General features: G+C 39.9%; 56 protein-coding genes and 2 pseudogenes (2 of these 58 cut by a window edge). 35 read left to right on the top strand and 23 right to left on the bottom strand.

The window, feature by feature from the left end; genetic code table 11:
• Together ACZ8ZH_RS08055 and ACZ8ZH_RS08060 are read left to right on the top strand one after the other, a co-directional pair.
• Positions 1-502, top strand: the final stretch of a protein-coding gene (locus tag ACZ8ZH_RS08055) for a TerC family protein (protein ID WP_119063431.1). It extends 1,025 nt beyond the left edge of the window; the window shows 502 of its 1,527 coding nt (coding positions 1,026-1,527); its start codon lies beyond the left edge, outside the window; its stop codon occupies positions 500-502.
• 241 nt (positions 503-743) lie between these two features.
• A complete protein-coding gene (locus tag ACZ8ZH_RS08060) occupies positions 744-1,475 on the top strand; it encodes a hypothetical protein (RefSeq protein WP_086210114.1) in 732 nt (243 codons plus the stop codon).
• Positions 1,476-1,508: 33 nt separating this feature from the next.
• Here ACZ8ZH_RS08060 and thiM read toward each other — a convergent pair whose 3' ends face one another.
• The 3 genes from thiM to ACZ8ZH_RS08075 all read right to left on the bottom strand — a co-directional run bounded on the left by thiM (position 1,509) and on the right by ACZ8ZH_RS08075 (position 3,995).
• Complete coding sequence (thiM, locus tag ACZ8ZH_RS08065) at positions 1,509-2,381, bottom strand: hydroxyethylthiazole kinase (protein WP_119063432.1); 873 nt, start codon at positions 2,379-2,381, stop codon at positions 1,509-1,511.
• Between the two features lie 11 nt (positions 2,382-2,392).
• Positions 2,393-3,553, bottom strand: a complete 1,161-nt coding sequence (locus tag ACZ8ZH_RS08070; RefSeq protein WP_119063433.1) for a hypothetical protein — start codon at positions 3,551-3,553, stop codon at positions 2,393-2,395.
• Positions 3,554-3,737: 184 nt separating this feature from the next.
• Complete coding sequence (locus ACZ8ZH_RS08075; RefSeq protein WP_086210111.1) at positions 3,738-3,995, bottom strand: hypothetical protein; 258 nt, start codon at positions 3,993-3,995, stop codon at positions 3,738-3,740.
• Between the two features lie 421 nt (positions 3,996-4,416).
• Between ACZ8ZH_RS08075 and pepN the strand changes: the two genes are divergently transcribed.
• Both pepN and ACZ8ZH_RS08085 read left to right on the top strand, forming a co-directional pair.
• Positions 4,417-7,026: an aminopeptidase N gene (pepN, locus tag ACZ8ZH_RS08080; RefSeq protein ID WP_119063434.1), complete on the top strand. Its 2,610-nt coding sequence runs from the start codon at positions 4,417-4,419 to the stop codon at positions 7,024-7,026.
• Between the two features lie 248 nt (positions 7,027-7,274).
• Positions 7,275-7,442 (top strand): hypothetical protein, encoded by a 168-nt coding sequence (locus ACZ8ZH_RS08085; RefSeq protein ID WP_470247903.1) that lies wholly within the window; start codon positions 7,275-7,277, stop codon positions 7,440-7,442.
• A gap of 114 nt (positions 7,443-7,556) precedes the next feature.
• On the opposite strand, the gene ACZ8ZH_RS08090 is transcribed toward ACZ8ZH_RS08085, so the two are convergent.
• Together ACZ8ZH_RS08090 and ACZ8ZH_RS08095 are read right to left on the bottom strand one after the other, a co-directional pair.
• Positions 7,557-8,000: a universal stress protein gene (locus ACZ8ZH_RS08090; RefSeq protein WP_086210108.1), complete on the bottom strand. Its 444-nt coding sequence runs from the start codon at positions 7,998-8,000 to the stop codon at positions 7,557-7,559.
• Positions 8,001-8,082: 82 nt separating this feature from the next.
• Positions 8,083-8,526: a universal stress protein gene (locus ACZ8ZH_RS08095; RefSeq protein ID WP_086210107.1), complete on the bottom strand. Its 444-nt coding sequence runs from the start codon at positions 8,524-8,526 to the stop codon at positions 8,083-8,085.
• 296 nt (positions 8,527-8,822) lie between these two features.
• Here ACZ8ZH_RS08095 and ACZ8ZH_RS08100 point away from each other — a divergent pair, with 296 nt between their 5' ends.
• The 3 genes from ACZ8ZH_RS08100 to ACZ8ZH_RS08110 all read left to right on the top strand — a co-directional run bounded on the left by ACZ8ZH_RS08100 (position 8,823) and on the right by ACZ8ZH_RS08110 (position 10,829).
• Positions 8,823-9,842 (top strand): alpha/beta hydrolase, encoded by a 1,020-nt coding sequence (locus ACZ8ZH_RS08100; protein WP_119063435.1) that lies wholly within the window; start codon positions 8,823-8,825, stop codon positions 9,840-9,842.
• Between the two features lie 79 nt (positions 9,843-9,921).
• On the top strand, positions 9,922-10,266 hold the full coding sequence (locus tag ACZ8ZH_RS08105) for a DMT family transporter (protein ID WP_086210104.1): 345 nt from the start codon (positions 9,922-9,924) through the stop codon (positions 10,264-10,266).
• A gap of 5 nt (positions 10,267-10,271) precedes the next feature.
• A complete protein-coding gene (locus ACZ8ZH_RS08110; RefSeq protein WP_086210103.1) occupies positions 10,272-10,829 on the top strand; it encodes a TetR/AcrR family transcriptional regulator in 558 nt (185 codons plus the stop codon).
• A 66-nt stretch (positions 10,830-10,895) separates the two neighbouring features.
• Here ACZ8ZH_RS08110 and ACZ8ZH_RS08115 read toward each other — a convergent pair whose 3' ends face one another.
• The 4 genes from ACZ8ZH_RS08115 to aceR form a co-directional block, all read right to left on the bottom strand.
• Positions 10,896-12,071: a benzoate/H(+) symporter BenE family transporter gene (locus ACZ8ZH_RS08115; protein ID WP_119063436.1), complete on the bottom strand. Its 1,176-nt coding sequence runs from the start codon at positions 12,069-12,071 to the stop codon at positions 10,896-10,898.
• A gap of 125 nt (positions 12,072-12,196) precedes the next feature.
• The gene (gene leuE / locus ACZ8ZH_RS08120; protein WP_119063437.1) at positions 12,197-12,847 is read right to left on the bottom strand and encodes a leucine efflux protein LeuE; all 651 of its coding nucleotides are present in this window, start codon (positions 12,845-12,847) and stop codon (positions 12,197-12,199) included.
• A gap of 70 nt (positions 12,848-12,917) precedes the next feature.
• Entirely contained in the window at positions 12,918-13,904 is a 987-nt protein-coding gene (gene tal, locus ACZ8ZH_RS08125) for a transaldolase (protein ID WP_119063438.1), read from the bottom strand.
• Positions 13,905-13,996: 92 nt separating this feature from the next.
• Positions 13,997-14,884 carry an HTH-type transcriptional regulator AceR gene (gene aceR / locus ACZ8ZH_RS08130; RefSeq protein ID WP_119063439.1) on the bottom strand — a complete coding sequence of 296 codons (888 nt, stop codon included), beginning with the start codon at positions 14,882-14,884 and terminating at the stop codon, positions 13,997-13,999.
• A 99-nt stretch (positions 14,885-14,983) separates the two neighbouring features.
• Between aceR and aceI the strand changes: the two genes are divergently transcribed.
• Positions 14,984-15,418 (top strand): chlorhexidine efflux PACE transporter AceI, encoded by a 435-nt coding sequence (aceI, locus tag ACZ8ZH_RS08135; protein ID WP_119063440.1) that lies wholly within the window; start codon positions 14,984-14,986, stop codon positions 15,416-15,418.
• A 705-nt stretch (positions 15,419-16,123) separates the two neighbouring features.
• On the opposite strand, the gene ACZ8ZH_RS08140 is transcribed toward aceI, so the two are convergent.
• Complete coding sequence (locus ACZ8ZH_RS08140; protein ID WP_119063442.1) at positions 16,124-17,641, bottom strand: acetyl-CoA C-acetyltransferase; 1,518 nt, start codon at positions 17,639-17,641, stop codon at positions 16,124-16,126.
• Positions 17,642-17,881: 240 nt separating this feature from the next.
• On the opposite strand from ACZ8ZH_RS08140, the gene ACZ8ZH_RS08145 reads away from it, so the two are divergent.
• From ACZ8ZH_RS08145 to dnaX, 5 genes are all read left to right on the top strand, one after another.
• Positions 17,882-19,273, top strand: coding sequence for a 3-oxoacyl-ACP reductase (locus ACZ8ZH_RS08145; protein ID WP_119063443.1), 1,392 nt, complete (start codon positions 17,882-17,884; stop codon positions 19,271-19,273).
• Between the two features lie 148 nt (positions 19,274-19,421).
• Positions 19,422-20,276, top strand: a complete 855-nt coding sequence (locus ACZ8ZH_RS08150; protein WP_119063444.1) for a MaoC family dehydratase — start codon at positions 19,422-19,424, stop codon at positions 20,274-20,276.
• Positions 20,277-20,344: 68 nt separating this feature from the next.
• Positions 20,345-21,595: a serine hydrolase domain-containing protein gene (locus ACZ8ZH_RS08155; protein WP_119063445.1), complete on the top strand. Its 1,251-nt coding sequence runs from the start codon at positions 20,345-20,347 to the stop codon at positions 21,593-21,595.
• 71 nt (positions 21,596-21,666) lie between these two features.
• Positions 21,667-22,122, top strand: a complete 456-nt coding sequence (locus ACZ8ZH_RS08160) for a copper resistance protein NlpE N-terminal domain-containing protein (protein WP_119063446.1) — start codon at positions 21,667-21,669, stop codon at positions 22,120-22,122.
• A 261-nt stretch (positions 22,123-22,383) separates the two neighbouring features.
• Positions 22,384-24,477 (top strand): DNA polymerase III subunit gamma/tau, encoded by a 2,094-nt coding sequence (dnaX, locus tag ACZ8ZH_RS08165; protein WP_119063447.1) that lies wholly within the window; start codon positions 22,384-22,386, stop codon positions 24,475-24,477.
• Here the strand turns inward: dnaX and ACZ8ZH_RS08170 are convergent.
• On the bottom strand, positions 24,470-24,913 hold the full coding sequence (locus tag ACZ8ZH_RS08170; protein ID WP_119063448.1) for an acyl-CoA thioesterase: 444 nt from the start codon (positions 24,911-24,913) through the stop codon (positions 24,470-24,472). The two genes, dnaX and ACZ8ZH_RS08170, sit on opposite strands and share 8 nt — an antisense overlap.
• 50 nt (positions 24,914-24,963) lie before the next feature.
• Complete coding sequence (locus ACZ8ZH_RS08175; RefSeq protein WP_119063449.1) at positions 24,964-26,124, bottom strand: iron-containing alcohol dehydrogenase; 1,161 nt, start codon at positions 26,122-26,124, stop codon at positions 24,964-24,966.
• 113 nt (positions 26,125-26,237) lie between these two features.
• Between ACZ8ZH_RS08175 and ACZ8ZH_RS08180 the strand changes: the two genes are divergently transcribed.
• The 4 genes and pseudogenes from ACZ8ZH_RS08180 to ACZ8ZH_RS08195 all read left to right on the top strand — a co-directional run.
• Entirely contained in the window at positions 26,238-26,750 is a 513-nt protein-coding gene (locus ACZ8ZH_RS08180; protein ID WP_086210091.1) for a low molecular weight protein-tyrosine-phosphatase, read from the top strand.
• 9 nt (positions 26,751-26,759) lie between these two features.
• Positions 26,760-27,797 carry a UDP-N-acetylmuramate dehydrogenase gene (gene murB / locus ACZ8ZH_RS08185; protein WP_119063450.1) on the top strand — a complete coding sequence of 346 codons (1,038 nt, stop codon included), beginning with the start codon at positions 26,760-26,762 and terminating at the stop codon, positions 27,795-27,797.
• 4 nt (positions 27,798-27,801) lie between these two features.
• Positions 27,802-28,914 carry a YdcF family protein gene (locus ACZ8ZH_RS08190; RefSeq protein ID WP_119063451.1) on the top strand — a complete coding sequence of 371 codons (1,113 nt, stop codon included), beginning with the start codon at positions 27,802-27,804 and terminating at the stop codon, positions 28,912-28,914.
• A gap of 13 nt (positions 28,915-28,927) precedes the next feature.
• A pseudogene (locus ACZ8ZH_RS08195) lies at positions 28,928-29,944 on the top strand (alpha/beta hydrolase); the annotation flags it as partial.
• Positions 29,945-30,002: 58 nt separating this feature from the next.
• Here the strand turns inward: ACZ8ZH_RS08195 and ACZ8ZH_RS08200 are convergent.
• Entirely contained in the window at positions 30,003-31,673 is a 1,671-nt protein-coding gene (locus tag ACZ8ZH_RS08200) for an FMN-binding glutamate synthase family protein (protein ID WP_119063452.1), read from the bottom strand.
• A gap of 298 nt (positions 31,674-31,971) precedes the next feature.
• Here ACZ8ZH_RS08200 and ACZ8ZH_RS08205 point away from each other — a divergent pair, with 298 nt between their 5' ends.
• The gene (locus tag ACZ8ZH_RS08205; RefSeq protein ID WP_086210086.1) at positions 31,972-32,658 is read left to right on the top strand and encodes a LuxR C-terminal-related transcriptional regulator; all 687 of its coding nucleotides are present in this window, start codon (positions 31,972-31,974) and stop codon (positions 32,656-32,658) included.
• A complete protein-coding gene (locus ACZ8ZH_RS08210; RefSeq protein WP_086210085.1) occupies positions 32,655-34,553 on the top strand; it encodes a sensor histidine kinase in 1,899 nt (632 codons plus the stop codon). The genes ACZ8ZH_RS08205 and ACZ8ZH_RS08210 overlap by 4 nt, the downstream gene beginning before the upstream one ends.
• Positions 34,554-34,574: 21 nt before the next feature.
• Here ACZ8ZH_RS08210 and ACZ8ZH_RS08215 read toward each other — a convergent pair.
• From ACZ8ZH_RS08215 to ACZ8ZH_RS08225, 3 genes and pseudogenes are all read right to left on the bottom strand, one after another.
• A pseudogene (locus tag ACZ8ZH_RS08215) lies at positions 34,575-35,740 on the bottom strand (ribosomal protein uL16 3-hydroxylase).
• A gap of 372 nt (positions 35,741-36,112) precedes the next feature.
• Positions 36,113-36,706, bottom strand: a complete 594-nt coding sequence (locus ACZ8ZH_RS08220; protein WP_110973975.1) for a Maf family protein — start codon at positions 36,704-36,706, stop codon at positions 36,113-36,115.
• Positions 36,703-37,089 carry a DUF2237 family protein gene (locus tag ACZ8ZH_RS08225; RefSeq protein WP_086210082.1) on the bottom strand — a complete coding sequence of 129 codons (387 nt, stop codon included), beginning with the start codon at positions 37,087-37,089 and terminating at the stop codon, positions 36,703-36,705. The genes ACZ8ZH_RS08220 and ACZ8ZH_RS08225 overlap by 4 nt, the downstream gene beginning before the upstream one ends.
• 139 nt (positions 37,090-37,228) lie before the next feature.
• Here ACZ8ZH_RS08225 and ACZ8ZH_RS08230 point away from each other — a divergent pair, with 139 nt between their 5' ends.
• The 4 genes from ACZ8ZH_RS08230 (at position 37,229) to ACZ8ZH_RS08245 (ending at position 40,953) form a co-directional block, all read left to right on the top strand.
• Positions 37,229-38,419 (top strand): phosphoglycerate kinase, encoded by a 1,191-nt coding sequence (locus tag ACZ8ZH_RS08230; protein ID WP_110973977.1) that lies wholly within the window; start codon positions 37,229-37,231, stop codon positions 38,417-38,419.
• Positions 38,420-38,567: 148 nt separating this feature from the next.
• Positions 38,568-38,843, top strand: coding sequence for a hypothetical protein (locus tag ACZ8ZH_RS08235; protein WP_086210080.1), 276 nt, complete (start codon positions 38,568-38,570; stop codon positions 38,841-38,843).
• Between the two features lie 121 nt (positions 38,844-38,964).
• A complete protein-coding gene (gene fba / locus ACZ8ZH_RS08240; protein ID WP_086210079.1) occupies positions 38,965-40,002 on the top strand; it encodes a class II fructose-bisphosphate aldolase in 1,038 nt (345 codons plus the stop codon).
• Between the two features lie 93 nt (positions 40,003-40,095).
• Positions 40,096-40,953: a solute carrier family 35 transporter gene (locus ACZ8ZH_RS08245; RefSeq protein WP_086210078.1), complete on the top strand. Its 858-nt coding sequence runs from the start codon at positions 40,096-40,098 to the stop codon at positions 40,951-40,953.
• A gap of 316 nt (positions 40,954-41,269) precedes the next feature.
• Here the strand turns inward: ACZ8ZH_RS08245 and nfsB are convergent, their stop codons facing one another.
• A complete protein-coding gene (gene nfsB / locus ACZ8ZH_RS08250) occupies positions 41,270-41,923 on the bottom strand; it encodes an oxygen-insensitive NAD(P)H nitroreductase (RefSeq protein WP_119063455.1) in 654 nt (217 codons plus the stop codon).
• A 338-nt stretch (positions 41,924-42,261) separates the two neighbouring features.
• Here nfsB and ACZ8ZH_RS08255 point away from each other — a divergent pair, with 338 nt between their 5' ends.
• Together ACZ8ZH_RS08255 and ACZ8ZH_RS08260 are read left to right on the top strand one after the other, a co-directional pair.
• On the top strand, positions 42,262-42,783 hold the full coding sequence (locus ACZ8ZH_RS08255) for a YbhB/YbcL family Raf kinase inhibitor-like protein (protein ID WP_228147013.1): 522 nt from the start codon (positions 42,262-42,264) through the stop codon (positions 42,781-42,783).
• A gap of 138 nt (positions 42,784-42,921) precedes the next feature.
• Positions 42,922-43,731 carry a helix-turn-helix transcriptional regulator gene (locus tag ACZ8ZH_RS08260; protein ID WP_086210074.1) on the top strand — a complete coding sequence of 270 codons (810 nt, stop codon included), beginning with the start codon at positions 42,922-42,924 and terminating at the stop codon, positions 43,729-43,731.
• A 66-nt stretch (positions 43,732-43,797) separates the two neighbouring features.
• On the opposite strand, the gene ACZ8ZH_RS08265 is transcribed toward ACZ8ZH_RS08260, so the two are convergent.
• Positions 43,798-44,517: a UDP-2,3-diacylglucosamine diphosphatase gene (locus tag ACZ8ZH_RS08265; RefSeq protein WP_086210239.1), complete on the bottom strand. Its 720-nt coding sequence runs from the start codon at positions 44,515-44,517 to the stop codon at positions 43,798-43,800.
• Positions 44,518-44,606: 89 nt separating this feature from the next.
• Positions 44,607-45,116: a peptidylprolyl isomerase gene (locus tag ACZ8ZH_RS08270; protein WP_110973981.1), complete on the bottom strand. Its 510-nt coding sequence runs from the start codon at positions 45,114-45,116 to the stop codon at positions 44,607-44,609.
• Positions 45,117-45,349: 233 nt separating this feature from the next.
• Here ACZ8ZH_RS08270 and ACZ8ZH_RS08275 point away from each other — a divergent pair, with 233 nt between their 5' ends.
• The 3 genes from ACZ8ZH_RS08275 (at position 45,350) to ACZ8ZH_RS08285 (ending at position 48,661) form a co-directional block, all read left to right on the top strand.
• A complete protein-coding gene (locus ACZ8ZH_RS08275; RefSeq protein ID WP_110973982.1) occupies positions 45,350-47,068 on the top strand; it encodes a glutamine--tRNA ligase/YqeY domain fusion protein in 1,719 nt (572 codons plus the stop codon).
• 108 nt (positions 47,069-47,176) lie between these two features.
• A complete protein-coding gene (locus tag ACZ8ZH_RS08280) occupies positions 47,177-48,088 on the top strand; it encodes a bestrophin family protein (protein WP_110973983.1) in 912 nt (303 codons plus the stop codon).
• 114 nt (positions 48,089-48,202) lie between these two features.
• A complete protein-coding gene (locus ACZ8ZH_RS08285) occupies positions 48,203-48,661 on the top strand; it encodes an SRPBCC domain-containing protein (protein WP_110973984.1) in 459 nt (152 codons plus the stop codon).
• On the opposite strand, the gene ACZ8ZH_RS08290 is transcribed toward ACZ8ZH_RS08285, so the two are convergent.
• Entirely contained in the window at positions 48,612-49,196 is a 585-nt protein-coding gene (locus ACZ8ZH_RS08290; protein ID WP_470247904.1) for a lecithin retinol acyltransferase family protein, read from the bottom strand. The two genes, ACZ8ZH_RS08285 and ACZ8ZH_RS08290, sit on opposite strands and share 50 nt — an antisense overlap.
• 518 nt (positions 49,197-49,714) lie before the next feature.
• The gene (locus ACZ8ZH_RS08295; protein WP_110973985.1) at positions 49,715-50,632 is read right to left on the bottom strand and encodes a LysR family transcriptional regulator; all 918 of its coding nucleotides are present in this window, start codon (positions 50,630-50,632) and stop codon (positions 49,715-49,717) included.
• Positions 50,633-50,726: 94 nt separating this feature from the next.
• On the opposite strand from ACZ8ZH_RS08295, the gene ACZ8ZH_RS08300 reads away from it, so the two are divergent.
• The 7 genes from ACZ8ZH_RS08300 to ACZ8ZH_RS08330 all read left to right on the top strand — a co-directional run bounded on the left by ACZ8ZH_RS08300 (position 50,727) and on the right by ACZ8ZH_RS08330 (position 56,689).
• Complete coding sequence (locus ACZ8ZH_RS08300) at positions 50,727-51,968, top strand: acyl-CoA dehydrogenase family protein (RefSeq protein ID WP_086210067.1); 1,242 nt, start codon at positions 50,727-50,729, stop codon at positions 51,966-51,968.
• Between the two features lie 94 nt (positions 51,969-52,062).
• A complete protein-coding gene (locus ACZ8ZH_RS08305; RefSeq protein WP_119063456.1) occupies positions 52,063-53,184 on the top strand; it encodes a phosphotransferase family protein in 1,122 nt (373 codons plus the stop codon).
• On the top strand, positions 53,181-53,879 hold the full coding sequence (locus ACZ8ZH_RS08310; RefSeq protein WP_086210065.1) for a histidine phosphatase family protein: 699 nt from the start codon (positions 53,181-53,183) through the stop codon (positions 53,877-53,879). The genes ACZ8ZH_RS08305 and ACZ8ZH_RS08310 overlap by 4 nt, the downstream gene beginning before the upstream one ends.
• 15 nt (positions 53,880-53,894) lie before the next feature.
• Positions 53,895-54,638 carry an SDR family oxidoreductase gene (locus tag ACZ8ZH_RS08315; RefSeq protein WP_086210064.1) on the top strand — a complete coding sequence of 248 codons (744 nt, stop codon included), beginning with the start codon at positions 53,895-53,897 and terminating at the stop codon, positions 54,636-54,638.
• 152 nt (positions 54,639-54,790) lie between these two features.
• Positions 54,791-55,114, top strand: coding sequence for a pyrimidine/purine nucleoside phosphorylase (locus ACZ8ZH_RS08320; protein WP_086210062.1), 324 nt, complete (start codon positions 54,791-54,793; stop codon positions 55,112-55,114).
• Positions 55,115-55,367: 253 nt separating this feature from the next.
• Positions 55,368-56,087 (top strand): SGNH/GDSL hydrolase family protein, encoded by a 720-nt coding sequence (locus ACZ8ZH_RS08325; protein WP_119063457.1) that lies wholly within the window; start codon positions 55,368-55,370, stop codon positions 56,085-56,087.
• 8 nt (positions 56,088-56,095) lie between these two features.
• Positions 56,096-56,689, top strand: a complete 594-nt coding sequence (locus ACZ8ZH_RS08330) for a uracil-DNA glycosylase family protein (RefSeq protein ID WP_119063458.1) — start codon at positions 56,096-56,098, stop codon at positions 56,687-56,689.
• Positions 56,690-56,724: 35 nt separating this feature from the next.
• On the opposite strand, the gene ACZ8ZH_RS08335 is transcribed toward ACZ8ZH_RS08330, so the two are convergent.
• Entirely contained in the window at positions 56,725-57,162 is a 438-nt protein-coding gene (locus ACZ8ZH_RS08335; RefSeq protein ID WP_119063459.1) for a hypothetical protein, read from the bottom strand.
• Positions 57,163-57,420: 258 nt separating this feature from the next.
• Positions 57,421-57,671 carry the 3' end of a phospholipase D family protein gene (locus ACZ8ZH_RS08340; RefSeq protein ID WP_119063460.1) on the bottom strand. The gene runs 1,303 nt beyond the window's last position, so 251 of the gene's 1,554 nt are visible here — the last part of the coding sequence; its start codon lies beyond the right edge, outside the window; its stop codon occupies positions 57,421-57,423.

Below are 57,671 nucleotides of genomic sequence, written 5' to 3' on the forward strand. Positions count from 1 at the left end.
ACGTGCCAAAGAGCTGCTTGATGTACTCGATGATGAAGAACAGTTAAAAGATCTGATCAAGCGTCATCGCCCAATTTACATCTTCGAAAAAATGAAAGTGATTGATGCCATTAATACTTTGAGAACATCAAAAGGTTCTTTGGTCTTGGTGAGTGATGAGTTTGGTAATGTACAAGGCTTGGTGTCACCGCTTGATGTGTTTGAAGCAATTGCTGGTGAGTTTCCTGATGCTGATGAACAGCTTGATTTGATCAAAATAGATGATCAGACTTGGAAGGCGACAGGAATGCTAGACTTGTACCAACTTGAACTCGAACTTGGAATGCTGGATTTGGTCGAGGAAGATGCAGGCTATATCAGTGTAGCTGGATTAATTCTTGATAAAACCCATGGTGATGTTCAGGTCGGAACTCAGTTAGACTATCGTGGTGTTCATTTTGAAGTGCTTGAGTTAGATTCAAATCGAATTAAAACTGTCAGTATTGTTCATCGTATAGTTTAAGATTTGCTTTAAGCTTTTGTAAAAAAATGTCAGCTTTATGTTGGCATTTTTTTTGTATATAAATTAACCATTAGATGTTTGATTAAAAAATCGCTATGCTATGCGCAAAATTTAGTGGCGATGTGCGTTTATCCTTTTTGAGCTGGTGAAGTTTAGTAAAGGTAGGTTTTTATCCCATAATTTAATATCAGATAATAAATAAAGGTAGTGTGGCTACCAAAAATAAAAATGGAAAGAGCTCATGCATCTTATGGAAAAAATGGTCGATTTCACTAAGCTTTCGACTGAGAAGCAACAGGCCTTATTTAAGAAATTGGAAAGCTTTGATCGGAAAATTTTTCCAAATGCAGTTCAAAATGAGTTATATCAACTGCTTTATAATCATGATGTCGTTGCATTACCGATTATTCGTTTTTATCATCGAGGTAAAATCGTCGGTCAAAATATTATTGCCATTTTAAAGCTTAATAGAGAGCAGCAGACCTTGTATATCGTGAATTCACGAGCAGCCTTTTTACCTGATTATAGGAATCAAAACAGAAGTTTGATGTCTGCGATACGAGTGGCTTTAGGTTATCGCCTCAAATATCCCACGCGACAGCTGTGGTTTGTTTCAAGCTTGATGCAACCGAAAGTATATCGCTTGTTTGCTTCACGTTCTAAGCGCTTTTATCCACGTGTTGGTGCTAAGATGCCTGAAGAGTATTTGCAGGTGCTTGAGCTCATGCAAAATCGTCATGAGAATGTACAGCAACGTAGTGAGGATGTATTTGTACATCCTTGTGTGCTGCCACAAACAACCCCTGAACAATTAATTCGGCTACGCAATCGGGCGAGTCCACATATCAACTTTTATATGCAGCATGCACCTGACTATTTTATCGGTATGGGGTTGATCTGTATTTGTAAATTAGATCTTTTTACATTAGTAGATGCTGCACTTAACTTGCTCTTAGGGCGAGAAGTCGCCTAACAAGCGAGTCAAGAACAGCTTTATTTGCGCTTATCAAGATGTTTGAATCAGTTGTATATTTGCATATTCATAAATCATTTCAGCTTTGAGTTGGTGAATTTGATCCATAAAAGCTACGGCAAAGCTTCCAATGCTTTGACTTTGGGTATAAGCAAGTTGTCCAGCAATCGCAAAGTGAATATGCGCAGACAGTGCTGCAATAACAGGATTGGTCACCGCACTATAGGCAGCGATCAATGCGCCTAAAGCACAGCCTGTAGCGGTTACTTTCGGTTGTAAATATGAACCACCATTGACTTGAATCACAGCATTAAGTTCTTGAGACAGGATATAGTCAGATTCACCTGAGATAGCAATCACCCTAGAATGTGCAAAAAGCGTTTTTGCTTGTTGGTAGACATCTGCGCTATTGGCAGTACTGTCCACACCTTTGGTTTCGATGTGGTTGCCTGCAAGTGTGCTGATCTCTGAAGCATTGCCACGGATAATCGTGGGTTTAAAGGCTAAAAGCTGATCGACCATTTCAGAGCGCCATTTTAAAAATGCACCATAACCAACAGGATCTAGAACCCATGGAATGCCTTGTTGCTGCGCAGTTTGAGCTGAGATTTGCATGGCTTGCATTTGTTCAGAGGTTGGCGTTCCTAGGTTGATACTAAGCGCTGCACTAATGCGGGTGAAACTTTCCGCTTCAAAGGGGTTATCAATCATGGCAGGTGAGGCGCCCGCAGCTAATAAAACGTTGGCTGCATAGTTGGCAGCAACACTGTTGGTGATACATTGCACCAAAGGTTGTTGCGTTTGCAGGGCAGTCCAAGCTTCAGCAACATATGCCACCAAGACATCGGTTTGGTCTTGAATTGATTGTTTTGTGTTAAGCAAGGACAGGTCTAAAAGCTGGGTCATAGTGGGTGCCCTTATTTGGTGAAATAGTGGTCTTGATGTTTACATTTGCGACAAAATAAAGTCACATATTGGTCAGCATCATAATCTACAGTGAGTTCATTTGAACCACAGTACATACAGCGCTTTTGCGAATAGAAACTTAAACGCGGTTCAATTTTTTGCCATGAACGTGAAACAGGTTGGAAGAAAATAGTTTCGTCATAACCTAAGAAGCGGAAAAACAAAATTTCGCTCATTTTACTGAATGCTAAGTTATGCGGTCGAGGCAGAGTTGAGGTTTCCCATTTTTCTGCCACACTACGTTCACGGTATTGTTGCAAGGTTTTTTTCAACAAGTTGGTATTGATAAAGTTTTCATTGCGTATTTGTAAGGCTTTACGTTCGTACAAATATTCTAAAGCAGTTTGGATGAGATAATAGATTTGTCCAACTGCGAGTACATCGAGCAAACGATAACAAAACACTTGGAAACTGTTATTTCCCGCAATTTGAATACCCCAAGTACGGCAGTAAAATTGCATAAACTGGATAATTTCCTGATAAAGCAATTGGTACAAGGCATTTTTGACTTCATCTGAGGTTTTAAATGGAACACCGAGGCTCAGGTTCTCGTAAAACCAATAACGAAGCTGTTGGGTAATGCTAAATAAGCTGGGTTCCGAATAACCATCTAAACGGACATTGATATAGTACTGATGTGCTTCACTGGCAAAATCTTTGGCAACGAGGATTTGTTCTTTTACCAGTTGTTTAACAAGGCTATTTTGAAACAGGTAATTGGGGCTGATGCTAAAATATTTGATCTGTTCCCAATCAATAAACTCTTGGTGTTGAGTATGTTCTTGTACGTAGTCATCAAGCAGGGCCAATAAAAATAATTTATGCATAAAACTGAGCTGGCCCAGTTCAAACTCATAAATGTCTTTTTGATTTTTAGTTTTACGTTGTTCTTGCTGGCGAGTTTCTTTTAATATTTTTTTGCGTTGCGCTAAACAGCTGTCACAGTGACAATTTAGATTTGAATGACTAAAAACACGATGTTGGCAGTGGCTACATTCATGAAAGTTAATTTCTTTATCGTATTGTTCAGCATCCACCCAAAACATAGCCGCCTGACACAGTGGACATGGCGTGCTTTCATCAAGTTGTTTGTGCAAAATTTGAAGCGACATAGGATGAATCTGGAACTCAGGATTTTCTCAAATTATACACGCTAAAATTTCAGAAAGGCGGTGTAAATTGCAGTGTAATTGAACAAGCAGAGGCGCTTTGTGACGATGAGATAGAAGAAGGGATACAGGGGCGAATATAGGGCAAAAAAATACGGCATGCGCCGTATTTTTGTAGAAGTCGAATTTAAACGGGGCAAGGCAAAGAGTCGTCTTCTCTACCTAATTTTTTGGCTTCAATCATAGCTTGAACCTTCCTGTTGGGGAGCTTTTTGCGACTAAGGTTATCATAGTGGTTTAAGATACTGGTGACGTCATGTGCTTGTAATGGCATTCCTTCACAGCTCATAAACATAGCAATCACTTTATGATCAATTTTTGCAGCATCCAGTGCTTGCAGCATTTTTATATTTTCGACGCGGACGATATGGTCTTTTAAATACATCTCACACCTCTTTTATTTTGTCTAAGTTTTATCATGCGCTATGCATAATGAGATACAAGCAAGAACTGTGCACAAAATGTAGACGATTTGAAAATTAAGTTATAAATTCGAAAACGTCTTCCTTATAGTGCTATAGGGTTTTGAGAAAGCCTGATTTTATTGAATTTGTACCATTTGTATGAAATTGGTTTTGAGTGCTGGTGTAAATATTGCAGAACAACACCAGCACAATGAACGGAATTGCCTGTTTCTTATTCAATTGATAAAGATAGTGGATAGCGACAAGGGGAATACAATTGAAAAGCCAATTCAATGTGCCCATATAAATATCATTCAACGAACACAGACAGCATGACAAACTTGTCGTATGATCAAAACATACACAATATAAAGCTGTAGACCAATAGCATTAGGACATGACATGAATATTGCGGCAAATCCAATTATTGAGGCAGATCAAACTGTTTATTTAAAAGACTACCAAAAGCCATCTTTTTTAGTAGACAGCATTCACCTCGATATTCAAGTCTATGATGAGCATAGCAAAGTTGATGCTGTACTGGAGTTAACGCGCCAAGCTGAAGGTGATTTGGTTCTACTCGGGCGTGATTTAGAGCTGAAGAGTTTAGTGCTGAATGGTCAGCAACTCAGCCAAGAGCAATATGTACTTGATGCTGAGCAGTTGGTGATTCGCAATGCACCAAATCAGATCAAGCTTGAGACATCAGTGATCATTCATCCTGAGTCAAATACACAACTTGAAGGTTTATACCAAGCCGCATCAGATTTGTTCGTAACCCAAAATGAGCCTGAAGGTTTCCGTAAAATTACCTTTTACCCAGACCGTCCTGATGTTCTTTCAGTGTTTACCACACGTGTTGAAGCTGACAAAAAATATCCTGTGCTGCTTGCCAATGGTAACTTGATTGAAGCGGGTGAGGCTGGCGAAGGTCGTCACTATACCGTTTGGCAAGACCCAACCAAAAAACCAGCGTATTTGTTTGCTTGTGTGATTGGTGATTTGGCTATTTTAAAAGACCGTTATGTGACCTCCGAAGGTCGTGATGTGGCTTTGGAAATTTATGCTGAAGAAAAAGATATTCCGAAATGTCATATTGCGATGGAAGCTTTAAAGCATTCAATGCGTTGGGATGAAGAACACTATGGTCGTCCCTATGATTTAGATAATTATATGATTGTGGCGACCAGTGCTTTCAACATGGGGGCGATGGAAAACAAAGGTCTCAATATTTTTAATACCTCATGTGTTTTGGCGGATGAAGAATATACGACAGATGCCGCGATCATGCGTGTACAGTCGGTAATTGCCCATGAATATTTCCATAACTGGACAGGAAACCGAATTACTTGCCGTGATTGGTTCCAATTGTGTTTAAAAGAAGGCTTAACAGTTTTTCGTGATCAATCTTTCTCAGAAGATTTACAGTCTGCTGCAGTTCAACGTATTGACGACGTTGCGGTACTCAAAGCGCATCAGTTCCCTGAAGATTCAGGCCCATTGTCTCATCCACCGCGTCCAGATCATTTTGTGGAAATCAATAACTTCTATACGGCAACAGTCTATGAAAAAGGTGCGGAAATTAACCGCATGATGGCAACCTTATTAGGCAAAGAAAAATTCCGTAAAGGAACCGATGAATACTTTGAACGCCATGATGGTCAAGCTGTGACAGTTGAAGATTGGGTCGCTGCTTTGACCGCGGGTTCAGGTGTAGATTTATCCAACTTCTTAACGTGGTATAACCAACCAGGTACACCAAAGTTAGAAGCTGAAGGTCACTATGATGCTGCTGCACAAACTTATACCTTAAACTTTAAGCAAAGTTTAAAAGCACATCCTAAGTATCCGAACCTAAAAGCTGTTCCAATTCCTGTTGCTTTAGCACTGTTCGATGCTGCAACAGGTGAGCAATTGCTTTTAAACTCAAACAGTTTATTTGAAAATGCAGTCAAAGACGGTGTGTATCTTTTTGATCAAGACCAAGCCAGCATTGTATTTAGCGGTTTAAGCACGAAGCCGGTCGTGTCATTACTGCGTAATTTTTCTGCGCCCGTCAACTTAGAGTTCAACTATACCGATGAAGAGTTGGCATTCTTAATTCAATACGAAACCAATGGATTTAACCAATGGCAAGCAACACAAACACTGCTTGAGCGTATTTTGCTCAATGGTCATGATGCGCATATTTATATTCAAGCCATTAAAAACACGTTGCCTGCGCTTGTTGAGCAAGATCCACTCTTGGCATCGCGTTTATTTGATGTGCCAAGTGAAGGATATTTAGGTAGCCGTATCGACACCGATTATGAACCTGAGAAAGTTCAAGAACAGCGTAATGCTCTGATTGACAAACTTGCACGTGAGTTAGGGGCGTTCTGTAAAGACACGTATTTGGCTTTAGACCCAGATTTGCAAAAAGAGTTCTCACAAGCCATGGGTGTCCGTGCACTGAAAAATATAATGCTCAGTATGATGGCTCGCCAAGGTGATGAAACTGCTTTTGAACTGGCGTATCAGCAATATGAAGCCACAGGCAATATGTCTGAACGGTTAGGTGCATTACGTGTCTTGGTGTGGAACGATGCACCACAAGCAGAAGCTGCATTACGTGATTTTTATCTACGTTTTAAAGATGAGGCTTTGTCATTAGATCAGTGGTTTATGCTACAAGCGGCACATCCTTGTGCGACAGAAGAGACGATTAATTACCTTACTTCACATGCAGACTATGATTTGGGTGTACCAAACCGCATCCGTTCAGTGAGTGGTGGCTTAAATGCAAACCCAGTGAACACATGGAGTTTTGGTGTGGATCATTTCATTGGACTGGCAAAGTATTTGGATGAGAAAAATCCAATTGTAGGCTCTCGTTTATTGCAAGTTTTGTCACGTTGGTACACATTGGCAGAACCACAGCGTAGCGAAGTGAAAGCAAAGCTTGAGGACTTAAAACCACAAGTGAAATCTAAAAATGTCAGTGAGACTTTAAGTAGTATGCTAAGCATTTAACAGATTTCTTTTAATAAAAAACCAGTCATATGACTGGTTTTTTATTAAAACTGAAGAATGACTGCATGAGGTAAATCTATATCAGTATTTATTTTAATAATGACTTTTCATGTGAATAGTGTGAAATGAATCGCATTTTATGAGCTATAATAATCCGCAATAATCATTGATTAGCTCATATTCTGCATTTTTTTCGGCCTATGTATGCAGGATGTTGAGTGAATAGAACATGTAGAGTGTAAACAGATATGTTAGTTAAGATTGAAGATGGGTTTTATTTAAATACTGTTCATATTATTGCGATTCGTATTGTAAAAAGTGTTGAACTGGGAACATTTCAAGTCAATATTGAATATAGTCCACATAACCATCATGCCTCAGGTTTATTTCAAAAACCTTTATTCAACAGTCAGTAGCAGAGCAATATTTACAAAATTTGCATCAGCAAATTTCCAAAAGCTAGTGCAATATTAATATTTTGCTAAATAAAAAAGACTGCCTAGGCAGTCTTTTTTATTTAGCACTATGTATTAAACTTTCACAATTAAGACAGGAATAGGAGACTGAGTCAGGACATTTTGTGCCACACTACCTAGCATCATTTTTTTAAAGCCTGTACGTCCATGTGAACCCATCAAAATCAAATCTGCACTGACTTCATCGGCGACATGAATAATACCTTCAGAGGGAGATATACCGCGGATGACTTTAGTATCTGCTTCAATTTCATCACGGTCAAAAGAGAGTTTGACTTCAGCTAAACGTGCCTGAGCAGCTTGTTCTGCATGTAGGAAATAGTCTGTGATTGCAGGTGCAACTTTATAAAAATCGACTCCGACAAATGGATCAACGGCAATGACACTCATCAACGTTACACGACTATTGAGGTCTTTAGCCAAAGCAAGTGCCTGCTCAACGGCAGCATAAGACATAGGTGACTCATCAACTGCCACCAAAATGTGTTTATAGCTCATTGGTATTCTCCTTGTTTTTCTTCGCGATGGCTATTTTATGCAGAGAGAATCGTAGTGCATCGCAAAGAAAGTTTATTTTGGGTTAGGCTTTAACAATGAGAACAGGAAGCTCGGTAGACTTCAGCACATCTTGAGCGAAGCTACCTAAAAGAAACTTTTGGAAGCCTTTACGGCCATGTGAACCCATGACAATTAAGTCTGTTTTCAGCGAAGTTGCTGCTTCAACCACAGCATCTTCCGAAACTTGACCTTTGATGATTTTTGACTGAGCTGCTACACCATTTTCTTGTGCAATTTTAACGGCATCTTGCAGGGCTTTTTCAGCATTGTTATATGCTTCAATGAAATATTCTTTCATGATTGGAGCTGTGTAGTAAAAGTCAGCATCTTTCAAGGGATCCTCAGCGACTAAGCTGATGAGAGTTAATTGACTGCCGAAAACTTTGGCAATTTCACTTGCTTGTTTTACAGCAGAAAAAGAAATCTGCGAACCGTCAACAGGGACTAAAATATGTTGGTAAGCCATCAGTGGAACTCCTGATTGTATAAGATTTAGTTCTTGTTTTATTGATAACATACTGTATTTAAATGTTCAATTTTGATTGCGCTAAAAAATTGAAAATTCATGAAATTTTCAGAAAATAATGTCATTAAATGTGGATTTAGCCAGAATAAATCTTGAGCAAAAAACTCAAGTTTCAAGTTTGAAGAATTTTTTTCAGTGCTTAACTCGAGAGCTATAAAAGGGGCGAATTGGTCTGTTTTAAATATATCTTGCGCAAGATATTGTATTAGAATCACTAAAAAAATTGAGCAAACAATATGGGTTTTCAGTCTCTGATTAAAACAATCAGTATCATTTTTATGATGGTCGTGTTAAGTGCATGTCAAAGTGTCGAAAAAAATACCAAACTGATTGCGGGTACATTTAATACAGCAACCCATATTCAAATGAAAATGCTGGATCGTTTTGCTCCCCCTGATGTCATTGTACATCACAATATTCCATATCAAGCTAGTCCTGCGCTGAATCTTGATATTTATCAACCACAAAATATTGAACAATTAGATACAGTGCCTACAGTAGTTTGGGTTCATGGTGGTGGCTGGGTTTCTGGTTCTAAAGAACATGCACGTGGGTATTTTAAGCTTTTAGCCAACCAAGGTTTCAATGTTATTTCAGTTGAGTATCAGTTTGCCCCCGAGGCGATTTATCCAACGCAACTACATCAGCTCAATCAAGCACTTAGTTTTTTACAAAAACATGCTACTCAGTACCACATTAACGCAAACCAATTGTATCTTGCTGGAGATTCTGCTGGAGCCAATATTGCCAGCCATTATGCTGCGCTTTTGACTAATTCTAGCTTTGCTGAAGCATCTGGCTTTCAACCTTCGATTCAAGCTAGACAACTAAAAGGATTGATTCTGCATTGTGGGATTTACGATTTATACAGTTTTGTGAATACGGCTCCTGAAGAGTTAAAGTTGATTGAATGGGGTGTATATAATTTGGTACAGGCTTATACAGGCGAGCGTAAGGACGATGCTGCATTTTTAAAGTCGATTTCAACTAGCGAACATATTACATCACAGTATCCTGCTGTATTTATTAGTGGGGGAAATAAAGACTTTTTAACCAAAACTCAGTCTTTACCTTTTGTTGAAGTACTGAAGCAGCATCAGGTGGCAGTTACAGAAGCTTTTTACCCAGACTCTAAAGAGTATTTGGTGCATGAATATCAGTTCATGATGAGTAAAGAGGCGAGTCAGATCACCTTTGATCGAACCATTGATTTTATAAAAAGAACTTCAGATTTAGTGATAAATTCATCCAAATAATCATGTTTAAAAGACTTGCTTAACTTTTGGGGTTTTATTAACATACCGACCGACTGGTATGTTAATAATTGAGTTTAGTATGAATCCTGTATTAATGGCTTATGCTTTGCTAGCGATGGCAATTATTTCTGAAGTCATTGGTTCGACCTTTTTAGTTAAGTCGGAAGGTTTTACCAAACTATTGCCTTCGCTGGCGGTAGTGGTTTTATTTTCGCTGGCATTTTATTTATTGTCACAAGTGATTAAAGTGATTCCATTGGGTATCGCTTATGCAATTTGGGCGGGTGTGGGGATTGTTTTAACTGCATTGATTGGCTACTTTATTTTCAAACAAAGTTTAGATCTCGCCGCAATGATTGGTATTGCGTTGATTGTTTCTGGTGTAATCGTAATTAATTTATTTTCAAATTCGACAGGGCATTAACTTCGATGCAACAAACAACTCCACGTAAAAAAGCACCTGAACAGGTTCGCCACAGTATTTTGCAACATGCCATCCGTTTGGCAGCTGAAAAGGGTGTGACTGGGGTTTCTATACAGGCCGTAGCTGATTTGGTTGGCGTGAGTAAAGGAGGGGTTTTTCATCATTTTCCAAACAAGCAAAAGCTACTTGAGGCAATGATTGTAGAACAGCTTGAACAATTAGATCGAGTGGTGGATCAGTTGATAGCCAAAGATCAAGAGTATTACGGATGCTTCACGAGAGCCTATATCGAAATTACATTAGAAAAGCAGGTGCTGGGTTTAGAACACTCTTGGTCAGCTATTTCGATGATCATGCTGACAGATCGTACCTTTAATGAGTATTGGATTGAGTGGCTAGAAAAACGTTTAGCGCGACATCAGGACACAGACAATGATTTGGAATTGAAAATCCTACGTTATGCTGCAGATGGCATTTGGCTCACAGCATTTACTGAGGTGGAAAATTTGTCTGAGACCATGCAGCTTAAGCAAGAGCTAATCCAACGAAGTTATCAGCATTAACTTTTTAAGTTAGCAGTATTTCAAAATAAAAAAGCACCCATCGAGGGTGCTTTTTTATATGAGGGCTTAAACTTTTTTGGTTTTAAACTTAAATATAAGCATAACTGCAAAACCAAAGAGTAGCCCCCAAAAGGCAGAACCAATGCCAAAAAACTGAACACCTGATGCACTAAATAAGAAAGTCATGAGTGCCGCTTCACGGTCTGATACTGCTTCAAATGCAATTGCAATGTTATGACTAATCGTGCCAAATAAAGCAATGCCTGCTAAGGCTGTAATAAAGATTGCAGGGAATGACAACAAAAGACTGGTGAGGGTGGCTGCGAATAGTCCCATTAATATGTAAAAGAAGCCGCAGCTCATGCCCGCAATATAGCGTTTTGATGGGTCAGGGTGAACTTGTTCATCTAAACTGACAGCGGCACTGATGGCTGCAGTATTCACACTATAGCAACCAAATGGTGCGAGTAAGGCTTGAGCGGTACCCGTCCAACCAATCAGTTGATTGACATGTGGGTTATAGCCATAGCTTTTAATCATGGCAATACCTGGTAAATATTGGGATGCCATATTGATCACAAACAAAGGCAGCGCTAAACCTAAAATAGCAGACATACTGAATTCAGGCGTCATCCAAACAGGTTGCGCTAGGCTCCATGTGATTTGAGGTGTATGGAAGTCTAGGAACAATGGGCAGAGTAACAAGCCTGCAATCACGGTAATGACAATACAATAACGTGGAGTAAGTCGCTTAGAAACAATATAAGCCGCCAGCATGGATAAAATAAACCCCCAATGGTCTTGCATACTGGCGAACAATGAAATACCAAACTTCAGTAGCACACCTGCCAGCATGGCACTGGTTAGGCTTTGCGGGATATAAGTCAGTACTTTTTCAAAGATCCCGAAAAAGCCCAAAATAGCGGTAACTAAACCACAGACCAAAAATGCGCCAATTGCTTCATGTAAACTATAGCCACTGCCCGTAGCAATAATTAAAGCCAGTGCCGCAGTAGACCATGAGGTCGATACAGGATATTTAAGTTTCCAAGATAAAAGCAATCCACTCAAACCAATACCCAGACCTAAAGCCCAGAACCATGAGTTGATTTGTGCGGTATTTGCACCTAAGACTTGGGCGGACTGAATGACCAAGACAGAAGACACACTAATGCCAATGAGGAAGGTAATAAAACCTGCGAATACTGCTGGAACTGAGAAATCTTGAAATAATTTTTGCATGAAGATCAAAACATAATTTGAATGAGTGAAAATAGCGATTGTTCAAGGATCATACGCTGGTTCTTGAAAAAGAAAACAGCATACAATGGTTTTTTTATCGAAAATAACGAGATTATTCACAAGAATTACAGGGTGGAAAGTGCGAGCTTTAAACCAAAACCACAAAACAGCAAACCAACAGTTGCCACTGCGACAGCGGCAACTTTAAACTGACGGTTAAAGTAACTGGCCAATTTAATCCCTGAGAAAATCAAAATGCTAAGATAAGCCATGCTGATGATCTGCAAGATGACTGAAAGTAAAGTAAAGCTGAGTGCAGGATAAGCGTATTTAGGGTTAACAAACTGCACAAAGAAAGACAAATAGAACAAAATAGCTTTAGGGTTTAAAAGACTAATGGTCAGCGCTGATCTAAACGGGTGTAGCGTTTGCAAAGTATTCTGGTTTGTACTTGCTTTAAGATGCTGTGGGGATGAATGCCACGTTTTGACGCCAGCAATCAAGAGTTTTCCACCTAGGTAGGATAGGTACAAAGCACCTACAATTTTTAATAAAATGAACAGCCAAGGAAAAGCATGTAAAAGAGATGCTGCGCCTAGTACCGTGCATAGAATGAGAATCAGGTCACCAGTGAAAACGCCTAATGCTCCCCAATAGCCGATCTTCGGGCCAAAACGTGAGGCAATGGACATCACATAAAGAGAATTTGGGCCTGGTAGAATCACAATTAAAATTGTACCGATGATATAGGTACCGATGTCGATAATCCCAAACACAACATATTCTCAATAAAAAAGCCGATATTGCATGATAGCAAAATCGGCTTTTAAAAGAAGAAAAATCAAGTTAAGCTGAAATTTCTTCATCTAGACCAAAAGACTGACGCAATAGTGTGTTCAGCTGTTGACGGGCTTTAATAAATCCATCAATACCGCCTTGTAACAACTGCGTTGCCATCAAGTCATGTTCAATTTGATTCCTAAACTCAGTTTCACTGAGTGTGTTAAGTGCAGTTGTCGCTGGCGCAATATCACTTGCTGACAGTTGGGCTTTAACTTCACGTGTGTCTTGTTCAAGAGCTGCTAATAAGTTAGGCGCAACAGTAAGAAGGTCACAACCTGCAAGTCCTAAGACTTGGTCAACACTGCGGAAGCTTGCGCCCATAATTTCTGTTTTGATCTCATGTGCTTTATAGAACTGGTAAATTTGCTTCACAGAAAGTACGCCAGGGTCTTTTTCAACTGGATAACTGTCCACGCCTTCGGCTTTTTTGTACCAATCTAAAATACGTCCAACAAAAGGTGAAATTAAAGTGACATTTGCCTCCGCACAAGCATGGGCCTGATGCACACCAAACAAAAGCGTTAAGTTGGTATGGATACCTTCAGCTTCTAACACTTTCGCTGCTTGAATACCCGCCCATGTTGAAGCGATTTTAATTAATATACGATTTTGATCTACGCCGTAGTTTTTATATAGCGCCAACAGCTCTTTGGCTTTTTCAATGGTGGCATCGGTATCGTATGACAGTGCAGCATCCACTTCTGTAGATACACGACCCTCAATCAATTTGAGAATTTCAACCCCAAACTTGACGGTAAGAATGTCGATTGTGCGTTCAATGAGTAAGTCTTCTTTATAGCCCTCAGTTTTGGCTTGAGCAAAAGCATCCTCAATCAACTCTTTATTTTCAGGTTGAATAGCAGCCGCTGTAATCAGCGACGGATTAGTCGTTGCGTCAAGCGGGCGAAATTGGTTAATCGCCGCTAAATCGCTACTGTCAGCAACAATGGTGGTTAAGCTTTTTAATTGGTTTAATGCAGTTTGTGTCATTGATCGTTAGTTCTTAAAGTTATTACCCATAAAATATTTATAACACAAACTGCTTCTAACCCAAGTGGATTCGGATGTTTTAACAGCAGTTATCACGATTTTTTACGTTGATTTCGGATGTGTTGGATTAAAAAACGTGCAGCTGCACCCAATTCACTTTCACGACTCCAGACCAAATCGACAAAATATTCAAACTTTGGGGTGAAATCCAGCAGATCTAATATTTTCAACTGGGTTTTGAGCTGAGGGTTTTCATTCAGCATTTCCAAGGGTAAAACACCCCAACCGAAATTTTGCATAATGAGTGCGCAGGCAGAGTGATGATTGTCAGTCCGCCAATATTCTTTAGAAAAAAGTAGTTCAGGCTTAATGCTTTTATCTCGGCTGGCAACCACGATCTGGCGACTGTGTTGAATTTGTTCAAAGCTGACTTGTGAAAATTGCGCCAGCTCAAAGTCTTTGTTTGAGACAGGGACTAAAGTTTCCATTTTTAATTCAACAAACTGTTCGCTGCATTCCAGCTGTTCACGTTCGAACATCAGTGCAAGTTGCGCTGTACCGTTGAGTAACATTCTTTGCGCATCTTCCTGAGGTGCAGAAAAAATGTTGATCTGTAGACTGGGAAATTCAGCTTCTAATATTGCGATGTAGTCGATCCATTGCATATGGAGCAGTTCGGATACAACGACGATATTGAGCGAGGACTCCAAACCGTGGCTTAGGGCATGAGCATGCTGTTTCCATTGATTCATTTCGGTCAGTAGTTGCTCGGTCTTTTCATACAAGGTTAGGGCTTGCGCTGTTGCTGTAGGCTCACGTCCTTCGCGTAAGAAAAGTTGTAGGTTTAAGTCTATTTCCAAGTTGGCAATTGACATACTCACGGCCGATGGCACTTTGCCCAATTTTCGTGCGGCAGCTGAAAATGAGCCTGACTCAATCACGGTTTTAAAAATGATAAGTTGCTCTTGATTGATATTCATAATTTTCTATCTTTCAGTTTTACTGAAAGAACCTGACTCGATTAATCAATATTATAAAAATAAAATAGCCAACATCCAATCATGAAAGAGTAATTAAAAATGTTGATTTCCAAAAGAAGGATTATTCATGCGCTCAGCTATGAAATCATCCTATTGGTGATCATTGCTGTAGCTTTAAGTTTCATATTCCATATGCCTTTAGAGGTCACAGGCGTGCTCGGTATTGCCATGGCAGTCACTTCGGTCATATGGAATATGGTGTTTAACCATTTTTTTGAAAAGTTTGAAGCGAAAAGAAAACTCAAAAGAACCTTCGGCGTACGTGTTCTTCACGCGATTGGTTTTGAAGGTGGTTTGATGCTTGCAACCATTCCAATGGTCGCATATGCAATGCAAATGAGTATTTGGCAAGCCATCGTACTCGACTTTAGTTTAACCATGTGTATTTTGGTTTATACCTTTATTTTCCAATGGTGTTATGACATGGTGGAGACCAAATTGGGTATTCAACCTGAAGCGCAATATTCAAATTAAAAATTAAGCCACGCAATGTCGTGGCTTTTTTAATGTGATGCAATTCTTATTTGAATTTTCTGACATTTAAAATATAAGGGATCATTAAGGCAAAAAAGACGGTGATGGCAGCATGAAAACTATTTGCTATAGCGCTTATATATGGATGCGCAAAGCCTTTGAGATAGATCATGGTTGCGCCTTTCTTTGTACTGGAATTTGTGTATGGGATTTCATCACTGATCAAAAACCAACTTAAGCAGAAAAAGAGCAACATAAAAATAAAAAACACTAAGCCTAGTGGATTAAACATTGAGCGTTGTTGTGTATTCAGTTTTGCGTAGTGTTGCCTGATCTGCTGAACTTGTGGTCGGTTGAGTTGTATACGAAAATAATTGATCAAAATAAGGGCAATACATATAAAAGTACAAATAGCAAAAAAGTCATTGAGAAATTTATGCGGGCTGGACAAGTTGGATGCAATGCTGGTTGGAAACACGCCTAGAAAGTGAAAGTCGAAGCTGACAATCAAAAGCGCTATGACTAAGGGAATGAGGTAAAAATAATAATAGCGAATCGGGGTATTGAGATAAACAATAAAGGGCGGTGAATTTCGCATAGTTTGTATTTGGTTATTTTATGTTTTTATCTATAGAGTAAATTGATGGTTTTGACCAGTAAAAAAAAGCACCTCAAAAGAGATGCTTTTTTACAGCGAAGGCGAGATTATTTCTCAATAATTGCTGTCACACCTTGACCACCTGCAGCACAGATTGAAACCAGTACGCGACCTGAACCTTTTTGGTTAATCAACTTCGCAGCAGTGGCAATGATACGACCACCTGTTGCAGCAAATGGGTGACCTGCTGCAAGTGAAGAACCTTTGACGTTGAGTTTAGTGCGGTCAATTGAACCGAGTGGAGCATCTAAACCTAAACGGTCTTTACAGAATTTCGGGTCTTCCCAAGCTTTTAATGTAGAAAGAACTTGTGACGCAAATGCTTCATGAATTTCGTAGTAGTCGAAGTCTTGAAGTTTAAGACCAGCACGCTCAAGCATACGTGGAACTGCATAAGCAGGCGCCATCAATAAGCCTTCTTTTTTCTCAACGAAATCAACAGCAGCTGTTTCTTGGAAGGTTAAGTAAGCAAGGACTTCGTGACCGTTTGCTTTTGCCCATTCTTCAGATGCTAAAAGTACACAAGATGCACCATCCGTAAGTGGTGTTGAGTTGCCCGCAGTCATGGTGCGTGCATCGCCTTTACCAAAAGCTGGTTTGAGCTTAGCAAGTTTTTCAACCGTAGAGTCAGCACGTAAGTTGTTGTCACGCTCTAAACCTAAGAATGGTGTGATCAGGTCATCGAAGAAGCCTTCTTCGTAAGCCGCAGCCATTTTTTGGTGTGAAGATGCAGCAAGTTCGTCTTGCGCTTCACGTGCAATACCCCATTCAAGCGCAGTAATGGCTTGGTGATCACCCATAGACAAACCTGTGCGTGGCTCACCATTTTTCGGCGCATCCATTAAGTCTTTTAGGTTGATTTTGGTTAAAGCTTTTAAACGGTCTTTACCCGTTTTTGCAATGTTGAGTTCAAGTAATGCTTTACGTAAACCATCACCAAACGCAATTGGTGCATCAGAAGTGGTATCTACACCACCAGCAACACCCACTTCAATTTGGCCCAGTGCGATTTTATTCGCAACTAAGAACGCTGCTTGTAAGCCAGTACCACATGCTTGCTGAATATCGTAAGCAGGTGTTTCTGGCGCAAGTGCAGTGTTTAGTACACATTCACGGGTCATGTTAAAGTCACGGCTGTGCTTAAGAACAGCACCAGCAACTACTTCACCAAGGCGTTGACCTTGAAGATTAAAACGTTCAACAAGACCGTTTAGCGCTGCTGTGAACATATCTGTATTCGAAGCGGTGAAATATGCGCCATTTGAGCGAGCGAAAGGAATACGGTTACCACCGATAATAGCCACGCGGCGAACAGTGTTTTGACTCATGGTTTGATCCTGTTGAACAGCAGTTTGAGTTTTTGGTTTTGAAGCATTTGTAGAAGAAGCAGGGCTTTTACTACGAGTTGACGTAGCACGAGTGCGAGTCGGCTTAGTCGTGTTATTTACTGATTGGGTTGTCGTGCCAGTACTTTTAGTTCTACGCGGTGTACTTTTTGATGTATTTGACACGGTTTCCGTAGCAGAATTTTCCACTGCTGGATTTTCTTGAGTTGTTTTGCTCATAAGGCTTTTCCAAGCATGTTAATCTATTCTTAGGGTGTACATTAGCATATTATAAAAAGGGCTGAATTGACTAGAATGACATTGCAACAGGCTTTCAGGTCAAGACATATCCTCTATAACTCAAGTATGATTCTACTGAAACCGATGGAACTATTGAAATATAAGACTCTAGACATCACTTTGAAGTTAAAAGGATATCTTTGAATCCATCAACAATTCATTTGTATGAGAGATAAAAACATGACTGATCAATACCAAACATTTGCAAAATCTCCGATTGGTAAATTTGTCATTAAAAATTTGGGTTTACCTGCACCAACTTTTTTAGACCGTTTTGAGTCAGCAACGCCTGTGATTAAAGGTGCTGTTTTACTGGGTGCAGCAGCAAACAGTTCATTATCTGGTGCAATTGCGCAAGTGTTGGCAAATGTCCACGCCAATAGCTATGCGGGTAACAATGCGCAACTACAACAAGCTGCGGCTCAAGTCGGCTTAAACTTAAGTGCATTTAATGCAGGCGACAAAGAGTCTAAGTTCAAAGTTGTTATTTTTGATGCATCTGGCATTGAGTCATCAGAGCAACTTAATGAGTTATATAACTTCTTTAATCCGATTGCACGTCAAGTGGCTGCTTCTGGTCGCGTAATTGTGGTAGGTACTACGCCTGAAACTGCGGGTAGCGTTAAAAAAGCGATTGCACAGCGTGCACTTGAAGGCTTCGTGAAGTCAGTCGGTAAAGAGTTTAAGAAGGGTATTGCAGCACATTTGATTTATGTGGATGCAGGTGCAGAAGCAAATCTTGAGTCAACTTTACGTTTTGCAGCATCTCCACGTTCTGCTTATGTCTCTGGTCAAGTGATTCGTGTTTCTAAAGCTGAAGTTGTAGATGTGGACTGGGCGAAACCACTGGCAGGAAAAACGGCTGTAGTAACAGGTGCGAGCCGTGGTATTGGTGAAGCGATTGCGCATGTCTTGGCACGTGATGGCGCGCATGTGATTTGTTTAGATGTACCACAGCAACAAGCAGATCTTGACCGTGTTGCAGGTGAGATCGGCGGTTCAACACTGGCAATTGATATCACAGCAAACGATGCTGGTGAGAAAATCAAAGCTGCGGCAGCTGCTCAAGGTGGTTTAGACATTATTGTGCATAACGCAGGTATTACCCGTGACAAAACTTTGGCAAATATGAAGCCTGAGCTTTGGGACTTGGTCATTAACATTAACCTGTCAGCGATTGAGCGTGTAAATGATTATTTACTTGCGAACGACGGTTTAAATGCCAATGGTCGTATTGTTTGTGTATCATCAATTTCAGGTATTGCAGGTAACCTCGGTCAAACCAACTATGCTGTATCAAAAGCCGGTGTAATTGGTGTGGTTAAATTTACTGCTCCAACGTTGACGAATGGCATTACCATCAATGCGGTTGCACCAGGTTTCATTGAAACGCAAATGACCGCTGCGATTCCATTTGCAATCCGCGAAGCGGGTCGTCGTATGAACTCGATGAGCCAAGGTGGTTTACCGGTAGATGTTGCTGAAACGATTGCTTTATTTGCAGCGACAGCATCGACTGGTTTAAACGGCAACGTGGTACGCGTTTGTGGTCAAAGCTTGTTGGGTGCTTAATTTAAAAACTTGAATTTATCTCTCCTTTAGAGGGGAGATGAATTCTTTATATTATAAATGGGATGGCATTTTTCCCTCATCCCAACCTTTTCCCTGAGGGAGAAGGAACTTTCAAAATATTGAAATAAAAACTTCTCAAAGGTTCAGTATGAAGACTCGCCATTTTAGTCAACTTCCAAAACCATACATGGCTTATCCGAAAGTCATTCAAGGTTTGATTTTTAAAAAACCAAAAGGTGAAAAAGTCTTACCGCAGGTTGAGTATGTGGTAGATTCTTTTAATGTCGATCAAAAGCATTTGAAAGCCTATAACGAAGTATGTGGCTTTAAGAATAATGGTTATATTCCTGCGATTTATTTGGCTGTATTATCGCAAAGCCTACAAATGCACATGATGGGGCAAGAGCCGTTTCCATTTCCTGTGCTAGGTTTGGTACATATTCGCAATCAAGTCAAACAAATGCGTAAAGTTGGCGTCAATGAAACCCTCACTTTATCATGTAAATATGGCGCGCTTGAGCCACATGATAAAGGTGTTCAGTTTGATTTTATTACCACGGTGAAAGTTGGTAATGAAGTCGTGGTGGAAGCGTTGACCACGTATTTAGCGCGTCAAAAAACCGATGGCAAAACAGCACCCAAATTGGTCGAAGCAACGACTCCAGATTATCAGCCGAATGCAGTCTGGGAAGTCTCTGAAAATACAGGTCGTCGTTATGCAATGACTTCGGGTGACTTTAACCTGATCCACATTCATGCGGTGACAGCAAAAGCCTTTGGTTTTAAACAGGCCATTGCGCACGGCATGTGGAGTAAAGCGCGAGCGTTAGCTTCGATCACATTGCCTGATGCTTATGAAGCAGATGTTTGGTTTAAACTGCCGATGTATTTGCCTTCAACAGTTGATTTTATGACTGCGACAAAAGGGGCAAATACCGCTTTCTTAATTCGAAATAGTAAGAATCAAAAACCGCATGTGACGGGACAGATCAAAGCACTATAATTTTAAAAAGCCCAGTTTAGATTACACTGGGCTTTTTTATGTCAACTTTAAAATACATGGATGTGTAAATGAAAATTTTAAAACAATATTTACAAGCGAATCCGAACCATTACCAAGGCTACGTTGACCCACGTTTTCAAAGTGTTGCCCATCTCTTTAGCCGCTTACAAGATGCTCGTTCAGCATATGGCGGTGCGGCCTGTGTTCTATATTTTCAGGGTGAAAAAGTTGTCGATATCTATACGGGTTTGGCATCGGTAGATTCTCCTTGGCAGGCCAATACGATGTCGGTGTGTTATTCGACAGGCAAAGGCGTGCTCGCAACCTTGGCGCATATTTTAGTCAGTCGAGGTGAGCTGAGCTACGATCAACCCATTGCGGATTATTGGCCTGAATTTGCCCAAAATGGTAAAGGAAAGATGACGCTAAGACATGTACTGAGTCATCAAAGCGGATTATTTGATATACGTAATAACATTGCCGATGCGACAGAAATGTTGAACTGGGCATATATGTTAGACGTATTTGAAAAGGCGCAACCACGCTTTGCAATTGGTGAAGATGCTGCCTATCAACCTTTATCCTTCGGTTGGCTAGTCGGTGGTGCTTTGGAAAAAGCAACGGGGAAAAGTTTAACTGAGCTTTTTCAAACCTATTTAGTTGAGCCGCTAGAGCTAGATGGAGCCTACTTTGGCGCACCCAGTGCTGAATTAAAACGTATCGCACGACCTATTACTCGTCCTGTACCTATCCAAGCAAATCAAAAAAGTCCAACGAAGGTGCGTAAAGTTTCATTGCTTGATAAAGCAATGCAGTGGTCAGGGCAAGATCCACAAGACTTTCAGGATGGCATGATTCCCAAAGGCATGAAAAAGGTCAGCTTTTATCATGATGATGCGATTCAGGCGATCATTCCGGCGGCAAATGGTGTCTTTACCGCCAATAGTTTAGCCAAAGTGTATGCGATGCTATCTCAAAAAGGGATTTGGAAAGGTCAGCAGTTGATTCGTCCCGATGTGTTTTCTGAATTGAGTCGAGTGCAATATAGCTATCGAGATCGCGTGATGCCGATACCGATGCATTGGCGCTTGGGATATCACCGTATATTAACCCTAGGCAAAACCGCAGAGCAGGGTTTTGGTCATATGGGCTTTAATGGTTCAGGGGCTTGGGGCGATAGTGAGCGAGGCTTAAGTTTTGCTTATACACATAACTTTGCTACAGGTTCTTTAACTGGGGATTATCGACTTTGGGCTTTGAGCCAAGAAAGTTTACGTTGTGCGGACGCAGTCTTAAAAGGTAAAAAAGGCTGGTTTTGACAGGTCTGAGATTTAGTCATCGTCTAAAATATGTTATGTTCGTCGCGGTTTAGGTTTTGAAGATTTGTGACATGAAGGCTCCCATTCTTATTCCTCTGATGGCTACAGGACTATTGTTGGGTTGTTCCGAGGCGAATCAAACGCAACATGATCAGTCTAAACTCCAAGTGGCAGAACAAAAGCAGATTATTCCTGCGTGGGTTGAGGGTTATCAGGGCACAACGCCGTGTATGGGATGTATGTCCCGTTGTGAAGACTGTCCGGGTATGGCAGTTGCACTTGAGCTGCATGAAAACATGACCTACACCCTAAAACGAGAAAGTTTGAGTGGCCATAACGAAGTCGAAACTTTGACTGGACTACTTCGTTTTAATGCTCAAGATCAGCACAAGATAGAGTTGGTGAACGTGACCAAGCGAAACTTACTTTATGTCGATTTAGAGGATCGTGTTTTAGAAATACGTGAAGATGTGACCGGTAAAAAATACCAAATGCAGAGTGATTTTATTCTGGTGAAGTCGGCTTAATTTTCTAAATAGCTGTATTTTAGGAATTCATTTTAATATTTACCTCTTTTTTACTTTTGCAAAGCTCTCATTTTATTTCAAATCCATAATCTAAATGTATAAATAGCTTGAGATAGAGAGTGGGATAAAAATGGAGCGAATGGTTTTTGGATTATTGATCTAAATCAGGTTTATAGCTTAGAAAAGCGAGAACGGGGTGAAGTAATTCATTCACTCTTTGGCAAAAAAACAGTATGCTTAGGCCTATAAAAAGGAGCATACATGTATCAAGTACTTGCACGGAAATATCGTCCTCGCAATTTTAATGAGCTAGTGGGTCAAAACCACGTTTCTCGGGCACTAACCAGTGCTTTAGAGCGCGGACGTTTGCACCATGCTTATTTATTTACAGGAACGCGTGGGGTCGGAAAAACCACCATTGCCCGTATTTTGGCGAAGTGCTTGAACTGTGAAACAGGTGTAACTTCAACACCATGCGAAGTTTGCCCAACTTGTACTGCCGTGAATGAAGGCCGTTTTATTGATTTGATTGAAATTGATGCGGCGTCACGGACTAAAGTTGAAGATACGCGTGAGCTTTTAGATAATGTGCCTTATGCACCGACGCAAGGTCGTTTTAAGGTCTATTTGATTGATGAAGTACATATGCTCTCTACGCATTCTTTTAATGCTTTACTCAAAACATTGGAAGAACCGCCTGAACATGTGAAATTCCTTTTTGCAACGACAGATCCACAAAAGCTCCCAATTACCGTGATTTCACGTTGTTTGCAATTTACTCTACGCCCGTTGGCTGTAGATGAAATTACCGAGCATCTGGGGAATATTTTAAATAAAGAGAGCATTCCCGCCGAGCAGGATGCGATTTGGCAAATTGCGGAATCTGCCCAAGGCTCATTACGTGATGCACTTTCTTTGACAGACCAAGCGATTGCCTATGGTCAGGGCTCTATCCAGCACCAAGATGTCAAAGAGATGTTAGGTTTAATCGACCGTACCATTATTTATGATCTGATCCTTACGATACATCAAAACCAGAAACAACGGGTGAGTGAGTTGCTGATGCAATTCCGCCAGCAAGCACTGGATGTATCTTTAGTTTTGGATCAGTTGATTTCGACTTTACATGAATTGGCATTATTACAATATTTACCAGAACTAAGCCTCAAATATAGCGCTGAAATTAATAAAAAAATCATGCAATTGTCTCAGCAGATTGCTGCGCAAGACCTACAGCTTTATTACCAAATTGCATGTAAAGGACGTGCTGAATTACAGTTAGCAGTCACGCAAGAGCAAGGCTTTGAAATGACGGTGCTACGCATGTTGGCGTTCCGTCCATTACAACCGAATGAAGTACTGGTGACTCAGGCCAATAGCGCTATAGCTGAATCTGTACAACAAACGGTAATACCGACTTCTGCTCCAGCAACGGCTTTGCAACAAGATGCTCAAAGCTTAGATATTGACGCGACATTTGAAGATGCTGCGATAAATGAGGATGCAGAGACTGACTTTAATTCTGAACTTGATGATGTGAATCTTTCAGAAAGCGCCAAAGAGAATAAACCATCAGTTGAAGTATCTCAGCAATCCGATCAAATCGTTTTCGATCCTTCCAGTGATGAAGTTTTATTCGATTTGGATGAAGCTGATGAATTTAATGCACAAAGCAATGATGATGAACCAAATAGTGATGATTTCTTATTTGATGAAATTGTACCGTTAGAAGCAGAAACTCAAAATGAAGCACCCGTTGAACCTGCTGTAGCAATAGTTGAGGTTGTACAAGCGGAATCTTTTGATTTAGCAAGTGAAGTGCTTTCAGTCGCGAATGTTGAGGATACTCAAGTTGTAGAAAATGAAAGCCTACAAACTGTTACTGCCCTTGTAGAGCTTGCTCAACCTGAACAGGTCTCATCTACACCAACCGATTTAATGCCACAAGATATTTTGCAACTACAAGCACAGCAGTTAGTCGGTGAATGGACAGTGGAGAAGTGGGAGTATTGGTTTAGAAACAGCGATTTATCACCCGCGGTACAAGAGTTGGCACAGCAAGGCTTAATGACGGGACAGATTGATGCAGAATCGGTGTTTATGATACCGCAACGCTATGAGCAACTCCTCACCCAATTACGTCATGTCTTGGAAGATGCGCTCAAAGCTGAATGGCCTCAGACGCGTTTTGATGTGAAATATGCAGAAGTTGAAACCATTACGCCATATACGATGCAAGCGCAACGTAAGGAAAAGGCATTCCAACGTGCACATGAATTACTACAAAACGAAGACACAGTGAAAAGTCTAGTGCAAACTTTTGATGGTGAATTACACAATATTCAGCTTAAGTAATGTCATGGCTTAAATAGTGGCGCAAAGCACTCCGCATTTCAGATGGAATCGGGGTGCTTTTTCGTGTTTCACGATCCACAAAAACATGAACAAAATGTCCTTGAGCCGAAGCCGTTTCTTGACCAAATTTAAAAATGGCGAGCTCGTAAGTAAGTGAAGAGTTTCCTATTTTGGAAATAGTCACACCCACGTCAATAATCTCAGGGTAAGATAACTCATGTAAGAAACTACATGCTGAGTCGACCACTAAGCCAATAATAGGGGATTGGTGAATATCAAAATTTGCTTTTTCAATCAGTAAGGCATTTGCGGCAGTATCAAAATAGCTATAGTAAGTGACGTTGTTGACATGGCCATAGAGGTCATTGTCCGACCAACGTGTCTGAATCGGTAAAAAATAATGAAATTGATCACGTGTCTTTGCAGTTTGTCTCATCGACGTCATCCTTAAAATCTGATTATAAATAGCCTAAGTTATTATATGGGTTAGCTGTAAATGGCTTGATAAATCTCGCGTGCCTGTTGCCACTCTAGTTCTCTTGGGTTGTTTTGTAGTAGGCGTGTTTGCAACATGGCGTCTGTTGCAAGTTGATCTAGACTGTGTTCAGGAACATTCAACGCCTTGAGTTTTAAGGTTAAACCGCTACGGTCTAAATGGTTTTGTATATGATCGACAAAGAGATCAGAAAGACCATCAGTACAACCTGTACTTTTTGGGTCGAGCCAGCAGATCAACTCTGCATAATGGTGCTTGGCTTGCGGAAGATTAAACTTTAAAACCTCTGTCAGCACTAAGGCATTGCTATGTCCATGTGAAATGTGAAAATGTCCACTCAGTGGATAAGCAAGTGCATGTACAGCACCTACTGGGGCATTGGCAAAAGCTTGTCCTGCCAACATTGAACCGACCAACATGTTTTGTCGGGCTTCTAAATTTCGACCATCTTCTAGCACCAAACTGAGGTTTTGATTCAGCAGCTTTAAAGCCTGTTTCGCTAACATGTCTGCATAAGGATTTTTCTTGATTTTAGAGGTATAAGCTTCAATGGCATGTACCATCGCATCAATGCCTGTCGCTGCACTAATATGACGCGGCAGGTTTTCAGTAAAAGTCGCATCCAAAATCGCTACATCGGCAAAAAGAACAGGTGCGACGATTCCAGTCTTTGTCGTTTCACCTGTGGTAACAATTGAAATCGGGGTAACTTCAGAACCTGTCCCTGCTGTGGTTGGGACTAAAATTAACGGCAGTCGAGGTGTTTGGGCATTATTTACCCCATAAAGATCAGCTAACTGTTGCTGCTGTGCAGGATGGCTGAGTATGGCAATAATTTTTGCAACATCCATAGAACTACCACCACCAAAGCCTAGAACGAGATCTACCTTTTGCTGTTTGGCAAAATTAACCGCATTTAAAACAATCTGCTCACTCGGGTCGGCTTTAACCTCACTGTATATACTGTAAGTGAGAGAGAGATCCTCTAAAATTTCTAAGATGGGAAAATGCAGTTGATGTTGTAGCATGCCTACATCTGTAACCAATAACAGATGTTGATAAGGGCGTGCTGTTAAAATGTCTCTGAGTTGCTGAATGCTGCCCAAGCCTGAAATAATATTCGGCACAGTTTGAAATTGAAATGAGTTCATACAGCATCCTTTTTTATATCTTATTCAACAATAATGTTTTGTACTTCTATAGGATTCATCCTCTAAATAACTTAACATAAGACACTTGAAAATAAAGCTGTTTCGAGGTGGTTATGTCATTCACAACGCCCTATAAGGTGTTATGTGTCTGTTTAGGAAATATTTGTCGTTCTCCCACGGCAGAAGTGGTTCTCAGACATTTTTGTGATGCGCATCAACTTAATATTGAAATCGACTCAGCAGGGACGAGTAACTATCATCCCAATAAGGCACCTGACTTACGCAGCCAAGAACATGCTTTGAAACGTGGTTATGATTTGTCTGGTTTACGTGCACGACAGTTACAGACCCGTGATTTTGTCCATTTTGATTTAATTTTAGCGATGGACCACAATAATTTTGATGAGATTCAGATGCTGTATCAAACAGCATCACGTGAATTTGGTACGGGGCAACTACGTGCTAAAGTCGCTCTCATGTCCGAGCATGATACGCAATATCCACAGCAAGCCTTACCTGATCCTTACTATGGTGGATCTGATGGTTTTGAGCGTGTATTGGATCAATGTGAATCAAGTAGCCAAGCATGGGTTCACATTTTTAAACAACAAATTGAAAGTTATTAAGGTTAGCGCATGCAAATCGAAACACAAAAACAGCTTAAACCTTTTAATACTTTAAGTTTACATGCAGTTGCATCGCATTATGTTCAAATTCATAGTGCAGATGAATTGGTTGAAGCCCTAGATTATGCGCAGCAACAAGCGCTGAATGTCATGATTTTATCAGGTGGAAGTAATATGCTTCTGCCTGCACAAATTGATGCTTTGGTTGTGCATATGAATATTCTAGGTATAGAGAATCTGTCTGAAGATGCGAATACCCAAACCATACGAGTTGGTGCAGGGCAAGTTTGGCATGACTTTGTACTTTGGACGACAGAACAGCGTTTATTTGGTTTACAGAATTTAGCCTTGATCCCAGGCTTAGTCGGTGCATCCCCAGTACAAAATATCGGTGCTTATGGTGTCGAAGCAGGTGAGTTCATTGAAAGTGTGCAGGTCTATGACAGACAACTGAAACAATTTAGTGATATTCCTGCTGAAGATTGTGCATTTAGTTATCGCCATAGTATTTTTAAGGATGATCCGAATCGCTATGTGATTACTCATGTCACATTTAAACTCTTGAAACACGAAGACTTAAAAATTAGTTATGGTGATTTAAAACAGGCTGTAGGGGATAACTTAACTGCATTAAATTTGCAGCAACAAGTGATTCAGATTCGCCAAAGTAAATTACCCGATCCTAAAGAGTTTCCAAATGTAGGGAGTTTTTTCAAAAACCCAATTATGAGTCAGCAGGCGTATGACGATTTAGCCCAACAATTTGACAACTTGCCACATTATCCACAGTCAAATGGTGATGTTAAAATTGCCGCTGGTTGGTTAATCGACCAGTCGGGGTGGAAAGGCAAGCAACTTGGGGCGGTGGGTATGTTTCATAAGCAGGCGTTGGTCTTGGTGAACTATGCCAATGCAAATTTAGACGATGTACAGAGCACATACCGAGCAGTACAACGGGATGTGTATAATAAATTTAAAGTTTTACTAGAGCCTGAGCCAGTTTTATTTAATTCGCTCGGTTTAATTCAATCTCATCAGGATCATTAAAAGTATGAGTAAAACCCATAAAATGGTACGTTTAGTGCAAATCGCTTCGGTGTTATTTGCACTTTTCGGCTGTTTAATGATTTTTATTTATACGCCTTTTTATTCTAAGCTCATTGTTGCTGCGCTTAATACTTTTGTTCCTGTCGATGTTAACGAAGTGGCCGCACAGAGCCAAAAGATGGCAGCATTGAGTGAGCAAGAAAGCTTAGAACCGGGTTCTGATTTGTGGATAGCACGTCAAGCTTATTTACAGCTCATGGAAGAACAGATTAAAGAGCATAATTCACAAAACTTAACCACCATTCAGGCGCGCTACAAAGCCTTACAAGAGTTGATTGTTGCTGAGCAAAAAGAGGAACAGGAAAAAGAACAGAAGCCTCAAATTCCTTTGGTGGTTGAGACTGCAAGTTCAGAAGTAGACCCAACAGAGAATGTAAAAGAACTATTAGAACTCAACAGTAAAGAAAATAAAGCGTTAATGGAGCATTATCTAGAGTTCTTAAAAACACATAAGGTTGAACAACTCGAAGAACAGCCCGTTGATGAGCAAATTTATCAAGATATTGCACAAATCCATGCACAAAATGAAGAGAAAAAAGCAGCTTTAAATATGCCGAATGCCATCGTTGTTCTAGGAGGCGGGTTAACTTTAGATAAGAATGGTAAGGATATCGTCGTGAATGAATATACCCGTTTGCGACTTGAAACCACATTACAAGTTGAACAGCAGTTTAAGCTGCCTATTGTACTGAGTGGGGTAGAAGCACCGTATATGCAAAAATGGTTAAAGGCACGAGGAGTCGATGCAAAACTGTTGGAAGATCGTAGTATGAATACCTGCGAAAATTCACGTTTTAGTTCCTTGTTACTACAGAAAAAAGGTGGCGCACCTAGAGTGATTCTAATTACAGATCAATACCATATGCCACGTACCCGTCGTTTATTTGCCTTAAATGGTATAGAAACCCAGCCGATAGAAGCACCTATGCCGACCCAATTAACACGTTGGCGACCAAGTCAACAAAACTATGATCATAGTCGCCGTGCCAATTATGAAATGCTTGCAACTGTGCGTGATGTACTTGTCGGCTCAAGTGACTGTAGGGAGATTCCATAATGCCTGAACTTCCTTTTTAAATCCTTCAGTACTCAAACAACTTGAGCTTCCTGTCCCAAGTCGTGAGACCACACCACAACTTTTAGAACCACTCAATTTAAACCAGTCTTATGAAGCGTCTGTTGAAATTATTTCATACCGTAGGCTCTATGGCTTAGACACTTTGGACTGTGAGCAGTGGCAAGGTTATGTACAAATGCCTTTGTTTAAATTGCATGTACAGGTCTTTGCGCCCAAAATCCAGAAGATTAAGGGAACCGTATGTTTATTGCACGGTTACTTAGAACACAGTGGTATTTACCAACCCATCATTAAAGAGCTGCTTGAGCAAGGGTTTAGCGTACTGACTTATGATTTGCCTGGGCATGGTCTGAGTGATGGATCGCCTGCGAATATCCAAAACTTTGACCATTATCAAGATGTGCTTCATGCTGTAGTGCGTTATGTAAAGCATGCTGATCAGTTACCACAGCCGTGGTTAGGCATCGGGCAGAGTACGGGTGGTGCAATTTTAATGCATCATTTACTCGAATTTGCCGAACGCCGTGAAAACCCTTATGTACAGCGTGTTCTGTTGCTTTCACCATTGATTCGTCCTGCGAAATCGGCTTGGTGGCATAATTCAGTTGGATTAGGCATTATTCGTCGGATAAAGCGTCAAGTACCGCGTCATTTTAGACGCAATAATCATAATCCTGAATTTTTGCGCTTTGTCCGTTTAAAAGATCCCTTGCAACCGCGTATGATGGGTATGGATTGGATTTTGGCGATGTCAAAGTGGATGCTGGAAATGGAACAACGTCCAGCCTGTCGTATTCCTGTGTGGTTGGCTCAAGGCGCTCTGGATCAGACGGTAGATTGGCGGTATAACATCGAGTTCATTCGAGAGAAGTTTCGTTTACAGACCTTGCTAATGCTAGAGGAAGGTTCGCACCAATTGATCAATGAACGTGCTGACATTCGTGCTGCATTAACAGGTTTAATCCCCGCTTTTTTACATGCGCAGGGTTCATCTAGTGGATATTACTAATAGTCTGTGATTTTGCTTATCGAGAATAAAAAGGAGGCTCTATCAGCCTCCTTTTTATTTAGAAGTGTTCTAATTGGGACATGTTCCACATACGGAAATAAAAATTTTCCTCGTCTTTATTTTCACAAGACAGCAGTTCGCCTTCTTTTAACCAAAAGTGGAGTTGCGCATAGTTTCGAATTTCTCGGTCATTAATGCGCTGTGCTAAATGGCGGGCTTTAATTTCTGCTGGATGTTTCAAACCTGCTGAGGCAATCATTTCTGAAAGGGCTTTCAATGTATTGTCATGAAAATGTAGAACCCTTTCGGCTTTGGTGGGAACGTGTAGTGCTTTTTGACGTTCTTTATCTTGAGTTGCAACACCTACAGGACACTGGTTGGTATGACAACTTTGTGCTTGAATACAGCCTACAGCAAACATGAAGCCTCGTGCAGAATTCACCCAGTCCGCACCGATTGCCATAATACTTGCAATATCAAAGGCGCTGACCAATTTACCACTGGCCCCAATTTTGATTTGATCACGTAAACCTGCACCAACCAGCGTATTGTGTACAAAAAGCAAGCCTTCACGTAGCGGTACACCCATATTGTCAATGAGCTCAATCGGTGCGGCACCAGTACCACCTTCAGAACCATCAACGACGATAAAGTCGGGAATAATTTGGGTATGTAGCATGGCTTTGACAATACTCATAAATTGCCAAGGCTGACCAATACACAGTTTAAAACCGATAGGTTTTCCTTCAGATAATTCACGCAGTTGTTGAATAAAATGCATCATTTCAATCGGTGTTTTAAAAGCCGAGTGACTTGAAGGAGAAACACAGTCATGGTCACGACTGACACCTCGTATTTGAGCAATTTCTTCAGAAATTTTATCTTTAGGTAGAATACCTCCATGTCCAGGTTTAGCACCTTGAGATAGTTTGATCTCAATCATTTTAACCTGAGGGCGTTTAGCTTGAATGGCAAATTTTTCTGGGTCAAACTGGCCATCTAAAGTACGGCAGCCAAAATAGCCACTACCGAGTTCCCAGACAATATCACCACCATATTCTAGATGGTAAGGGCTTAAGCTGCCTTCACCTGTATCATGGTAAAAACCACCCATTTGTGCGCCTTTGTTTAAAGCACGAATGGCATTGGCACTCAAGCTGCCAAAACTCATGGCAGAAATATTAAAAATAGATGCGCTATAAGGCTGAGAGCATTGCACATTGCCTACTAATATACGGAAGGTTTTTGGGTCGGCAGGTTTGCATGGACTTAATGAATGCGTCATGAAACGATAGTTGTCTGCATAGACATTGACAATAGAACCAAAAGGCTTATCTGCATTTTGGTTTTTTGAGCGTTGATAAACTAGACTGCGTTGCATTCTTGAAAATGGCAGTGCATCTTGATCCGCTTCAATGAAATACTGGCGGATTTCAGGACGAAAATCTTCAAAGATAAAACGAAAGTGCCCCATGATCGGGTAGTTCTTCAAAATAGAATGTCTGTTTTGCAAAACATCATGTAAGCCGACAAAGCTGAGTAAACCTGTAATGAGCCAAATACTGTTTAAGAAAGTGTTTGAGATAAAGTAATTGATGTAAATAGGGGTATGGCTATAATGAAAAAAGCTAATACTTAAAAAGATAAAAATACAAAGCAGCCAAATAGAATGTCTGGAAAAGAAAGTGTTGAGTAATTTATGACGTATGGATTGAGCAGGGCTAGACATATGGCTTGGCTTCCTTCCGTGTTGTTTTAGGACTAATGTGCCAAGTCTTTGTTTCATCTACAAGTAATAAATTGTTGTTCATTCTGTGAATAGATTTTGAATATGGCGAATGTTAAAAATGGAGGAATCAATTACACATAGATGAGTATCTTTCAGTTTTTAAAGTCGATAAAATGATTTTAATGAATGCGTATTCTTCAACAATAAAAATTGATAAATTACTTACTTCTAGGGATAGGTTGCTTCGAGTTAGCATCGGTATAGTGTTGTTAAAGAATGATAAAAAGGGGATGCTTCAGTGAAAAATACGGAAACAGTTTTGCCTGCACCTGTTTTAATTGTAGAAGATGAAGCGATGATTCGCTCTCGCCTAGACCTTATTCTCTCGGAATTAGGTTATAGCCATGACATGTTGATTTTTGCTAAGAATTTAGCGGAGGCAATGGCAATAATTGCATCGCAACCAATTTCTTTGGCATTAGTCGACTTGGGTTTACCAGATGGCAATGGTATTACGCTGATTGAAAAACTCAGAGACATTGACCAAAGTGCTTTAATTTTAGTGATTTCGGCTTGGAGTACACAACAAAGCCTATTTGCCTCGATTAAAGCAGGGGCGAATGGTTATGTACTGAAAGAGCGTGATGATGCTGAAGTACTTATGTCTATACGTAGCATTTTACGTGGTGGGGCTCCTATAGATCCATTTATTGCTCGTGAAATTCTGAATCAAATTTCAACATCAACTACACCCCAAACAGAACGTGTAGATCAGTTAGATGGTCAAGATTATGACGAATTGACGAATCGAGAAACTGAAATTCTAAACTTAGTTGCACAGGGCTTAAGTAATCGAGAAATTGCAGAGCAGTTATTTGTGTCTCGCTATACTGTTGAAAGTCATATTAAGCATATTTATCGAAAGCTTTCAGTTACCAAACGCACCAAGGCTGTGAGTACAGCACGTTCTTTAGGTCTTTTATGAAAAATGGCTGGCTGAGCCTTTTTTTCACACTATGTTTGTGTGCGTTTAGTCTTGCCAGTTATGCAGAAACCCGCTTCAGTGTTGGCTCCACTTGTAATGTGATTGTCGATAAAATTTCTGCAGTCAAAACAACATCTATGAATGAAGTGCCTAAAACGGGCTGGGTCGAAGTTAAAAATCCTGATGTTTGGACCAAGCGTTGGCCATATTATGATGGTGGTGTTTGGTACCATTTTGCGTGGCATTGGAGCTGTAGCGATAGTCATGAGTTAAAAGAACCGATCGCATTTTCAGTAGAAGGTATGAGTAGTGCGGGTGCTGTCTTTTTTAACCGTAATTTGATGTGGAAAGATAAACATTTAGTTGAACCTCTATCAAAAAGTTGGAATACTCCGCGTTTTTGGATTCTTCCTGTCGAAAGTTTAAAACAACAAAAGAATGATATTTGGGTGTATGTGGTTGGTAATAGCTATGAAAGCCCCGGTTTAGGAAATTTAGAATTTTCAGATATTACAAAAGCCTATGATAAGCAGCAAAGACGGCTTTGGAATAAAAGAGCACTGTTTCAGGTTAATTTGGTGATTTCGACAACCTTAGGTTTAGTATGCTTTGTCATCTGGTTTTTTAGGCGCAATGAAACAACTTTTCTTTGGTTCTCTATTAGTTGTTTGTTTTGGGTGCTGTTTATTTGGAATGTGATCAATCGGGAAGTGTTTCCTTATCCAAATTCTTTATGGGTTATGAAAGCTAACCTAACTTATTTTGTTTTATACAGTGTTTGCTTTTCTATTTATTTGCTCCGTTTTGTTAAGGTGAAGTTTGCTGAGTTAGAAAAAACATTATTTTTGGTTGCAGCGGTTTGTATTGTTACGATTTTATTTATCCCGAGTCTGATGGTCAAAACCGTTTTTGCGATAATTTTTCTTCTGTGTATTGCCTTATTCTTAGCTTCTTTTTTATTTGTGGTTTATCGTGCGAATAAAACAAAGCGTCGTGATTACATTTTACTTGCTGTGTGTTTGAGTGTTGTTTGTATTGTAATGATGTATGACGTTTCACTATTATTTGATGAGCGTATCAATGATCATCAGCCATTATCCCCCTATACTTCACCGATTATCACTTTCTTTATTGTGATCATTCTTGCAACTCGTTTAGATAAAAATATCAAAAAAATACAAAGATTTAATAATGAGCTAGAACAACGTGTGAACTTTGTCACCAGTAATTTATCTTCAAGCCTATACGCGCGACATCAATTAGAGCTTGAAAACGTTCGGCTACAAGAGCGCATTCACTTGTCGCATGATCTACATGATGGTCTGGGTGCATCTTTGGTTCGTTCGATGATTTTGGTGGGGCAGAGTTCTAGTGCTATGTCGAATCAACAATTTCTTTCGATTCTTAAATTATTGCGTGATGATTTAAGGCAAATTATTGATAGTGGTTCATCTACGAATAATAAAATTCCAGACAATCCAGTGCTGTGGATTGCACCTGTTCGGCACCGTTTTAGTCAAATTATGGATGAATTGGATATTCAAGCGACTTGGACGATACCAGCTACATGGGAGATACAACCTACGGCTTTACAGTGTTTGACATTGATTCGTGTACTTGAAGAAAGCTTGACGAATATTGTGAAGCATAGCCAAGCAAGTCATATTGAAGTCAAAATGTATTATCCAAGTACAACTCGATTGGTCTTAATTGTTCAAGATGATGGTGTTGGATTCGACGTAGAGTGTGTGCTGAATCATGGAATGAGTATTGGTATGCGAAGCATGAAAATGCGTTTAGAAAAAATTGGTGCTGAGTTGGAAATTGAGTCTAAAAAAGGCTGTACCAAAATCAAGGCTTGTTTAAGTTTTGGAGAAGGTGAAAGTGCTGAGTAAGAGGCTCAGCACTTGGTGTTATTAAACTTCTTCAGGAGGTAGAAGCATCAAAACAGACTCGTTCATAAGCATTGCGATATCTTCTAGAATATCGGCATCATATAAACTTTCATCAAGCAATAATGCCTCACCATCAGCTAAACTTTTAAGTAATGGTGCAAATTGGTCTGAAATACATAGTCCTTCACCATTAGCCCAGAACAAGAACGCATTTTTGTCATGCGTATAAAGTAGGCGAGATGCAGGCTCTAAAATGAGTTGGTAGCCTTGGTCTAAAATACCTTCCAAATCTCCCGTGCCAATTTCTTCAGCTTCAGGAATATTTTCAGGATATTTCGGCTCTGACATCAAGGTCATAATAGCATCTTCAAGCAGAGTTGAATTTTGTAACTGAGCTAGAATTTCTGCTTTTAAATAATCCAATTCGTTTTGTGTCAATTGACCGATCGGGCTTTGTTGGTCACGGACAATATCGAGCAAAGGATTACGCAGCAGGGCATTATCTGATAGTTTGTCACCTACACGGTCAACCATGTCAGTGATGTTTGGCATACGGAAGCCGAAAGAGAAGGTCAGGCAGTCATCTTCAGCGACGCCATAATGAGCTAAACCTGGTGGTACATAAAGTAGGTCACCTGGGGCTAATACTTCATCGAAATGGGTGTCTATTTCAGGCAGTAATTTTAAAGGCTGGCCTGCAACAATCTCAGATTCAGCATCGCACATTTGACCCAACTGCCAACGACGATGACCATAGCCTTGCACCAAAAAGACATCATAAAAGTCAAAATGTTTTCCTACAGAACCACCCTTAGGTGCATAAGAGACCATGATGTCATCACGACGCCACTGTGGAATAAATGGAAATTTTTTCCATAGCGCTGCCAAATCAAAAGAGTAATGGTCGACGGCTTGAACCAACAAAGTCCAAAGCTTCGGCATCTTTTGAAAATCTGCTTTTAAGAGTGGAGAAGACTTTACCGACCATTGATTTGGATCGCGATCTTTTTGTTTGATGAGACGGGCTGTGACATTTTCATCCAAAGCCAGTTCCATTACATCACTTGGTTCTAAGAGATTGGCAATTTCAGGAATAGCATTACGCACCAATAAAGGCTTTTTTGCCAATATTCGGTAAGGAATTGTTCGGCTGTAATACCGCCAAGAACATCAAGAGTTTGGGACATGAAAATAGCCTAAGCAAATTTAAAACAATATTGTGTATTGTCTTATGATCGAAGGCCTATGCGCAAGTATCGTTAGATTTATTTGAAAGTGATTCGCTGATTTAAATAACTAGCGCCTGCATCAGCCGTTAGGTTACTCACATTAAAATTTTTACAGAATAATATGTTTAAAACATAGCAAATAAACATAATGTTAAATAAAGACAAAGCCCAGAAAATAGCGAATCAGATATGACAGAAGGAAATCGAAAAGTGTGAGTATAACTTATGAAAGAGATCTAATAATGTGATTAAGCTTAGTACTAAAAAGAGAACAGCAACACTTAGTGCTGTTCAATTTATTAGACATAAACTAAAAATCTTTCTATAGAATTAAGGCACAAGCACTTTTAATTCACGCAGAATATTACATAACTGGATCATCGGCATACCCATAAGAGTAGTTTGATCTTGTCCTATCATTTGTTCAAATAAACTGATCCCTAGGCTTTCACATTTAAAACTACCAGCGCACATGAGTGGTTGCTCAAGTTCAATATAACGTTGAATTTCAGGCAGGCTAAGTTTACGGAACTTAACTTTATAGTGTTCAACCAGACTATGTTCAAATCCAGTAGAATGCTGTTGAACACTCAAAGCGGTACTGAAGTAGACAATCTTGTCTGAATTGGCTTGTAATTGTTTAATCGCCTTTTCAGCAGACAATGGTTTTCCAATAAAAATATCGGGCGCACCTTCACGCCATGCGACTTGGTCGGAACCAATCACAATCGCATCTGGATGTCGTCTAGCAATTACATGCGCCTTTTCAAATGCCAAGCGTTTAGCCAAATCATCCGCATGGCTTTCTCCACGAGGCGATTCGTCTATATCAGGGACAATACAACGGTAGTCTAAGCGTAAGCGATTCATCAAATCTTTACGAGTTTGACTGCTGGATGCCAAGATAATTTCGGAAGTATTCATTCGACTGCATATTCCATGAGCACATTCAGCGGTACGTAAGACAGTACGGCCTGATGGCAAGCTTGAACTTTGACTGGAGGAGCAAAACCTGCTTGATACGCTTCTACCCAACGAGTCACACAGATACACCAAAAATCTCCCGGTTGTAGTCCCGGAAAGTTAACTTCAGGCACAGGGGTAATGAGGTCATTGCCCACTTGTTGCGAAAAATTCAAAAACTCAGAGGTCATTTCGACACAGATGGTGTGTTGTCCCAAATCTGAGGGTGCTGTATGACAAAAACCATTACGGAAATAACCAGTAATTGGTGAGTAACAGCAGCTCGCTAAAGGTTCACCCAAAACGTTTAAACGGTTCAGATTTGGATCAGGATGAATAGACATAAATGATAAATCGAGTGAGACTTTTCACTATGATAGCAAAACTTTGCCTTTCGTTTGCTTTTCTGCAAAAGAAGCTAACCTTTTTCTGCATAATCATTTAAAATCGACGCGATTTTTATATATAGAAAGAGAGCTCTACATGAATTTTCAGCGTATGACTGACCTCGATTTAACAGGTAAACGTGTTCTTATTCGCGAAGATTTAAACGTTCCTGTTAAAAATGGTGTGATTACAAGTGATGCGCGTTTACGTGCCGCTTTACCAACAATTAAAGCAGCGTTAGCACAAGGCGCAGCCGTAATGGTTTACTCTCACCTTGGTCGTCCTGTTGAAGGTGAGCCAAAACAAGAACAATCATTAGCACCTGTTGCTGCATATTTGACTGAAGCATTGGGTCAAGACGTTCAATTAGTGACGGACTATCTCGATGGCGTTGACGTTACAGTAGGTCAAGTGGTACTCCTTGAAAACTGCCGTTTTAACGCAGGTGAAAAGAAAAACAACCCAGAACTTGCAGCAAAATATGCGGCGCTTTGTGATGTATTTGTAATGGATGCATTTGGTACAGCGCACCGTGCAGAAGCATCAACTGAAGGTGTAGCACGTTTAGCAAAAGTTGCAGCAGCAGGTCCACTCCTTGCAGCTGAACTTGATGCTTTAGGTCGCGCATTACAAACGCCTGAAAAGCCAATGGTTGCGATTGTTGCGGGTTCTAAAGTATCGACTAAGTTGGATGTGTTGACATCACTTTCTGATATTTGCGATCAGTTGATTGTGGGTGGCGGGATTGCCAATACGTTCTTGGCAGCAGCAGGCTTCAATGTCGGTAAATCATTGTGTGAAAATGATTTGATTGACACCGCAAAAGCAATTGCTGCAAAAGTTTCTGTACCGCTTCCAACGGATGTTGTCGTGGCGGATGCTTCTGAAATTGATTTTGCAGACTTCTTGGGTTCATTGGCTGCTGCTAAAGCAGTCGTGAAAAAAGTTGAAGATGTGACTGACAATGACATGATTTTGGATGTCGGCCCAGAAACCGCAAAAGCATTTGCAGACATTCTAAAAACGTCAAAAACGATCTTGTGGAATGGCCCAGTCGGTGTGTTTGAAGTCGATCAATTTGGCGAAGGCACTAAAACTTTATCTTTAGCGATTGCTGAATCGGCTGGCTTCTCGATTGCGGGTGGTGGTGACACTTTAGCTGCTATTGATAAATACGAAGTTGCAGACAAAATTGGTTATATCTCAACTGGTGGTGGTGCTTTCCTTGAGTTTGTCGAAGGCAAAACCCTTCCAGCAGTTGCAGCATTACTAGAACGTGCACAATAAGTATCTTGTTTAAAGTTGTTGTAAAAAAGGTTGACTTAGGTCAACCTTTTTTATGGGCTTAACAAATCTATTCATCATTTAGTCATGAAAATGAAATATTGCTGAAATAAACTACAGGGCATTAAATCATCTGTTCTAGGAAAACATTATGAATTTAAAAATGACTCTTGCTGCACTTTTGTTAGCACCACTAGCTTTGACTGCTTGTAAGAAAAATGAAGCACCAGAACAACCCGTTGCAGCATCTGAAACAGCAGCAGTTGAAGAAGCTGTAACAGCTGAACAACAAGCAGCAATTGATGCGATTGATCAGCCAGTATTAGATGAAAAGAATAAAGATATTCCTGCTGAAGTCGCAAATGCACCAGCCGATGCTGCAACAGCGGATACTGCGGTAGAAGCTTCAGCGGCTCAAGCACATTAATTAGATGTGAAATTTGTAAAAAGTCCCTGCAATTGCGGGGATTTTTTTTAAATAGTGTTATTTGTTGCTGAATTGAAACCTTTGACCATGTAGAATATGTCGCATCAACTGGGAGGACATTATGGCTCTTATTTCATTGCGCCAGCTCTTGGATCACGCCGGCGAACATGCTTACGGCGTACCAGCATTCAACGTAAACAACTTAGAACAAATGCGCGCAATCATGCTTGCAGCAGATGCGACAAATTCACCTGTTATCGTACAAGCATCAGCGGGTGCGCGTAAATATGCAGGTGCTCCATTCTTACGTCATCTTATTTTGGCAGCAATTGAAGAATGGCCACACATTCCAGTGGTAATGCACCAAGACCACGGTACAGATCCAGACGTTTGCCAACGTTCAATTCAATTGGGCTTCTCATCAGTGATGATGGATGGTTCATTGGGTGCAGACGGTAAAACACCAACAACTTATGAATATAATGTTGATGTAACACGTCGTACAGTACAAATGGCGCATGCATGCGGTGTTTCAGTTGAAGGTGAAATCGGTTGTTTAGGTAGCCTTGAAACGGGTATGGCGGGTGAAGAAGATGGTGTGGGTGCTGAAGGTGTACTCGATCATTCTCAACTTCTTACTTCTGTTGAAGAAGCACGTCAGTTCGTTGCAGATACCAATGTCGATGCACTTGCAATTGCAGTCGGTACTTCACATGGTGCGTATAAGTTTACACGTCCACCTACAGGCGATATTTTGGCGATTGACCGCATTAAAGAAATTCATGCGGCGCTTCCAAATACCCACCTTGTTATGCACGGTTCAAGCTCTGTTCCTCAAGAATGGTTAGCGATCATTAACCAGTATGGCGGTGACATCAAAGAAACCTATGGTGTTCCTGTTGAACAACTGGTTGAAGCAATCAAGCACGGTGTTCGTAAGATCAACATTGATACAGACTTGCGTTTAGCATCAACAGGTGCAATGCGTCGTATGATGGCTGAACAACCAAGTGAATTTGACCCACGTAAATTCTTCGCAAAAACTGTAGATGCAATGAAACAAATTTGTGTTGACCGTTATGAAGCATTTGGTACAGCGGGCAATGCTGACAAGATTCGTCCAATTTCTTTAGAGAAAATGGTTGAACATTATAAATAATTCATTTTGAATGATTTATATTGGAAAAGCCCACCTTGATGTGGGCTTTTCTATGTGTGTTTATATTCAAGGCGACAATAATAAGAGTGTGCTATGGAACTGATATTTGCTGCGGCCTGTTGTAGTGTGGTGGTCTCCATTCTTTTAAAATGGGGTAAAAACAAAGGCTTTGATCCAATTCAGATGATCAGCTGGAACTATGCTTCAGCCAGTTTGTTGTGCTATTTCTGGTTTAAACCTGACCTTAGCCACGTTTCTATTTCAAATACGCCTTGGTGGTTAATTGTTGCCCTCGGTGTCTTGTTGCCGAGTGTATTTTTATTTTTAGCCAAGTCTTTGCAATATGCAGGTATTGTCAAAACAGAAATCGCACAACGCTTATCGGTAATTTTGTCCTTATTGGCGGCTTATTTTATTTTTCAAGAACAGTTTAATCAGCTGAAAATTGTTGGGGTAGGGTTAGGTCTTGCTGCCGTGATGTGCATTTTATTTACCAATGCATCGGGTGGCGGAGAGGGGCAAAAGCAGGCTGTATGGTATTTAGCACTTGTTTGGTTTGGTTATGCGCTGATAGACATTTTACTCAAATATACTACAGGCTTAGGTGTCCAATTTTCTGTTGCATTAAACCTGATGTTTATTTGTGCATTTTTATTGTCAGTTAGCTATGTTGCCGTGACCACAAAAAATGTCGGCTTAACCAAAAACGTTGTGGCTGGTTTATGTCTTGGCGTGTTGAACTTTGCCAATATCGCACTGTATGTCAAAGCACATCTGCTACTCAAGGACAGCCCTGCGGTGGTTTTTGCGGGCATGAATATTATGGTGGTACTTTTAGGTGTGCTGAGCGGACTGGTTTTATTTAAAGAAAAGCTGAAGCCCGCAACAGCGATTGGACTTGTATTGGGTATTACCAGTGTAGTTTGTTTAGCTTATGCAATGTCTGTTTAAAAAAATTGCGGACAAAAGACTGAGGGTGTTTGAGTAGATCTTCAAGCACAGCAATACCGAGTAATAAACCTGGTTGCTCACAACGGGGACAGTTAGGGTAATGGGTATGTATTTTATTTTCATACTGACGTAAATAGATTTTATTGCAACGAGCACACTCAAACTTCATTGGCATATACGGTGTAACTGACATCAGTAACCTCACTATTTTTGTTTTGTTTAGATTGAAATGATTTAGCTTAAAAATAAATAAGCAATTTTCAGACCTAAAATATAAAGAAGGGACTTAGAGTCCCTTCTTTATATATAGCTATCATTACAGCTGCGTGAAAATATCTACGTTGTTTAGTCGAGACTTGGGTAATTGGGCATTAAAGTCGGCATCGCTACGGTAGCCCAATGTGAGTAGTACAGAGGGAATTAGACCTTTCGCAGCTAAATCGAGTTCTTCACTAATGATTGACTCATCAAAGCCACCGATCGGTGTTGCATCAATTTTTTCACTAGCGGCTGCTAATAGAATTTGGCCTAAAGCAATAAAGGTTTGGTTTTCCGCCCAACGCTGAATATCGCCTTTTTCATTACGATAATAGTCTACATAACCAGAGCGACTGTCTTTTTGTCCTTGTTTAGCGGCATCGTCTTTAAAACGTCCGTTGAGCTCATCCTGATGAAGTAAATTTTCTAAATGCTGTTCAGAAATGTCGGCTTTAGTACAAAATAAAATGGTATGTGATGAATCTAAAACTTTGGGTGCATTGTATGCATATTTACCCACCAATGCTTTGGCAATTCGCTCTTTGGCGTTTGTATTTTCTGCAATGAAGAAGTGCCAAGGCTGGATGTTAATAGATGATGGCGTTAAGCGGAGAATTTCTAATAATCGAACAAACTGTTCATGAGGGATCTTTCTATTCGGGTCATAAGCTTTAGTTGTATATCGTGTTTTTGCAGTAATCAGAGTGTCCATTAGTCATCAGTCAAATTGAACTTAAAATAATTGTAATAGATAAAATAAGTTTTAGGTCCAATTTCAGCATATTTTTCGCAATGGCTTAGAGTTGTTTTATATCTATAAGTTTTCTCTTGGTCACTGTAAAACGTTAATGGTTGGGATAGCCGTAATCTATCGGGCTTATGGCAATTGATTTAAATTGATTTGTATTTGACACCTAAAAGGATAAAAGTTGCTAGGTTTTGGGATAAGTGACTGGATTTAGATATTTTATACTTTACATATCAAGAGGTATAACAATAGGGTTATCTTATATGCGTCATTTATTTTTTAAGTTATTGATTTCTAGTTGTATGTTGGGTATTGGTGCAACATCTTGGGCCGATGAATTCATACTGAAAAGTACCGATATTTCACAAGATCAATTAATGAGTCAAGCTCAGGAGTTTCAAGGGTTTGGGTGTAATGGTCAAAATCTATCACCACAACTTTCTTGGCATGGCGCGCCAAAAGGAACGGAAGCATTTGCTGTTCTAGCGTATGACCCCGATGCTCCAACGGGGAGTGGGTGGTGGCACTGGCAAATTGTTAATATTCCGAAAGATGTGACTGTATTAACGACAGGGGCAGGTGATCTTAGTCGAAACTTGGCGCCGAAGGGAAGCCTAAGTATTAAAAACGATTATGGTGTAGCAGGCTTTGGCGGTGCATGCCCACCCCAAGGACATGGTGTACATCGTTATCAATTTACAGTTTTTGCTTTATCTAAGAAGTTGGATCTACCTGAAAATGCATCAGGTGCTTTAACAGGGTATATGGTTCGAGCAAATGCTCTGGCTTCCAGCACAATAACTGCTTTATATCAGCGTGATTAATCTATATAGCCAAATACATCTCACACTGTTTCAAGCATTTACTCTGCTTTAGACAGTGTTTTTGGGAAAATTTGAATTTAATATGACTTTATTCACATTAGGTTGTATTTTATCAAAAATTAATATGATTATTGATGTATGCAAGAAGTATTAGGGTTAGTAAAAAAACTCGTAAATGAAAAGAAAAAATTACCTTTTTCGTTGTATTCATCTAAACAAGAGCAACTTATATTGAGTGCTCCGATTATAAAACCGTTAATCATATTTGTACTTTCTGGTGAAAAGCAGCTCGGCTCTAGTGGTGAGATTGTATGCCCACAAGGCTCCTTTGTATTTTTATCGAATAGCCCAAAAATAGATATGAGAAATATTCCAAATGAACATGATGAATATGTTGCAGTGCTTATAGAGTTTGATTATCAGGATTTTGTTCAATTCAAACATGCAGGGGTGAGTCAGAAAAATTATTTTCAAGGGGAAATACACGATATTTTAAAAACAACGTTAATGCAATTGATTGAATGGTCACTCGTCTCCCCACCTGAGACGTGGCACTTTAGAAGGCAGGAAATACTACAGCTACTTTACTGTTTAGGGTATGCAGATGTGGGCGCGATTGCGAGAAATCCTTCTCTTGGGCATCGAATACATGACATTATCAGTCATGATGTGAGTATTGCATGGAATATGAAGCGGGTATCAACGCAACTTGCAATGAGTGAATCGACCTTAAGAAGAAAACTTATTGCCGAAGAAATTGATATTTTATCTTTGATTCGCCAAACCAAACTAGGGTATGGTTTACATTTGATACAAACAACAATGGAACCAATAGGACTAATTGCAGAGCAATGCGGCTATCATTCACAATCAAAATTTACCAGTAAATTTAAACAGTTATTTGGAATTACACCCACCGAACTTAGAAAAACACGGACACATAAGTAATGAATCATTGTAGTACTTTAAGTTAATGGCGACATAGTGTGCTTGGATTAGATGTTTAAAAGATGATTAATACCGCCACGTGTTTAAATACAATGCATGATCATTTTGTGTCGGGTCAATTTCTAAAATCTGAGCAGAATCTTCTTTCCAGTCACCAAGTACAATTCTTTTTTTACTTTCGACATCATGAATATTGGCACGGTGAGTATGTCCATGGATGAGTAAATCGACATTTTTTAGGGCTGTTTGAACCGCGTCTTGATTCACATCCATCACTTCATAGCTTTTCAACTGCTGTGCTTGATGACTTTTTTTACGGAAGCCGTTGGCTAGTTTTTGTCTAAAGCTGAGAGGTGTATTTTTTAATAATTTCAGCAATAGTGGGTTTCGAATAATCTTCCGGAAACGCTGATAAGATATATCGTCCGTGCAGAGTAGGTCACCATGTTCAATACGAATGATACTCCCTGCAATATGAAGTGTCGTGATCTCAGATAAAAGTTCCCCATTGAATTGATCAAGAAATGTTTGTCCAAGAGCAAAATCACGGTTACCTGTTAAGAAGTAGATATGATTGCCTGCATTTGAAAATTGTTGTAGCGCACTTACGATTTCATCTAGCCAAGGAGCTGTGTAGTCGTCGCCAATCCATGCGTTGAACCAATCACCTAAAATATACAGCTGGGTATTCTTGTTTTTATAAGCATCTAATAAATCTAAAAACCCTCGAATGAGTCGAGGGTGATCTGGTGACAAGTGTAAATCGGCGATAAACAAATAGGTCACGGAAGTTTCCATTTTAATTTAATCTCCCTAAATCCCTCTTTAAAAAGAGGGACTTCCTCCCTTTTTTAAAGGGAGGTTAGGAGGGATTTTTATTCAGAAATAATCTTAGCAGATTCAATTACAACGTTTTCTAGTGGAACGTCAGCATGGTAGCCACGGTTGCCAGTACGAACGCCTTTAATTTCGTTTACTACGTCTAGGCCTTCAGTTACTTTACCGAAAACTGCATAACCCCAACCTTGAGCCGTTTTGCCCGAGTGGTTAAGGAACGAGTTGTTACCCACGTTAATAAAGAACTGGGCAGATGCCGAGTGAGGTGCTTGTGTACGTGCCATTGCAATTGTACCAAGGTCATTGGTTAAGCCGTTATCAGCTTCGTTTTCAATTGCATCACGTGTTGCTTTTTCTTTGAAGTTTTCATCCATACCACCACCTTGGATCATGAAGCCGTCGATCACGCGGTGGAAAATTACGCCGTCATAGAAACCGTCACGTACGTATTCTAAGAAGTTAGCAACAGTAATCGGTGCTTTTTCGTTGTTAAGTTCAAGAACAATACGACCTTTATTGGTGTTTAATTCGACTTGAGGAAAACTCATTGTGTAATCTCCTGATCATGGACATCAAAGCCATGGGTTTTTTGGTTGTGAGAAGCATAAGCAAACTGTAAACTACAAGGCAAGTAAAAACGTTATTTTCTTTGTAAAATAGATCAAATATCGTTTAAGGGGCTGTAAAATATTCATAAATTAGCCGATAGATCGGTTAGAATTATGCTGATGTAGCACAGCCTATTTTTCCTCAATTTTTTCATCAAAGTGATTTTTAAACTATGAAGCCGAATGATGTTGTTTCAACACTGCCAAATAACCCGACACCAAGTAACAATGCCTCTGTCGCAGCGCAGCAAGAACAACAGCCAGGCTTAGACTTTGTGCGCCAAGTGATTACCGAAGATTTGGCCGAAGGACGTACGCAAAAAGTTGTCACACGTTTTCCACCAGAGCCGAATGGTTATTTACATATTGGCCACGTGAAAGCGATTTGCCTAAACTTTGGTATTGCCAATGAGTTTGATGGTTCTTGCAACCTCCGTTTTGATGACACCAACCCTGATGCAGAAGAACAAGAATATGTCGATGGGATCGCCAATGACGTTAAGTGGTTAGGTTTTGAATGGAATGGTGAACCGCGTTATGCATCAAGCTATTTTGATCAACTCCATACATGGGCGATTCAACTGATTAAACAGGGTGATGCTTATGTTGATTTGCAGTCACCTGAAGAAATTCGTTTGAACCGTGGTAACTTTATTGAGCCGGGTAAAAACTCGCCTTACCGCGATACTTCAGTTGAAGAAAACCTTGCCCGTTTTGAAAAAATGAACAATGGCGAGTTTGCAGAAGGAGAAGCTGTTCTGCGTGCCAAGATTGATATGGCATCTCCAAATGTGCATATGCGTGACCCTATTTTGTATCGTGTACTTCATTCAGAGCATCACCAAACAGGTGATAAATGGAAAATGTACCCAATGTACGACTATGCGCATCCATTATCAGATGCAATTGAAGGGATTACTCACTCATTGTGTACCCTAGAGTTCCAAGACCACCGTCCGTTTTATGACTGGGTGGTTGAAAAAGTTCACTCGGAAGCAGTACCACGTCAGTATGAGTCGAGTCGATTAAATGTAGACTACACTATTACCTCTAAGCGTAAATTACGTAAATTGGTTGAAGGTGGTTATGTTAATGGCTGGGATGACCCACGTATGCCAACGGTTGTCGGTATGCGACGTCGTGGTTTTACCCCAGAAGGTCTACGTGACTTCTGTAAGCGTGTAGGTGTATCGAAGTCAGATGGTATTGTTGATGTTGCAATGCTTGAATACTGCATCCGTCAGTCTTTGGAAAATACAGCTGCTCGTGGTATGGCAGTATTGAATCCACTCAAAGTCACACTCACAAATTTGCCTAACGATATAGATTTAACTCATTCACGTCATCCAAATGTAGACATGGGTGAGCGTGTGATCCCATTAACATCTGAAATTTATATCGACCGTAAAGACTTTGAAGAAGAACCACCAAAAGGCTTCAAGCGTTTAATTCCGGGTGGTGAAGTTCGTCTACGTCATGCTTATGTGATTAAGTGCGATGAAGTAATTAAAGATGAAAACGGTGAAGTGGTTGAATTGAAATGTTCAATTGACCCTGAAACTTTAGGTAAAAATCCTGAAGGTCGTAAAGTTAAAGGTGTGATTCATTGGGTATCTGCGACTAAAGGTATTCCAGCTGAAGTCCGTATTTATGATCGTTTATTTAACGAAGCAGCACCTGATGCGGATGATGATTTCCTTGTACATCTCAACCCTGAGTCATTGAAAACTGTACAAGCAGTGATTGAGCCTGCACTTGCACAAGCACAGCCTGAAGAACGTTTCCAGTTTGAACGTGAAGGTTATTTTGTTGCAGATCAGTACGACCATAGCAGTGATAAACCAGTGTTTAACCGTATTTTGGACTTAAAAGATAGTTTTAAGCCGAAATAAGGCTTTTGCTTAAACACTAAATAAAGCTATGCTTTTATGGATGTGGAAATAGATATAAGGCTCAACTTCGGTTGAGCCTTTTCGTAGCGAAATCAATAGGAATGAACTGTGATTGTTCGAGATAAAACCAATAGTTTTGCATTACTCTTTGCATGGCGTGGCACCATACTCCCCAAGGTTTTTCCTGCACTAATGGTTGGTGTTCTGATCTCAACGCTATTGGTTTATTTATCTACACAGCATTTTGTTTCTGTTCCTGCGGTACCAACTATTGGTTTCACCGTGTTTGGTGTGATTCTTTCTATATTTTTAAGTTTTCGAAATACGGCATGTTATGACCGTTGGTGGGAGGGGCGCAAGCTGTGGGGTGCATTGATTGCCAATTCGAGACATATAATTCGTGATAGCTATGTATTAAATGATACAGCGCGTGAAGTTTTAATGTATCGCGTCATGTTATTTAGTCATTTACTCCGTGACCGTTTACGCAAACAAAGCTATGCATTTGAACATTATCGAGAAAAAACACAATTCAAAGATAAAGAGTGGCAAGTGTTAAAGAATCATTCAAATCAACCTCAATACGTATTAGAGCTTGCACAAAAAGATTTGACCGTCCTTTATAAGCAAGGAGAAATTAGCGACATTATTTACAGTGGTTTACGCCAGCATACAGTTGCAATGGGAGATATTCATGCAGGTTGCGATCGTATTTCATCGACGCCATTACCATTCTCTTATTCCGTTCTATTACATCGCGCCGTGTATTCTTTCTGCGTGATTTTGCCCTTTAGCCTAAGTTCCAGTTTAGGTTTCTGGTCACCCGTGATCGTGGCATTAATTGCTTATCTTGTTTTAGGTTTAGATGCGTTAAGTGCAGAGTTAGAAGAACCTTTTGGGCTTCAGGAAAACGATTTGGCTTTGGATGCAATTGTTCGTGGAATAGAACGTGAAATGCTCAGCTCTCTCAAACATCCTCTACCTCCCGAAATGAGTCCACATAAAGCGAATCTGCGTTAACTAAAACAAATACTCAAGAGAAGATCGGCATCATCTAAGCCATAACAATTCTTCGATATTCTTGGTTCATTAAGATGTGCTATCACTAAGCTTAAAAATGATTAGGATATAAAAATGACTACAGTAATTGAAACCCAAATGTTGATTCGGCGTTCTGTGAATATTGTGTTTAATGCTTTCGTTGACCCACTCATTACCACTAAATTTTGGTTCAGTCAGTCATCGGGTTATATTGAAAAAGGGGCTGTTGTGGATTGGACATGGGATAAATACCAAATTACGCACTCTATTCATGTATTACAAGTCGTTGAGCATGAACTTATTAGTATTGAATGGGGAGCACCTAAAACCAAAGTTGACTTCGTATTTGAGCAAATCGACAGTATGAATACCTATGTCATGATTCGAAACTATGACATTGAGCTTCAGGGCAATGAGTTGATGCATTACGTGATGGATGCTACGGGTGGTTTTACGACCGTGCTTGATGGTGCGAAAGCTTGGTTAGAGTATGATATTCAACTCAATTTGGTTGAAGATAAGTTTCCGCCATTTCAACTTCGTTCGCGTTAGTGATTTTTTTAGAGCGTTGTTCTTTAAACTCAAGATAGCTACCAATCTGCCGTTTGGCTTTATCACGTAATTTTTTCTTGATATAGAGTACCAAAGCAAAACAGGTCGTGGTGAGCGTTAACATGAGACTGTTCATAAAGCTCATTACAGAACTGACGTAACCAATAGTCGTCAGTCGGTTCATCATCTTAATGACTTGTGGGCTGCTTTCAACGCCCGTAATGGCCCAGGTACACAAGTGTTCACAGTTGTTAATAATAAGATGATAGTTGTTTTCATGCATACGTGACCGCATTCGTCGCACAACCTTACGGCCTTTATATTTGGGGTTTTGGTATTGATTAACAATAATTTTACGTCCATGACTGAAATTTTCAATCGAGGTCATTTCAATGGGATGCTTTCTAAAAAGATGAGCAAAACCTGAATAATGAATCACACGCCCACGCCCAGCATAGATGCCGTGATGCGTATAGCCAAAATGCTTGACTATGAGATGAGCTCCCAAAGGATAGTGTGGTTTTTGTTGTTGCATACCTATATGTGCTAATTCATTACAGTTGTCTTTTATCTCTATTTTAAAGCTTCTGCTTCGAATAAGCGACTATTTAGTAGGATTAGCTTTGATCTGAGTTTACGATACTGTTATTCAATAAAGCGAATTAGCATCAAATTTCAAGTCATGTTTTCATTAGATATGCAGTCTGGAAAGCAAAGCTGAAGGCTTATAATTTAAGATAATTTTTATAAAAAACAACAGCTGATGTGTGTGCTTTGATTCCAACCAAAGCTTAATATGCATATTTCATCGCCTACTTTTACATCTATCTACATTCACAACTACATCATCCATACGGTCTCACCATGAACACTGACATGGTGATTTAGGATACAGATACAATTTTTTGTCACGGCCTCGATAATGAATAAACTAAACCAATGGATGATAGTTTTGTTAATCAAGGTACAAAAAAATCTTTCTATTAAGCATCTATATACGGGTTAGGTTGACTCTATAAAATAGCCTAAGCAAAAAATATAATAACAAATAGCCTAAGCAAAAATTTTAAAAATTTCAGATTTCAAAAAAAGATGTCTTTTATTCTCAGACAAATTCTTATGCCAATAAATACCAATATTCATTTTCGGCAGTTCAATAGGTACATCAAAAATATTGAGAGACGGGGAGATATTGAGATGAGTCAGAATATTTTTAGGAATCGTTAAAATTGCATTGGGGTATTGCTCTAAAATTTGCAATGCAGTGGAATAGTGTTGACAGCGTAAAAAGACCTGCCGAGATAGTTGTTTCCGATTTAAATAAATGTCTTCAACCAAAACGCCAGTACGCCGCGAAGACACACCAATATGCGGGGCAGCCAAGTAAGTATTCGCATCAATCTGTTTAAGTAGTGTGCATGCGACAAATTGGTCCTTAACTAAGCTATTAAATTGAATTCTTTCACCAAAATTTTGCTCTAAGTCAATCACAAAATCAATTTGCTGAGAAACCAAATCAGCATCGACTGTTTTGCGGTCGAGTTTGCTACTTACGAATTGAATACTTAAGCCAAGTTTCTGAAAGTGAGCAACTAACTTTGGGAAAATAATAGGTTCGATTTCATCATGAATGGCAATTTTTAAGCTGTTTACCATGTTTGGATCAAAGCTTTGCTGCTGAATAGAGATACTTTGAATTGCAATTAGAGCACTTTTAATGATGGGATAACTTTGCTCGGCAAAAGGGGTTGGAAGCATTTGGCTGCCCGAACGAACGAACAAATCATCTTTTAAATGCCCCCGTAAGCGTTGCAAGGCATGGCTTGCCGCAGATTGTGTAATCGACAAGATCTGCGCTGCTTTTGAAATACTTTTTTGCTCATAAATGGCAATAAAAAGTGGGTATAAATTAATATCAATACGATGAAAAAGTCCCATGTCGATAGGGGACTTACTATGAATATTAGTCATGTTTGTCTATAAAATAAAATCATTTTGTTCATATTAGTTTTCAGGTTATGTTGATGTAAAGCGAAAATATCAAAATATATCGAAGGAAGTCGTCATGTTTGAACTATCAGCACGTGCTCAAGATTATGTACAACGTACTAAACAATTTATTCAAAATGAAATTGAACCTATTGAAACCGAGTTCTGGCATGAAGTACATGAGCTCAATCAAGGTGGGGACTGGACTAAATGGCAGTGGCCTGTACAACTTGAAGTGCTAAAAGCAAAAGCAAAAGCTGCGGGTTTATGGAATATGTTTTTGCCGTGTCCAGAGTTGGGCCAAGGTCTATCCGTACAAGAGTATGCTCACATTGCAGAACTCACAGGTCGGAGTCTTCTTGCGCCGACCGTATTTAACTGTAATGCACCTGACAGTGGCAATATGGAAGTATTATGGCGTTATGGTTCAGAAGAGCAAAAGCAACAATGGTTGACTCAACTCCTAGATGGAAAAATTCGCTCTGTTTTCTGTATGACAGAACCTGCTGTTGCTTCATCTGATGCGACCAATATGCAAGCGACAGCTGTGATTGAAGGCGATGAAATTGTCTTAAATGGACGTAAATGGTGGTCTTCAGGCTTAGGTGACCCAAATGCCAAAATTATTATTTTTATGGCGCATACACCCGATGAAACCAAAGATCGCCACCATCAACATTCGATGGTTCTAGTGCCTGTTGAAACTGCTGGAGTCAAAATAGAACGGATGTTACCAGTCTTTGGTGACTATGATGCTCCACATGGTCACGGCGAAATTAGCTTTAATAATGTTCGTGTACCTGTTTCTAACTTTATTGGTGGCGCAGGTCAAGGTTTTGAGATTGCGCAAGGTCGTTTAGGGCCTGGACGTATTCATCACTGCATGCGTTGTATTGGGGCTGCGGAAAAATCTTTAGAGTTAATGATTGACCGTGGGATGAGCCGTACTGCATTTGGCAAAGAAATTTTAAAACTAGGTGGGAACCTTGAGCGTGTGGCAGATGCACGTGTTGCGATTGATCAAGCACGTTTATTAACCTTGTATGCTGCGTATAAAATGGATACTTTAGGGAATATGGCGGCATTAACAGAAATTTCTGCCATCAAAGTGGTTGCACCAAGTGTGCTTGAAAAAGTGGTCGATATGGCCATTCAAATTCACGGTGGTGCAGGAGTATCACGAGATACACCTTTGACTGGCTTCTTTGCTCAAGCACGTTCACTGCGTTTGGCAGATGGACCAGATGAAGTGCATAAAGGCATGATTGCCAAATTAGAGTTAGCAAAACGTGGACATAGTACACGTCGTAAAAAATAAGAGTGGGATAGATCATCTATTTGGTTCGCAGTTTAAAAAGAATAGATGATCTTCTAAAACGTGAAGAAAAGATTGATAGTTTGGGAAAAAGAAAATGTCAGCGATTGATGTAGGTGGAACAGTTCGAGCAGGTGAAGAACTAGACGCTGTAGCTGTGGAAAATTGGCTTAAAGCACAAGGTGTCGATCTACAAGGGCAGGTCGAGGTGACACAATACTCTGGTGGTGCATCGAACTGGACGTATCGGTTGAAATACGACAATCTTGACCTGATTTTACGTCGCCCGCCTAAAGGGACCAAAGCCAAATCTGCACATGATATGGCACGTGAATATCATGTACAGAAGAACTTAAGTCCGTTTTATCCTGTTTTACCTGAAATGGTTGCATTGTGTCAGGACGAATCTGTTCTTGGCTGTGACTTCTATGTAATGAAACGCGTAGAAGGCATTATTCCACGTGCTAATTTACCTAGAGAGTTGAATTTCAGTGAAACCCAAGTTCGTGAGTTATGTGTCAATGTGATTGATAAACTCATCGAGTTGCATCAAGTACCTTATCAAGGCACAGAACTGGAAAACCTAGGTAAGGGTGAGGGTTACTGCCGCCGTCAAGTTGAAGGTTGGGATGCACGCTTTCAGAAAGCCAAAACCATTAATGTGCCTTCATTTAAATATGTGCGGAATTGGCTCAAAGACAACATTCCTGCGGATTCAAAAACCTGTGTGATTCATAATGATTGGCGTTTTGATAATGTCATTTTAGATCCGAATCATCCGACGCAAATTATTGGTGTCTTAGATTGGGAAATGGCGACTTTAGGTGATCCTTTGATGGATTTGGGATCAGCTTTGGCTTATTGGGTTGAAGAATCTGACAATGCTTTGTTTAAAGCGACACGTCGCCAGCCGACTAACTTAAAGGGAATGTTCACACGTAAACAAGTGGTGGATTATTATTTAGAAAAAACAGGCTTAGAAACGGACAATTGGACTTTCTATGAAGTCTTTGGCATTTTCCGTTTAGCTGTAATTGCACAACAGATTTATTATCGTTATCACCATAAACAGACCAATAACCCTGCCTTTAAAGATTTTTGGATAGTCATTCATGCTTTACACATTCGCGCGCTCAAACTGATTGGTTTACAGAAAATTGAGGCCAATGATGTGGCACAAAAATATATTGTCAAAATGAAGGAAATTTTAGGTAAATGACCACTATTTATTTCATTCGCCACGGACAAGCATCTTTTGGTGCTGAAAGTTATGACCAACTTTCACCAAATGGAGAGTTGCAAGCCAAAATTTTGGGTCAATATTTTGATCAAATTTTAAAAGAAGCACCTGTAGCGGTGTCTGGCTCTATGCAACGACATCAGCAAACCGCGTGTATTTCTTTGGCGGAATGTTTTCCTGAAGTGGATGTTTTGACCAATTCTGCATGGAATGAGTTTAATCATCAGCAAGTCTTTGCTCACTATGAACCGCGTTTTAATGAGCCGCACTTACTCAAAGCTGATGTGGCCAAAGAATCCAATCCACGTGCTTATTTGGCCAAGATATTTGAAGGGGCAATTGAACGCTGGACAGGTGGTGACTATCATCATGAATATGATGAATCGTGGCCTGCTTTTAAAAGTCGTATTGAAGGTGCTTTACAAGATTTGTGTGATGAACTGGCCCAAACGAAACCGCGCTATGCTGTGGTGTTTACTTCAGGCGGTGTGATTTCTGTGGTGGCTGGTAAGCTGTTAGGACTGAGTCCAAATAAAACCTTCGCTTTAAATTGGGCCATTGCCAACAGTAGTATGACCACTTTGCGCTTGGTAGGGAATGAACCACAACTGTTAAGCCTCAATGAACATCATTTTATTAAAGCCGAAAACTCAAACTTATTGACATGGATCTAAGGGAAGGATTAAGACATGGCTAAAACAATTTTAATTACAGGGGCAAGTTCTGGTATTGGTGCAGGTATGGCACGCGAATTTGCGCAGAAAGGCTACAATTTGGCTATTTGTGCACGGCGCTTGGAACGTCTTGAAAGCTTAAAGCAAGAACTTGAAAGCCAGTACGGGGTAAAAGTCATAACTAAAGTTTTAGATGTGACCAATTATGAACAAGTCTTCGAAGTGTTTCGCGCATTTAAACAAGACTTTGGTCATTTAGATCGAGTCATTGTCAATGCTGGAATTGGTGATGGGCGTCGTATTGGTAAAGGAAGTTTTGCAATTAATAAAGCTACGGTAGAAACCAACTTTATTTCAGCTTTGGCACAGTGTGAAGCTGCGGTTGAAATTTTCCGTGAGCAAAATGCAGGACATTTGGTTGTTATCTCGTCTATGAGTGCAGTCCGTGGTATGCCGAAACATTTGACAGCATACGGTGCAAGTAAAGCAGGTGTTGCACATTTGGCTGAAGGGATCCGTGCCGAACTGCTGAATACCCCAATCAAAGTCACCACGATTTTCCCTGGCTATATTCGTACAGAAATCAACGAGGGTGCTAAACCACTGCCTTTTGAAGTGGATGAAAAAACAGGTTCACGACTCTTGGCAGCAGAAATTGAAAAAGCTCCAGTAAAAGCCTATGTTCCTAAATGGCCTTGGTTACCGCTCGGTTTAGCGATGAAAGTTTTACCACTGAAATTGGTTAATAAACTGGGCTAATCCTTGAGATAAAAAGGCTGTAAATCAGCCTTTTTATCTTGAACAATGTCAGGGCATTCTTAAACAAATACTGTTATGTCAGATGAGCATTTGAATGGATTCATGAGTTAGTCATAAAATCAGTGTAGCATTGAAGAAAAGAGGTGATGAAGATGTCAAATCAGTTCGACTTTGTTTCGGTAAGAAAGAAACCCAATGTTCACTTTGGTGGGCGCTCAATCAGTCATGTCATTCAATGTGAAGATGGTTCACAAAAGACCCTAGGGGTTATTTTGCCTACAGATCAACCTTTAACTTTTGAAACACATGTTGCGGAACATATTGAAATTGTTTCAGGTCAATGCCAAGTCAAAATTGGGTTACAGACTGAGATGATGCTTTATCATGCGGGTGAAAGTTTTGATGTGCCTGCCAATAGTCGCTTTAGTATGATGGCAAGCGAAGTGGTTGATTATATTTGTCATTTAGAAAAATAAAAAAAATAAGCTGAAAAGAGATGGATTTTTGACTTGATCTACTGAGAGTTAAATTGCTCGACTAGCATGTTTATGGTTGTTCATATATTAAAAATAGTGAATTTGAATGTAGGAACTGCCACATGTTTACTTTGTGTGTTATGGCAGTTTTCTAAATATGTTTTTTAACTTTACAGTTTTTCATTCTTTGCATGGATTCAATTCAACGTATACTGTTTTTATATTTAGGCTACCGAAGATCTAGTTAGCTCACATGCGCTTAAAAATTTATACACTTGTTTTAGTTCCTGTCATTCTTTTACAGGGTTACCAAGTAAAAAAAAATACACCACGACTGCCCGAGCCAATTGGTGAGCGCGTTGGAAAAAAGGGTGTAGGCAAAACACTGTCATTACTCATTTTGGGTGACTCAGCGGCAGCAGGTGTTGGTGTAAATGTGCAGGATGATGCGTTATTGGGTTCAATTTTAACTGAGCTGTCATCTGAATTTAGTATTCAATTTTATTTACATGCAACGACTGGCTTCACCACAGATCAAGTCATTCATGCCGTTCAAACACTTGAGACACGGCATTTTGATGTGATTATTACTTCTGTCGGTGTCAATGACATTACAAAATTTACCTCGCCACGGGCTTGGATCGTAAAACAGAAACAACTTTATCAAATACTCAAACATAAATTTAGCCCACAACTGACGATTGCATCGGGAGTACCTCCGATGGATCAGTTTCCTGCACTGCCAAACCCACTTGCATGGTTATTTGGTCAATACGCTAAAGCGATGAATTTAAAACTCAGTCAATTTGTTGCGCAAGAACAGCAGATGGATTGGATTGAATACGATTTAGAGAAATTTAAAAATCTGAATTTGGATATGGCAGAGGACGGCTTTCACCCGAGCAAAGAAATTTATCAGCTATGGGGCAAACAAGTAGCTGAAAAAATACGTCAGCATTTTGAACGGGTTTAAAATAATTTATGACGACCTCAGTTGAAATTGAAACACATCCACTCAAACCGTTTTTACCACAGAATGCCAAATTATTAATGCTAGGTAGTTTTCCTCCACCGAAAACACGCTGGAAAATGGATTTTTATTATCCAAATTTTCAAAATGATATGTGGAAAATATTCGGTCTGTGTTTTTTTCAAGATAAAAACTATTTTCTCAATATCGAGCAGAAGACATTTAAAGAACAACAAATCCGTACTTTTTTAAATGAACGAGGTATTGCGATATTTGATACAGCCTATAAAGTGATCCGCCAAAAAGGCAATGCTTCGGATAAGTTTCTACAAATCGTTACCCCGACTAATCTACAACATTTACTTAAACAAATGCCCGAGTGTCGTAATGTCATGACCACCGGTGATAAAGCCACTGATACGCTCATGCTGTCTATGCCTAATGGGACCTTAAAACCACAAATTGGAATGAAGTCTGAGACACATTTTGCAGGACGAGACTTGAGTCTGTATCGCATGCCATCCTCTTCGCGCGCTTATCCTTTGGCTTTAGAGAAAAAAGCTGATGCTTATCAATGCTTATTTAAAGAAATAGGCTTACTTTAAGTCATTTTATTGATCTGATGGATAAATGATTTGTATTAATTATCATATTCAACATAGTCCCATAGATTCAATCGTGCTTTAATTTGCTGGCGTAGTTGTGGTAGTAAGGGAAATAAAATTCCATCTAGCCAGAGACTGAGTGCACTTGAGGAAAGAGGACTCCGACTTTCATCTATTAACTGGGCACCTTTGATGAGAACAAAGGTTTCTTCGGTTACTGGCGTTTCTATTCCTTTAAACTGGATCAATAGTTCATGTCCAGTATCTTGGATGAGCCATTCGAGTTCGATTTGAATATTTTCGTTGGACTTTAAAACCACTTGTCCTTCTATATCGTCTTGATCACTTAAACAATCATGCTCTACACGAACTTTACTTAGAACCCACTCTTGCTTAGCCAAATCATCAAGTGTTTTATATGGGGTTAAAATATTGCTTAAATTAAACTGTTGGCTTAAATCAAAAAATTGCATTACTGAGCTTTAAAAGGAGGGATATAACGAAAGTTGGATATGTTAAATCAAAGTCTGGAGTGAGTAAAATCTTTCAAAGCTATGAGCGAATTTAAGTATTAAATAAGATGAGTTTGGGCTCATTTTTTCATAACGTTCACTACATTTGGCTTTTAGTTCAACTTATTTTTAAACCAAATGATCAATATGAAGACTTTGTGCAGTGTATAGTGAGTCGGAGTAAGTGAGTTAAAAGGTTTGATCGTCATCTCTTTGTCATTACATCATCCATTCAATAGGTAAATATGAGACAGTTTTCATCATAAATCTTTGGAATTTGGTTGTTTCGGGTTCTTTATGGTGTTCAATAATAGTGCCATCTCTTTGACGGTCAAGCCAAATGAGTTGCCCTTGTTTATCGAGTTTTAATTCATAGGCTATATGAGGCAAATACTGATCTAACTTTTCAGAAATTGCATTTTGTAATTGATCCGACTCCACGACTAAGCCCACTTCTGTATTTAAATGAG

Source organism: Acinetobacter sp. SW-226 (assembly GCF_055632855.1).

Coding starts and splice junctions, on each gene's coding strand:
- ACZ8ZH_RS08060 (WP_086210114.1), top strand. CDS start 744: ATGCATCTTATGGAAAAAATGGTCGATTTCACTAAGCTTTCGACTGAG.
- thiM (WP_119063432.1), bottom strand. CDS start 2,381: ATGACCCAGCTTTTAGACCTGTCCTTGCTTAACACAAAACAATCAATT.
- ACZ8ZH_RS08070 (WP_119063433.1), bottom strand. CDS start 3,553: ATGTCGCTTCAAATTTTGCACAAACAACTTGATGAAAGCACGCCATGT.
- ACZ8ZH_RS08075 (WP_086210111.1), bottom strand. CDS start 3,995: ATGTATTTAAAAGACCATATCGTCCGCGTCGAAAATATAAAAATGCTG.
- pepN (WP_119063434.1), top strand. CDS start 4,417: ATGAATATTGCGGCAAATCCAATTATTGAGGCAGATCAAACTGTTTAT.
- ACZ8ZH_RS08085 (WP_470247903.1), top strand. CDS start 7,275: ATGTTAGTTAAGATTGAAGATGGGTTTTATTTAAATACTGTTCATATT.
- ACZ8ZH_RS08090 (WP_086210108.1), bottom strand. CDS start 8,000: ATGAGCTATAAACACATTTTGGTGGCAGTTGATGAGTCACCTATGTCT.
- ACZ8ZH_RS08095 (WP_086210107.1), bottom strand. CDS start 8,526: ATGGCTTACCAACATATTTTAGTCCCTGTTGACGGTTCGCAGATTTCT.
- ACZ8ZH_RS08100 (WP_119063435.1), top strand. CDS start 8,823: ATGGGTTTTCAGTCTCTGATTAAAACAATCAGTATCATTTTTATGATG.
- ACZ8ZH_RS08105 (WP_086210104.1), top strand. CDS start 9,922: ATGAATCCTGTATTAATGGCTTATGCTTTGCTAGCGATGGCAATTATT.
- ACZ8ZH_RS08110 (WP_086210103.1), top strand. CDS start 10,272: ATGCAACAAACAACTCCACGTAAAAAAGCACCTGAACAGGTTCGCCAC.
- ACZ8ZH_RS08115 (WP_119063436.1), bottom strand. CDS start 12,071: ATGCAAAAATTATTTCAAGATTTCTCAGTTCCAGCAGTATTCGCAGGT.
- tal (WP_119063438.1), bottom strand. CDS start 13,904: ATGACACAAACTGCATTAAACCAATTAAAAAGCTTAACCACCATTGTT.
- aceR (WP_119063439.1), bottom strand. CDS start 14,884: ATGAATATCAATCAAGAGCAACTTATCATTTTTAAAACCGTGATTGAG.
- aceI (WP_119063440.1), top strand. CDS start 14,984: ATGTTGATTTCCAAAAGAAGGATTATTCATGCGCTCAGCTATGAAATC.
- ACZ8ZH_RS08140 (WP_119063442.1), bottom strand. CDS start 17,641: ATGAGCAAAACAACTCAAGAAAATCCAGCAGTGGAAAATTCTGCTACG.
- ACZ8ZH_RS08145 (WP_119063443.1), top strand. CDS start 17,882: ATGACTGATCAATACCAAACATTTGCAAAATCTCCGATTGGTAAATTT.
- ACZ8ZH_RS08150 (WP_119063444.1), top strand. CDS start 19,422: ATGAAGACTCGCCATTTTAGTCAACTTCCAAAACCATACATGGCTTAT.
- ACZ8ZH_RS08155 (WP_119063445.1), top strand. CDS start 20,345: ATGAAAATTTTAAAACAATATTTACAAGCGAATCCGAACCATTACCAA.
- ACZ8ZH_RS08160 (WP_119063446.1), top strand. CDS start 21,667: ATGAAGGCTCCCATTCTTATTCCTCTGATGGCTACAGGACTATTGTTG.
- dnaX (WP_119063447.1), top strand. CDS start 22,384: ATGTATCAAGTACTTGCACGGAAATATCGTCCTCGCAATTTTAATGAG.
- ACZ8ZH_RS08170 (WP_119063448.1), bottom strand. CDS start 24,913: ATGAGACAAACTGCAAAGACACGTGATCAATTTCATTATTTTTTACCG.
- ACZ8ZH_RS08175 (WP_119063449.1), bottom strand. CDS start 26,124: ATGAACTCATTTCAATTTCAAACTGTGCCGAATATTATTTCAGGCTTG.
- ACZ8ZH_RS08180 (WP_086210091.1), top strand. CDS start 26,238: ATGTCATTCACAACGCCCTATAAGGTGTTATGTGTCTGTTTAGGAAAT.
- murB (WP_119063450.1), top strand. CDS start 26,760: ATGCAAATCGAAACACAAAAACAGCTTAAACCTTTTAATACTTTAAGT.
- ACZ8ZH_RS08190 (WP_119063451.1), top strand. CDS start 27,802: ATGAGTAAAACCCATAAAATGGTACGTTTAGTGCAAATCGCTTCGGTG.
- ACZ8ZH_RS08200 (WP_119063452.1), bottom strand. CDS start 31,673: ATGTCTAGCCCTGCTCAATCCATACGTCATAAATTACTCAACACTTTC.
- ACZ8ZH_RS08210 (WP_086210085.1), top strand. CDS start 32,655: ATGAAAAATGGCTGGCTGAGCCTTTTTTTCACACTATGTTTGTGTGCG.
- ACZ8ZH_RS08220 (WP_110973975.1), bottom strand. CDS start 36,706: ATGAATACTTCCGAAATTATCTTGGCATCCAGCAGTCAAACTCGTAAA.
- ACZ8ZH_RS08225 (WP_086210082.1), bottom strand. CDS start 37,089: ATGTCTATTCATCCTGATCCAAATCTGAACCGTTTAAACGTTTTGGGT.
- ACZ8ZH_RS08230 (WP_110973977.1), top strand. CDS start 37,229: ATGAATTTTCAGCGTATGACTGACCTCGATTTAACAGGTAAACGTGTT.
- ACZ8ZH_RS08235 (WP_086210080.1), top strand. CDS start 38,568: ATGAATTTAAAAATGACTCTTGCTGCACTTTTGTTAGCACCACTAGCT.
- fba (WP_086210079.1), top strand. CDS start 38,965: ATGGCTCTTATTTCATTGCGCCAGCTCTTGGATCACGCCGGCGAACAT.
- ACZ8ZH_RS08245 (WP_086210078.1), top strand. CDS start 40,096: ATGGAACTGATATTTGCTGCGGCCTGTTGTAGTGTGGTGGTCTCCATT.
- nfsB (WP_119063455.1), bottom strand. CDS start 41,923: ATGGACACTCTGATTACTGCAAAAACACGATATACAACTAAAGCTTAT.
- ACZ8ZH_RS08255 (WP_228147013.1), top strand. CDS start 42,262: ATGTTGGGTATTGGTGCAACATCTTGGGCCGATGAATTCATACTGAAA.
- ACZ8ZH_RS08260 (WP_086210074.1), top strand. CDS start 42,922: ATGCAAGAAGTATTAGGGTTAGTAAAAAAACTCGTAAATGAAAAGAAA.
- ACZ8ZH_RS08270 (WP_110973981.1), bottom strand. CDS start 45,116: ATGAGTTTTCCTCAAGTCGAATTAAACACCAATAAAGGTCGTATTGTT.
- ACZ8ZH_RS08275 (WP_110973982.1), top strand. CDS start 45,350: ATGAAGCCGAATGATGTTGTTTCAACACTGCCAAATAACCCGACACCA.
- ACZ8ZH_RS08285 (WP_110973984.1), top strand. CDS start 48,203: ATGACTACAGTAATTGAAACCCAAATGTTGATTCGGCGTTCTGTGAAT.
- ACZ8ZH_RS08290 (WP_470247904.1), bottom strand. CDS start 49,196: ATGCAACAACAAAAACCACACTATCCTTTGGGAGCTCATCTCATAGTC.
- ACZ8ZH_RS08295 (WP_110973985.1), bottom strand. CDS start 50,632: ATGACTAATATTCATAGTAAGTCCCCTATCGACATGGGACTTTTTCAT.
- ACZ8ZH_RS08300 (WP_086210067.1), top strand. CDS start 50,727: ATGTTTGAACTATCAGCACGTGCTCAAGATTATGTACAACGTACTAAA.
- ACZ8ZH_RS08305 (WP_119063456.1), top strand. CDS start 52,063: ATGTCAGCGATTGATGTAGGTGGAACAGTTCGAGCAGGTGAAGAACTA.
- ACZ8ZH_RS08310 (WP_086210065.1), top strand. CDS start 53,181: ATGACCACTATTTATTTCATTCGCCACGGACAAGCATCTTTTGGTGCT.
- ACZ8ZH_RS08315 (WP_086210064.1), top strand. CDS start 53,895: ATGGCTAAAACAATTTTAATTACAGGGGCAAGTTCTGGTATTGGTGCA.
- ACZ8ZH_RS08320 (WP_086210062.1), top strand. CDS start 54,791: ATGTCAAATCAGTTCGACTTTGTTTCGGTAAGAAAGAAACCCAATGTT.
- ACZ8ZH_RS08325 (WP_119063457.1), top strand. CDS start 55,368: ATGCGCTTAAAAATTTATACACTTGTTTTAGTTCCTGTCATTCTTTTA.
- ACZ8ZH_RS08330 (WP_119063458.1), top strand. CDS start 56,096: ATGACGACCTCAGTTGAAATTGAAACACATCCACTCAAACCGTTTTTA.
- ACZ8ZH_RS08335 (WP_119063459.1), bottom strand. CDS start 57,162: ATGCAATTTTTTGATTTAAGCCAACAGTTTAATTTAAGCAATATTTTA.